Raw genomic sequence first — 57,671 nt, 5'->3', positions numbered from 1 at the left:
TTTTTACTGCTATACAGTCAGAACCTGAATCTGAGAGCGAAAATGTGGAAATTAATTAATGCGCATTTCCGTAACAGTCACTTGCGGATATAGTAATGCTGGTTGCTTGCCGAATTAATGATAATTTACAAATACAAAAACACATGGCTTGAAGTTCGTTGCTTATGTTAACTAATGGATAACAACATGGATTACAGCCCAGGAATTTATCTCTTATTAATGGGATTTTTGACATGATTCGCATTATACAAAGAGCGCTAATCTGTTGGATTTTATATATCAGCGTTGCCTCAGCGCATGAATTAGTGATTGCTACAACGCTTTCTTCGGAAGCGACAGAGCACATTATCAGTCAATGGCAAAAGCAACCACAGGCAACCAAAATCCGTACGCTCAACCGAACCAGTGCATCTATTGAGCGCCTGCTGGAAAATCCATTGGGTGAAAATATTGATCTGGTACTGAGTTCATCCCCGATGTTGCTACAGCGGTTACAAAGTAAAAATCTGCTCCAGCCATTTAATAATCAAATAGAAACAAGTAGAAAGTTAGTACCGGAATCCATTCGTTCAACCACCGTTGCTGTTGCCATATCGGGCTACGGCATTCTTATCAATGTGGCGCATCTGGAAGACAAAAAAGAGCCTGTGCCAACGTCATGGCAGGAATTAAGTAAGTCGCGTTATCAAGGAACGCTATTAATGAGCAGTCCTTCTCGTTCAGATACTACTCATCTGATGATTGAAGATCTCCTGCAACAACAAGGATGGAGTAGCGGTTGGAGTACACTACTGAAAATAGGCGGTAATCTCGCCACCATTTCATCACGTAGCTTCGGCGTAGCAAATAAGATCAGTACAGGACTGGGGGACGCTGGTCCGGTAATCGACAATTACGCTAACGTACTGCTTAATAATTCAACTTTACGTTTCAGCTATTTCCCCAACTCGCGCGCAGCGCCTATGTTTATTGCCATTACAGAAGGCAGTAATCATCCACAAGAGGCGGGACGTTTTATTGATTTCTTGTTGAGTCAGGAAGGCCAGCAAGCACTGAGCGATTCTGATTCAGGGAAGTATCCGGTATATCCTCTGCCCTCCGGCACTCCACTCGCTGACCAACAAATGCGGTTATTTGCATCTCCTTCGCTTGATTATCCGTTGATCATGCAACGCCAAAAGCTTGTGCAATTGTTATTTGATTATGCGATTACTTTTCGCCTTACCGAGCTTCAGAAAAGCTGGAAAGCATTATATGCCGCAGAACATCGACTTAAGCGGACATTGCCAGAGGTGCGCGCACTATTAACCGCGGTTCCCGTTACTCCGCAACAGTCTGTTAATCCTACATATCTACAGCAATTCGAACTGCAATCAGGTTTTCGTGAAGCCCAGATTATGGCATGGCAGCAGTTTTTCCTGCAGCAGCAGCAATTAGTGAATACGCAACTTGAGTCATTAAAGTGAAACAACTACATACTATCGGGACGAGCTTGCGTCTCGCCTTTGTTTTTAGTGCCGTTCTTACGCTATTCGTTAGTGTAGTTAGCCTTTATTCCTGGCATGAGCAAAATTCCCAGGTTCGCTACGCACTTGACGATTATTTCCCACGAATTCAGGCTTCATTTCTTTTTGAAGAAAATCTCACGGCATTGGTAAATGAATTCAATGAGCTACAACAGACAACCAACACCGATAGCCGCCTTCAGGTAAGAGAGCAAATTGAACAACGACTACAAAAAATTCAGTCAATTAATCCCCATCTTGATTCAGTACATCAAAGTGCGCTTAACCAACAGGTCGCCAGTAGTCGCAAATTGCTGAGTAATCTCGATAAAGCATTAAATGAACATAATAAGGAAAACGGAAAACTCGACGTTATATCGTCAAGAGTTAACTGGTTGCATGACGATTTCAATAATGAACTCAACTCCCTGACTCAGGATTTAAGTTGGCAACAATCATCATTGCTCAATCAACTCAGCCAACGGAAAGATCTTCACGAAAACCAGGGGTTGCAAAATGCACTGCAATCTATTCAAAACGAGTTGCAGCTCGTTTTCGAACTCTCACATATAGAAACTGAAATCGTCAGTACCTTAAAGGAGATGCTTAACACGCATAACAATGATACCGAGTCGTTAAGACAACATATTCAATACCTGGATTTTTTGAAGCATAGCATTGACGAAAATGTGCGGTCGTTAGCTTCTTATTCCAGCACTATTACATTACACCAGACAGTTTATTCCCTGTGGGAACTGGGTACACAGCAAAATTATCTACCCGGAACTCTGGCCGCCTGGCGGCAGGCTCAACAGACCCTTATGAATACCATCAGGGATAAAGAGCGTGTATTTACGCAAATACGCGGTCAATTAGAAACGCAACTGGGTAATAGCCATCAACAGCTACAAACTTTCAATCTGCGATTAGAAAAAATAATGCAAATTAGTGGACTACTGATTTTTGCCGCTATGGTGACGGCCTTACTGTTCGTTATTCTGGTGAATTACTTCTACATTCGGCCAAGAATGATCCGCCGTTTTCGCTTACTGAATGATGCCGTCGTCAAATTAAGTAACGGTGAACTCGATGCAGATATTCCAGTCTCCGGCAATGATGAGCTTGGTAGAATTGCCAACCTACTCCGCCAGACGATAGCGCAAATTAATCAGCAGCAACGTCAACTGGGGCAGGAAATCTGTGATCGAATCGCGACAGAAAAAAATCTGCGAACAGCACAAAGTGAATTGATCCAAACCGCCAAACTGGCCGTAGTCGGGCAGACAATGACAACACTGGCACATGAAATCAATCAACCGCTTAATGCATTATCTATGTACCTGTTCAGCGCCAATCGCGCTATAGAGCAACAAGACGCTGGTTTGGCGAAAAACTATATCGTTACGATGCGATCGCTGGTTGAGCGCATGGATAATATCGTTAAACGACTGCGAAACTTCGCCCGCCGCCGCGATGGTGAACTCGTAGGTGGAGCAATTAATTTACAGCAGGTAATTTATTCATCCTGGGAGCTTCTGGCATTGAAACATCGGCCACTGAAAGCATCTCTTCACTACCCGGATAATTTTCCTGCCGTTTATGGCGACGATGTTTTGATTCAACAAGTTTTAGTTAATTTATTTACGAATGCCCTGGAAGCCAGTCAGGAAAAACCGCCCACAATAACCATTAACTTTGAAGAAGAAGACACCACGTTAACGCTCTATATTGCTGATAATGGAAAAGGCTGGCCAGTGCTTCTGGCTGATCGACTATTAACACCGTTTACGACTGACAAAGCTGTAGGTTTAGGTATTGGTCTTTCGATTAGTCATTCTATTATGCGTCAGTGCCAGGGAGAGCTATATATCGCGTCTACCCTCGACCGCCATGCGTTGGTTATTCTATGTTTCAGGAAACTTTAAGCATGACAGATACAACTCCAACAATACTGCTCATTGATGACGACAATGATGTTCTGCAAGCCTACAGTTCTCTCTTACAGCAAGAGGGTTATGCCGTATGTACCTGTAGCAATCCTTCAGAAGCGCTGCAATTGCTGCAAGATACCTGGGAAGGAATCGTGGTATGCGACGTTTGTATGCCGGATATTTCAGGCATTATGCTGCTGGAAAAAATAATGCTGATTGATCCTAATCTTCCCATTCTGATGATCACCGGCCACGGCGATGTCCCAATGGCCGTTGAAGCGGTAAAAAAAGGAGCGTGGGATTTCCTGCAAAAACCGATCAATCCGGAACAATTTTTATCGCTTATCGAAAAAGCGCTGGCAGAGCGTGAAGATTATCTGGAACAAAAAAAATGGCGACGAGCGCAATTTAATCGGCACTTAATTGGTAACAGTGGCTGGGTTCGTCAGACGCGTCAGCAGCTTGAAACTCTGGCAGAAACCGATCTTCCCGTCTGTTTTTACGGCGAACCTGGAACCGGCAGAACATTAGCCGCCCATTATCTTCACCAATTTAGTTCTCGCAAGGAAAGGCCTTTAATTGAACGCATACTCAGCGCTAATAGTCAGCAACCGCTGGAAAAATGGGTGGAAGAAGCCAAAGGTGGCACGCTGTTATTAAAAGAACTTGAATATTTAACGCAAGAAAATCAGCGTCTCTTGATTCAACTCCAGGAACGCCCACAGGATCGATCGTTTCGTCTGATTGTTGTTAATCAAAGCCCTCTGGCTGCACTTGCCGCCACACAAAAAATTATTCCCGCATTGTATTTTCTTTTTTCACTTACCCACATCGAATGCCCACCGCTAAGTCAACGCCCGGGGGATATTGAGCCTATTTTTCACCATTATCTGACTCTCACCTGTAAACGATTAAACCGCCAACAACCGCTGCTGGGAAAAACGTTTTATAAACGACTGATGGCGCGAACCTGGCCCGGTAATATCATTGAATTAATAAATGCAGCAGAATTGGTGGCTGTGGGTGTTTTAATGCTGGACGATTCAGTCAGTTTGCAGATGATGGATGCTGATCCAACACCACTTGATGAACGTGTTGAAAGCTATGAAAGACAAATAATTATTGATGCACTCAACTTCTTCCAGGGACGTATCAACGACGTTGCCGATTACTTTCAGATCCCCAGAAAAAAGCTGTATTTGCGCATGAAAAAATACGGTATTGATAAAATGGATTTTCGCGATGTAAAGGAAAGATAACAATCCAATACGTTATCCTGCTAATGAAAGTTTTCAGGCACAAAAAAAGCGCCGTTCGGCGCTTTTTTCGGAAATCCGGTCTTATTTGCTGCCCGGGATGTTGAAACGCTTGTTGAAGCGGTCAACACGGCCACCGGTAGCAACATCACGCTGTTTGCCAGTGAAGAACGGGTGGCACTTGCTGCACACGTCGAGGTTCAGATCATGACCAACGGTGGAGCGGATTTTCATTACGTTACCGCAAGAGCAGCTAGCAGTAATTTCTTCGTATTTCGGGTGAATATCTTTTTTCATGGGAAAACCTCGGTTTAAGGCCGCGTCGCTCTTCCAGCCCTAACGCCAGACACCACGCGATGTTTAAAGTATAGTTTCAATACGATCATTTCGTATCAAAGGCGCCGAATCATACAGAAATTAACCAGCGTATGCAAACTGATCCGCACTCCTCTACCGCAATGTGTATACTGTTCCACCGAATTTCAAGTCAGGATGATGCTATGCCCGTTGCCCACGTTGCCTTGCCCGTTCCGCTTCCCCGCACCTTTGACTATCTCCTGCCAGAAGGCATGACTGTTAAAGCCGGGTGTCGCGTGCGCGTGCCGTTTGGCAAACAGCAGGAGCGCATCGGGATTGTCGTGTCAGTTACCGACGTCAGCGAGTTGCCGCTCAACGAACTGAAAACCGTAGTAGAAGTGCTGGACAGTGAACCCGTTTTTTCCAGTTCCGTTTGGCGCTTACTGCTTTGGGCGGCGGATTACTATCATCATCCAATTGGCGATGTATTGTTTCATGCCTTGCCGATTTTATTGCGCCAGGGGCGGCCTGCGGCGAACGCGCCCATGTGGTACTGGTTTGCTACCGAACAAGGTCAGGCGGTGGATATCAACAGCCTGAAACGTTCGCCTAAGCAACAACAGGCGCTGGCGGCGTTGCGACAAGGGAAAATCTGGCGTGACCAGGTAGCGGAACTTGAATTCAACGATGCCGCACTACAGGCGCTGCGCAAAAAAGGTCTTTGCGAGCTGGCAAGCGAAACGCCGGAATTTAGCGACTGGCGAACGAACTATGCTGTTACTGGCGAACGTCTACGGCTGAATACCGAACAAGCCACCGCCGTTGGCGCAATTCATAGCGCGGCGGATACTTTTTCTGCCTGGCTGCTGGCGGGCGTTACCGGTTCCGGTAAAACAGAGGTTTATTTGAGCGTGCTGGAAAACGTGCTCGCTCAGGGCAAGCAGGCGCTGGTGATGGTGCCGGAAATCGGCCTGACACCCCAGACGATCGCCCGTTTTCGTGAACGGTTTAATGCGCCAGTGGAAGTTCTGCATTCCGGCCTGAATGACAGTGAGCGCCTTTCGGCCTGGCTGAAAGCGAAAAATGGCGAGGCGGCGATTGTGATTGGCACCCGTTCCGCACTGTTTACACCGTTTAAAAATCTCGGTGTGATTGTTATCGATGAAGAGCACGATAGTTCCTACAAGCAGCAGGAAGGCTGGCGCTATCATGCCCGCGACCTGGCGGTATATCGCGCGCACAGCGAGAAAATCCCGATAATTCTCGGTTCGGCAACACCCGCGCTGGAAACGTTATGCAACGTGCAGCAGAAAAAATACCGCCTGCTGCGTCTGACACGTCGGGCGGGTAATGCGCGTCCGGCAATTCAACATGTACTGGATTTAAAAGGTCAGAAGGTGCAGGCGGGGCTGGCTCCGGCGTTAATCACCCGTATGCGCCAGCATTTGCAGGCCGATAACCAGGTCATTCTCTTTCTTAACCGCCGTGGTTTTGCGCCTGCACTGCTGTGCCACGACTGCGGCTGGATTGCCGAATGTCCACGTTGCGATCACTACTACACGTTGCATCAGGCGCAGCAGCATTTGCGCTGCCATCATTGCGACAGTCAGCGTCCAGTACCGCGCCAGTGTCCGTCCTGCGGCTCTACCCATCTGGTGCCGGTGGGTCTGGGAACAGAACAACTTGAACAGACGTTAGCGCCGCTTTTCCCTGGTGTAGCCATTTCACGTATCGACCGCGATACCACCAGCCGTAAAGGCGCGCTGGAGCAGCAACTGGCAGAAGTACATCGCGGCGGCGCGCGAATTTTGATTGGCACGCAAATGCTGGCGAAAGGTCACCATTTCCCGGATGTAACGCTGGTTGCATTACTGGACGTGGACGGCGCGCTGTTTTCTGCCGATTTTCGCTCGGCGGAGCGTTTTGCCCAGCTATACACCCAGGTGGCAGGCCGTGCCGGACGCGCAGGTAAACAAGGCGAAGTGGTGCTGCAAACGCACCATCCGGAACATCCTCTCTTACAAACCTTGCTGTATAAAGGTTATGACGCTTTTGCGGAACAGGCGTTGGCCGAGCGGCGAATGATGCAACTGCCGCCGTGGACCAGCCATGTGATTGTGCGCGCGGAGGATCATAACAATCAGCACGCGCCGCTGTTCCTGCAACAGTTGCGTAATCTGCTTCTCTCCAGCCCATTGGCGGATGACAAATTGTGGGTTCTCGGCCCGGTTCCGGCGCTGGCGCCTAAACGCGGCGGTCGCTGGCGCTGGCAAATCTTGTTGCAGCACCCTTCCCGCGTGCGTTTACAACACATCATCAATGGCACACTGGCGCTTATCAATACCATACCGGATTCACGCAAAGTGAAATGGGTGCTGGATGTTGATCCCATTGAGGGGTAAACCACTCACGATGCGAGGCGGATCGAAAAATTAAATATTCATCACACTTTTCATGAAAATTCTGTAACCGTTTTCACGCACTATCTGCTAAAAATGTTGCCGATATGAAGTAAACATGGATGTAGTACGCCTGACGTGCCAGGCGAGGAGTGAGTGTGAAAGCGAAGAAGCAGGAAACTGCCGCAACAATGAAAGACGTTGCCCTGAAGGCAAAAGTCTCTACAGCGACCGTCTCCCGAGCATTAATGAATCCAGATAAAGTCTCCCAGGCCACCCGTAATCGGGTTGAAAAAGCGGCCCGGGAAGTGGGTTATTTTCCGCAGCCAATGGGGCGTAACGCTAAGCGTAATGAATCCCGAACGATTCTGGTGATTGTCCCGGATATCTGCGACCCCTTCTTTAGCGAAATTATTCGCGGTATCGAAGTCACGGCGGCAAGTCATGGATATCTGGTACTGATTGGCGACTGCGCACACCAAAATCAGCAGGAAAAGACCTTTATCGACTTGATCATCACCAAACAAATTGATGGCATGTTGCTGCTGGGTTCAAGGCTGCCGTTTGATGCAAGCATAGAGGAACAACGTAATCTGCCGCCGATGGTGATGGCGAACGAATTCGCACCAGAGCTGGAACTGCCTACGGTTCATATCGACAACCTGACCGCTGCCTTTGATGCCGTAAATTATCTGTATGAACAAGGGCATAAACTGATTGGCTGTATTGCCGGCCCCGAAGAGATGCCATTGTGTCACTACCGTCTACAAGGCTACGTGCAGGCACTGCGTCGCTGCGGCATTATGGTTGATCCGCAATATATCGCCCGGGGCGACTTCACCTTCGAAGCCGGAAGTAAAGCCATGCAACAGCTGCTCGACCTTCCGCAACCGCCAACTGCCGTCTTCTGTCATAGCGATGTCATGGCGCTCGGCGCACTTTCTCAGGCGAAACGCCAGGGGCTGAAAGTCCCTGACGACCTTTCCATAATCGGTTTTGACAACATCGACCTGACACAATTTTGCGATCCGCCGCTGACAACCATTGCACAGCCGCGCTACGAAATTGGTCGGGAAGCTATGCTGTTACTGCTTGATCAAATGCAGGGGCAAACGGTCGGAAGCGGCTCACGTTTAATGGACTGCGAGCTTATTATCCGGGGATCGACGCGCACGTTATCTTAAAGTAAACCTTTAAGGCTTCCGTGACTGGTCAAAGGCCCGCCGCTTAAGTAACATGGCGGGCTGACGAACGAATAAATACAGCGAAACGATAGTGGCACAACGAGATTATGTACGCCGCAGCCAACCGGCACCTTCGCGGCGAAAAAAGAGCACCTCACGGAAAAAGCAACGAAATATGCCTGCGGTTTCTCCCGCAATGGTCGCTATTGCTGCAGCCGTTCTTGTGACCTTTATCGGGGGTCTGTACTTCATTACGCACCACAAGAAAGAAGAGTCTGAGACGCTGCAAAGCCAGAAAGTGACCGGAAACGGACTACCTCCGAAACCGGAAGAACGTTGGCGCTATATTAAAGAGCTGGAAAGTCGCCAGCCGGGCGTGCGTGCGCCAACAGAACCGTCTGCTGGCGGCGAAGTGAAAACGCCGGATCAGCTGACTCCGGAGCAGCGCCAGCTTCTTGAACAAATGCAGGCTGATATGCGTCAGCAACCAACGCAGCTCGCCGAAGTCCCGTGGAATGAGCAGACACCGGCACAGCGCCAGCAAACGCTGCAACGCCAGCGTCAGGCGCAGCAGTTAGCGGAACAGCAACGCCTGGCTCAGCAGTCGCGTACGACCGAGCAAAGCTGGCAGCAACAGACGCGTACGTCGCAAGCCGCGCCGGTACAAGCGCAACCGCGCCAGTCTAAACCGGCTTCTACCCAGCAACCGTACCAGGATCTGCTGCAAACGCCTGCGCATACAACCTCGCAGCCGAAGCCACAGCAGGCCGCACCAGTAGCACGCGCGGCTGAAGCGCCGAAACCAACAGCGGAGAAGAAAGATGAACGTCGCTGGATGGTTCAGTGCGGTTCATTTAAAGGTGCTGAACAGGCTGAGACTGTACGTGCGCAGTTGGCTTTCGAAGGCTTTGACTCGAAAATTACCACCAACAATGGCTGGAATCGTGTGGTCATCGGGCCGGTGAAAGGCAAAGAGAACGCTGACAACACCCTCAATCGTTTGAAGATGGCAGGCCATACAAACTGCATTCGGCTCGCCACCGGGGGTTGAAACCCTCAAAATCTCCCCCATCTATACTTGCATTATGCCCCGCACAATTGTGCGGGGCTTGAATTCTGTATTCCTAACCAAGGGGTCTGCTCGTGACAACTATAGTAAGCGTACGCCGTAATGGCCACGTAGTAATCGCCGGTGATGGTCAGGCCACACTGGGTAACACCGTAATGAAAGGCAACGTTAAAAAAGTTCGCCGCCTGTATAACGATAAAGTAATCGCAGGCTTTGCCGGCGGCACGGCGGATGCCTTCACGCTGTTCGAACTGTTTGAACGTAAACTGGAAATGCATCAGGGCCATCTGGTTAAAGCGGCAGTTGAGCTGGCAAAAGACTGGCGTACCGATCGCATGTTGCGCAAACTTGAAGCACTGCTGGCGGTCGCGGACGAAACTGCATCGCTGATCATCACCGGTAACGGTGACGTGGTGCAGCCAGAAAACGATCTTATTGCTATCGGCTCCGGCGGCCCTTACGCCCAGGCTGCGGCACGCGCTCTGTTAGAAAACACAGAACTTAGCGCCCGTGAAATTGCTGAAAAGGCGTTGGATATTGCAGGCGATATTTGCATCTATACCAACCATTTCCATACCATCGAAGAATTAAGCTACAAAGCGTAAGGATCTCCCATGTCTGAAATGACCCCACGCGAAATCGTCAGCGAACTTGATAAGCACATCATCGGCCAGGATAACGCTAAGCGTTCCGTGGCGATTGCACTGCGTAACCGCTGGCGCCGCATGCAGCTCAACGAAGAGTTGCGCCATGAAGTAACCCCGAAAAACATTCTGATGATCGGCCCGACCGGCGTCGGTAAAACTGAAATCGCCCGTCGTCTGGCTAAGCTGGCGAACGCGCCGTTCATCAAAGTTGAAGCAACCAAATTCACCGAAGTCGGTTATGTAGGTAAAGAAGTCGATTCTATTATTCGCGACCTGACCGATGCCGCAGTGAAAATGGTACGTGTACAAGCTATCGAGAAAAACCGTTATCGCGCTGAAGAATTGGCAGAAGAACGTATTCTCGACGTGCTGATCCCACCGGCTAAAAACAACTGGGGACAGACCGAACAGCAGCAGGAACCTTCCGCTGCCCGTCAGGCATTCCGCAAAAAACTGCGTGAAGGCCAACTCGATGACAAAGAAATCGAGATCGATCTTGCCGCAGCACCGATGGGCGTTGAAATTATGGCGCCTCCGGGAATGGAAGAGATGACCAGTCAGTTGCAGTCTATGTTCCAGAACCTGGGCGGTCAGAAGCAAAAAGCGCGTAAGCTGAAAATCAAAGACGCCATGAAGCTGCTGATTGAAGAAGAAGCGGCGAAACTGGTAAATCCGGAAGAATTGAAGCAAGACGCTATCGACGCCGTAGAACAGCACGGGATCGTGTTCATCGACGAAATCGACAAAATCTGTAAGCGCGGCGAATCCTCCGGCCCGGATGTTTCTCGTGAAGGCGTTCAGCGTGACCTGCTGCCGCTGGTAGAAGGTTGTACTGTTTCCACCAAACACGGGATGGTCAAAACAGACCACATTCTGTTCATCGCTTCTGGCGCATTCCAGGTTGCGAAACCGTCTGACCTGATCCCAGAACTGCAAGGTCGTCTGCCGATCCGCGTTGAGCTGCAGGCCCTGACCACCAGCGACTTTGAGCGTATTCTGACCGAGCCGAATGCCTCTATCACCGTGCAGTACAAAGCACTGATGGCGACCGAAGGCGTGAATATTGAGTTCACCGACTCCGGTATCAAACGCATTGCAGAAGCGGCATGGCAGGTAAACGAATCTACCGAAAACATCGGTGCGCGTCGTTTACATACCGTTCTGGAGCGTTTGATGGAAGAGATTTCCTACGACGCCAGCGATTTAAGCGGTCAAACCATCACTATTGACGCAGATTATGTGAGCAAACATCTGGATGCGTTGGTGGCAGATGAAGATCTGAGCCGTTTTATCCTATAATCGCGTTCAATCATTTTCATCATTGTTTGATGGGGCTGAAAGGCCCCATTTTTATTGGCGCGTATTATGACTGAACAACAAATTAGCCGAACTCAGGCGTGGCTGGAAAGTTTACGACCTAAAACCCTCCCCCTCGCCTTTGCTGCAATTATCGTCGGGACGGCGCTGGCATGGTGGCAAGGTCACTTCGATCCGCTGGTCGCTCTGCTGGCACTCATTACCGCCGGGCTATTACAGATCCTCTCTAACCTCGCCAATGACTACGGTGATGCCGTCAAAGGTAGCGACAAACCTGACCGTATTGGACCGCTGCGCGGCATGCAAAAAGGGGTCATTACCCAGCAAGAGATGAAACGGGCGCTCATTATTACCGTCGTGCTCATTTGCCTCTCTGGACTGGCGCTGGTCGCGGTGGCGTGTCATAACCTGGCTGATTTTGTCGGCTTCCTGATTCTTGGTGGGTTATCAATTATCGCCGCTATCACCTATACCGTGGGCAATCGCCCTTATGGTTATATCGGCCTGGGTGATATTTCCGTACTGGTTTTCTTTGGCTGGTTGAGCGTAATGGGCAGCTGGTATTTGCAGGCGCATACGCTGATTCCGGCGCTGATCCTTCCGGCAACGGCCTGTGGTCTGCTGGCAACGGCGGTGCTTAACATTAACAATCTGCGCGATATCAATAGCGACCGCGAGAATGGCAAAAACACACTGGTAGTGCGCTTAGGTGAAGTGAACGCCCGTCGTTACCATGCTTGCCTGCTGATGGGCTCGCTGGTGTGTCTGGCGCTGTTTAATCTCTTTTCACTGCATAGCCTGTGGGGTTGGCTGTTCCTGCTGGCAGCACCGTTGCTGGTGAAGCAAGCCCGTTATGTGATGCATGAAATGGACCCGGTGGCGATGCGTCCGATGCTGGAACGCACCGTCAAAGGAGCATTACTAACTAACCTGCTGTTTGTTTTGGGAATATTCTTAAGCCAGTTGGCTACATAACTGACAAATATCAATTAACAATTGATGATTTTGCCAACAACCCACATAGCGCGATATACTGAAAATTCTCGCAGCAACTGAATGTTAAGCCTATGAAATACGATACTTCCGAGCTTTGTGACATCTATCAAGAAGATGTCAACGTCGTGGAACCGCTGTTCTCCAACTTTGGTGGACGGGCGTCGTTTGGCGGACAAATCATCACGGTAAAATGTTTCGAGGACAACGGGTTGCTGTACGATCTGCTCGAACAGAATGGCCGTGGTCGTGTCCTTGTCGTCGATGGCGGTGGTTCTGTTCGTCGCGCACTGGTCGATGCTGAACTGGCACGTCTGGCAGTACAAAATGAATGGGAAGGTCTGGTCATTTACGGCGCGGTGCGTCAGGTAGATGATCTGGAAGAGCTGGACATCGGCATCCAGGCGATGGCCGCAATTCCGGTCGGTGCCGCTGGCGAAGGCATTGGCGAAAGCGATGTCCGCGTCAATTTTGGCGGCGTCACTTTCTTCTCCGGCGACCATCTCTATGCCGACAATACCGGGATTATTCTTTCTGAAGATCCGCTGGATATTGAATAAGTATCTGCCATGCGTTAAAAGGGGAATTAAATTCCCCTTTTTTATACATGGACGTATTCATGCAGAATATTATTCTTTTAATTATATATTTATTTCTTATAGCCGTTAACCATTTCCGCTACAAATTCCTTTTATCTGGCAACACCGGTGAAATGATTTTATATTTTGCTAACGTGTTTTTTAACCCACTTGCCCTATCATTTATTACCGCCACAATCATCTGTATAACGATAAAAAAAAGAAGCAGCCGCAGCTTTATTCGCGGCACTTGTTGGTTAATGGGATTATTTCTTATCTATAGCAGCTATACGGTGTGGGAACGGCACAGCACATGGGATTATACTTTCCCGGGGCCAGGTATCACCGTCACGGTTCCGAGCAAACAGTGGGTTGCCAATATAGTAAAACAAGGACCAACCCTGGTGACTCGGGATGCCCATGCTATTTTAGCTATTGTTGCCTTCTCACAAAATGAACTCGGTGTACATTCAATCGAGGAACTTACCAAGACTCAAAACGGAACTGCAGAAATGCATGTTTGTGATGTTCAGGGATTTACCTGCGCTTATCAGGAAGGAGTGCAAACAATGAGTGATGGCAAAGTAAGACATGCTATTTTCATGACTCTACTGGATAACACTAATTTGATACAACTGGTCGCAGCCATCGACCCAGATTATTTGGACGAATATCAAGAAGAAGTAATGAAAATGATGCTTTCTGCCCGTCAATGATCTGATTGATATATTATTGATACGAGATGCATTATCTTATTAATACTATGGATATTAGTTGTTTTTCTTAGTCACCTTCAGCACAGCAATCTGTGGTCCGGGGTCCCTGGCATGGCTGGAAAATATATCAGTTCAGTCTTTCTGGGGTCACTATTACGTCCCGTGCTTGTGTCAGGTCTTTTATGCGCATTCGCTCAAAAAACACTGAAGTAAAAAATAAGGCGCCTTGCGGCGCCTCTGCGTGGAAGAGATTAAACCTCTTCCATACGACCCAGCAGGGCCTGCAGACGTTCCTGCCAGCCGTTCTGCTGTTCTTTCAGATGGTTGTTCTCACGCTCCAGCTCTTCGCGCTGATGCTGGGCATTTTGAACTTCCTGCGACAGTGAGTTGTTTTTTTCTTTCAGCTCTTCGATTTCCATCTGCAACAGAGTGATGGTATCAATCGCCTGCTGTACTTTTGCTTCCAGTTTCTCAAACACTTCTAATGACATTGTCATACCTCTCCTGAATTGCAAGGCGTTGATGGATAAAAATCCTCGTCCCGATTACCGGTGACGCCTTAATAAATACGAGCGCATTTTAGTTAGCTCCGATTGTATGAAGCCGCGCCATCGCTGTCCAGCGGCACGCCTTGTAGATTACGGTTTGCCACACTTTTCATCCTTCTCCTGGTGACATAATCCACACCAATCGAAAATGTTAATAAAATTGTTACATTAATGTTCTAACAAACATACATCATGTATAGACAGATGAAAAAAATAGCGCGATAACGCTCATTTTATGACGAAGCACACACATTTTAAGTTCGATATTTCTCGTTTTCGCTCGTTAACGATAAGTTTACAGCATGCCTACAAGCATCGTGGAGGTCCGTGACTTTCACGCATACAACAAACATTAACTCTTCAGGATCCGATTATGAGTCAAACATCAACCTTGAAAGGCCAGTGCATCGCTGAATTCCTCGGTACCGGGTTGTTGATTTTTTTCGGTGTCGGTTGCGTTGCTGCACTTAAAGTCGCTGGCGCGTCTTTTGGTCAGTGGGAAATCAGTGTTATTTGGGGACTGGGGGTGGCGATGGCCATCTATCTAACCGCAGGGGTTTCCGGCGCACATCTTAATCCAGCTGTCACCATTGCGCTGTGGCTGTTTGCCTGTTTCGACAAGCGCAAGGTTATTCCTTATATCGTTTCACAAGTCGCCGGAGCTTTCTGCGCTGCGGCATTAGTTTACGGGCTTTACTACAATTTATTCTTCGACTTCGAGCAGACCCATCATATTGTTCGCGGAAGCGTTGAAAGTGTTGATCTGGCGGGTACTTTCTCTACTTATCCTAACCCTCATATCAATTTTGTGCAGGCCTTCGCAGTTGAGATGGTGATTACCGCTATTCTGATGGGGCTGATCCTGGCGTTAACGGACGATGGTAACGGCGTACCGCGCGGCCCTTTGGCTCCCTTGCTGATTGGTCTACTGATTGCGGTCATTGGCGCATCTATGGGTCCATTAACGGGCTTTGCCATGAACCCAGCACGTGATATCGGTCCGAAAGCCTTTGCCTGGCTGGCGGGCTGGGGCAATGTCGCCTTTACCGGCGGCAGAGACATTCCTTACTTCCTGGTGCCGCTTTTTGGCCCTATCGTTGGCGCGATTGTTGGTGCATTCGCCTACCGCAAACTGATTGGCCGCCATTTGCCTTGCGATATCTGTGTTGTGGAAGAAAAGGAGATCACAACTCCTTCAGAACAAAAAGCTTCGCTGTAATGTGACTACGGGACAATTAAACATGACTGAAAAAAAATATATCGTTGCGCTCGACCAGGGCACCACCAGCTCCCGCGCAGTCGTGATGGATCACGATGCCAATATCATTAGCGTGTCACAGCGCGAATTTGAGCAAATTTACCCAAAACCAGGCTGGGTAGAACACGACCCGATGGAAATCTGGGCCACCCAAAGCTCCACACTGGTAGAAGTGCTGGCGAAAGCAGATATTAATTCCGATCAAATTGCAGCTATCGGTATTACGAACCAGCGTGAAACCACCATCGTCTGGGAAAAAGAAACCGGCAAGCCTATCTATAACGCTATTGTCTGGCAGTGCCGTCGTACCGCCGAGATCTGTGAGCATCTCAAGCGTGACGGCATGGAAGAGTACATTCGTAACAACACCGGTCTGGTGATTGACCCGTACTTCTCTGGCACCAAAGTGAAGTGGATCCTCGACCATGTGGAAGGTTCCCGCGAGCGTGCACGCCGTGGTGAACTGCTGTTTGGTACGGTTGATACCTGGCTTATCTGGAAAATGACTCAGGGCCGCGTTCACGTCACTGATTACACTAATGCGTCTCGTACCATGTTATTCAACATCCATACTCTGGACTGGGACGACAAAATGCTCGACGCGCTGGATATCCCGCGTGAGATGCTGCCAGAAGTACGTCGTTCTTCCGAAGTGTACGGTCAGACCAACATTGGCGGCAAAGGCGGCACGCGTATTCCGATCGCCGGGATTGCGGGCGACCAGCAGGCGGCACTCTTCGGCCAGTTGTGCGTGAAAGAAGGGATGGCGAAGAATACCTACGGTACCGGCTGCTTTATGCTGATGAACACCGGCGAGAAAGCAGTGAAATCAGAAAACGGTCTGCTGACCACCATCGCCTGTGGCCCGAGCGGAGAAGTAAACTACGCGCTGGAAGGTGCGGTATTTATGGCGGGCGCCTCCATTCAGTGGCTACGCGATGAAATGAAGTTGATTAACGACGCCTACGATTCCGAATACTTTGCAACTAAAGTACAAAACACCAACGGTGTGTATGTCGTTCCGGCGTTTACCGGATTGGGTGCGCCCTACTGGGATCCGTATGCGCGCGGGGCCATTTTCGGCTTAACTCGTGGGGTGAACGCCAACCACATCATCCGTGCGACGCTGGAGTCTATTGCCTATCAGACGCGTGACGTGCTGGAAGCAATGCAGGCCGACTCAGGCATTCGTCTGCACGCCCTGCGCGTGGACGGTGGCGCGGTGGCAAATAACTTCCTGATGCAGTTCCAGTCCGATATTCTCGGCACGCGCGTTGAGCGCCCGGAAGTTCGCGAAGTGACTGCGTTGGGTGCGGCCTATCTTGCTGGTCTGGCGGTTGGCTTCTGGCAGAATCTCGACGAGCTGCAAGAGAAAGCGGTGATTGAACGCGAGTTCCGTCCTGGCATCGAAACCACTGAGCGTAATTACCGTTACGCTGGCTGGAAAAAAGCGGTCAAACGCGCGATGGCCTGGGAAGAACACGACGAGTAATGTCAGGCACCTGAACCGATTGCCTGATGCTGATCGCCTGATGCGACGCTTACGCGTCTTATCAGGCCTACGAGCCGGATACATATCCGGCATCACACAGACTCTGAAACCGTGCGGGGGCAACCCCCGCACACATCAATAATCCGCTCCCTCCCCTGTGCTACACTTCGCGCCATTCCTTACTGCTTAGAGTTTGCTATGAGACGAGAACTTGCCATCGAATTTTCCCGCGTCACTGAATCTGCGGCGCTGGCTGGCTACAAATGGTTAGGACGCGGCGATAAAAATACCGCTGACGGCGCAGCGGTTAACGCCATGCGCATTATGCTCAACCAGGTCAACATTGACGGCACCATCGTCATTGGTGAAGGTGAAATCGACGAAGCACCGATGCTCTACATTGGTGAAAAAGTCGGTACTGGTCGCGGTGATGCAGTGGATATTGCTGTTGATCCGATTGAAGGCACGCGCATGACGGCGATGGGCCAGGCTAACGCGCTGGCGGTGCTGGCTGTAGGCGATAAAGGCTGCTTCCTCAACGCGCCAGATATGTATATGGAAAAGCTGATCGTCGGACCGGGAGCTAAGGGCGCCATTGACCTGAATCTGCCGTTGGCGGATAACCTGCGCAATGTTGCCGCTGCGCTCGGCAAACCATTGAGCGAACTGACAGTAACGATTCTGGCGAAACCGCGCCACGATGCCGTTATCGCAGAAATGCAGCAACTCGGCGTGCGCGTGTTTGCGATTCCGGATGGTGACGTTGCGGCCTCAATTCTCACCTGTATGCCAGACAGCGAAGTTGACGTGCTTTACGGCATTGGCGGCGCGCCGGAAGGCGTGGTTTCTGCGGCGGTGATTCGGGCGTTAGATGGCGATATGAATGGCCGTCTGCTGGCGCGTCATGATGTCAAAGGCGACAACGCAGAAAATCGCCGCATTGGTGAACAGGAACTGGCACGCTGCAAAGCAATGGGCATCGAAGCGGGTAAAGTGTTGCGTCTGGGCGATATGGCGCGCAGCGATAACGTCATCTTTTCCGCAACCGGTATCACTAAGGGCGATCTACTGGAAGGTATTAGCCGCAAAGGCAATATCGCCACTACCGAAACGCTGCTGATCCGTGGTAAATCCCGCACTATTCGTCGCATTCAGTCGATTCACTATCTGGATCGTAAAGACCCGGATATGCAGGTGCACATTCTCTGAGTGATTTGATCGATTGAGCCTTCCAGTCCTTCGGGACTGGAATTTTTTTGTTCGGAGAACGAAGATAAGGCAAGTCAATCAAAACAGGAGAAAAACATGGCTGATTGGGTAACAGGCAAAGTCACTAAAGTGCAGAACTGGACCGACGCCCTGTTTAGTCTCACCGTTCACGCTCCCGTGCTTCCGTTTACCGCCGGGCAATTCACTAAACTTGGCCTTGAAATTGACGGCGAACGCGTCCAGCGCGCTTACTCCTACGTTAACTCGCCCGATAATCCCGATCTGGAGTTTTACCTGGTCACCGTTCCCGATGGCAAATTAAGCCCGCGACTGGCGGCGCTAAAACCGGGTGACGAAGTGCAAGTGGTCAGCGAGGCGGCTGGCTTCTTTGTGCTGGATGAAGTGCCGGACTGCGAAACACTGTGGATGCTGGCAACCGGTACAGCGATTGGCCCTTATTTATCAATTCTGCAATTGGGCAAAGATTTAGATCGCTTCAAAAACCTGGTGCTGGTTCACGCCGCACGATATGCCGCCGACTTAAGCTATCTGCCGCTGATGCAAGAACTGGAAAAACGCTACGAAGGGAAACTGCGCATTCAGACGGTGGTCAGTCGGGAAACGGCTGCGGGTTCGCTCACCGGGCGAATACCGGCGTTAATTGAAAGCGGTGAACTGGAAAACGCGGTTGGCCTGGCAATGGATAAAGAAACCAGTCACGTGATGCTGTGTGGTAATCCGCAAATGGTGCGCGATACGCAACAGCTGCTAAAAGAAACCCGGCAGATGACGAAACATTTACGTCGTCGACCGGGCCACATGACAGCGGAGCATTACTGGTAAGCGGTTACTTATCGATAAACGGCACGATGAGCAGGTCCGCATTCAACTTATTGATCATCCCGCGGTATGCTGGCATCAAACGGTTGATAAATGAGTGGTGATGCCCACAGACAAGGAGGTCGCACTGCTCTTGTTGCAGAATTTCAAGCAGTGTTTCCGGCATTTCTCCGCGTTCAATACGCAGTTTGGTCTTCGGCCACTGAATATTTTTCGTCAGTTTATACAGCTTGTTATCTGACTTATCTTTCAATAGTTGAAGAATATCTTCTGTTGCAGGGAAGTAAATGCCCGGATACAACTCGCTTAAGCCATCATCAATATGAATCAATGTCAGGTGAGCGTCATTATGCCTGGCGAGATCCAGGGCTTTGTTCACCAGTAAGGCATCTTCTTCATTTCCGGAAATTGCCACGCCAATGTGTTTATAAGCCATGTTTAACTCCTTCCAAAGCGACTCCATCAAGCTAACGAACGCAGGGATAACTCAAAAATAATCATCTCGGCCTGGCATGAGAAGGTGAAGGCCGCATCAAGCTCAACTTGCCCCTCCAGATCCTTAATCTTATAGGCCACACTGGCCCCTTCATCCGCAGAGGATGCAGTGGCGGCAAGCTCTTTCAGTTTGGTCATAAAGGACTCTGCTTCTTCGCGGGTGGCAAAAAAGCGCGAAAACTTACTGGTACAGTTGTCGTTATCAATCACCGTACCGATATCAATCGCACATCCTTTAGTACTGCATTTATCTACGACATCTTTCATAGGGCACCTCTGTATATTCGCCTCTCTGTCGATTACGACTTAAGAATAATGCGCCGTTAAGAGAAGAACAAACAAGTAATGATCTTATGGATTACCATTTTTTTTGATATTGCTTAAGGTGAGGAAATGAGGAGGATTTTCCGGGCATTGTCATTTCCAGCGTGGAAATAACGATCCCGGAAAAAAATAGCAATAAAAGATATATTAAAGGTTAATTACTTGATTTATTGTCAGCTTTATACTTCACATCCAGAGTATCTTTGCCAAATTTATTTTCGCCCTGCGTACCGACAAATGCGCCAAGATCAATAAGCATCATCACCAGAATCAACGTCGGGACAAAACGCCCCACCGTCCATTGCCAGACGCCCGGTAAAATCGCCCAGTTACCCGCCAGCAGCATCCACGCTACAATCATTAAAAATGCCCATGCGCCGGAACGCCCGCGATCGTGCAGTCGTTTGACCGTTACTGCCGCTGTCGGCCAAAGTAAGCACACCAGGCAAAACGCGGCGGTCTGGATATCGAGTAAGTTTTTACCTGCCAGTGAGAAAAGCACCAGCATGCCAACGAACCAGAGGCCAATCCAAATCCAGAAATCACGGCGCCCAATACGCCCTTTAAACGAGAATAACCATTGCTGTATGGTCATGTAAGTTCCTTGATGGTTGTCTTTTCCAGGATTCTACCCTTTTGACAAGGGAGACAGATATCGTTTTAATCGGAGCCAGTCATAACAAAAGGTACTGTCGATGAAGCCAGGGTTTACGCTGTTTTTTCTCTTATGTTCTGCATCAGCCGTTAGCACAACGGTGCATGCACAAACACCAGGTACGGCGACCACTGCGCCCTATCTGCTTGCTGGCGCCCCTACCTTCGATCTCTCCATCAGCCAGTTTCGAGAAAACTTTAACAGCCAGAACCCCAACCTGCCACTGAACGAGTTTCGCGCCATCGACAGCAGCCCCGACAAAGCCAATCTGACTCGCGCCGCCAGTAAAATTAACGAGAACTTGTATGCCTCTACGGCGCTGGAGCGTGGCACTTTAAAAATCAAAAGCATTCAAATTACCTGGCTACCAATCCAGGGACCAGAGCAAAAAGCCGCCAAAGCAAAAGCTCATGAATACATGGCGGCGGTGATCCGCACACTCACCCCGCTGATGACCAAAACACAAAGCCAGAAAAAGCTACAGTCGCTCCTTACTGCGGGGAAAAACAAACGTTATTACACAGAGACAGAAGGCGCACTGCGCTATGTTGTCGCGGACAACGGCGAAAAGGGACTGACCTTCGCTGTTGAACCGATTAAGCTGGCGCTATCTGAATCGCTTGAAGGGTTGAATAAATGACAAAAAGCAAAGCCTTTCCAGTGATGAATCTCTATACTGTTTCACAGACCTGCTGCCCCGCGGGGCGGCCATCTTCCTTTATTCGCTTATAAGCGTGGAGAATTAAAATGCGACATCCTTTAGTGATGGGTAACTGGAAACTGAACGGCAGCCGCCACATGGTTCATGAGCTGGTTTCTAACCTGCGTAAAGAGCTGGCAGGCGTTGATGGCTGTGGCGTTGCAATCGCGCCACCAGAAATGTACATCGATATGGCGAAGCGTGAAGCTGAAGGCAGCCACATCATGCTGGGTGCGCAGAACGTGGATCTGAACCTGTCCGGCGCATTCACTGGTGAAACCTCTGCTGCTATGCTGAAAGACATCGGCGCACAGTACATCATCATCGGTCACTCTGAACGTCGTACTTACCACAAAGAGTCTGACGAACTGATCGCGAAAAAATTCGCGGTGCTGAAAGAGCAGGGTCTGACTCCGGTTCTGTGCATCGGTGAAACCGAAGCTGAAAACGAAGCGGGCAAAACTGAAGAAGTTTGCGCACGTCAGATCGACGCGGTACTGAAAACTCAGGGTGCTGCGGCATTCGAAGGTGCGGTAATCGCTTACGAACCAGTATGGGCAATCGGTACTGGCAAATCTGCAACTCCGGCGCAGGCTCAGGCTGTTCACAAATTTATCCGTGACCACATCGCTAAAGTTGACGCTAACATCGCTGAACAAGTGATCATCCAGTACGGCGGTTCTGTAAACGCGTCTAACGCCGCAGAACTGTTCGCTCAACCGGACATCGACGGTGCGCTGGTTGGCGGTGCTTCTCTGAAAGCTGACGCCTTCGCAGTGATCGTTAAAGCTGCAGAAGCGGCTAAACAGGCTTAAGTCTGACTGGTGCCGGATATCGCATCCGGCACTTAGCTTTCCTCAACAACTCCTCGCTTTAACGCAAAATCTCACACTGATGATCCTGAAGTTCCTCGGCTGAAGCACGATTCAGCGTCAGCAGATTGCGCTGCGTCGCCAGCAATACAAACGAGTTATCACTCTGCCGCACCATCGCCAGCGCGTAACTGCCCATATGTTCCCGTGCCTCTGGCACTTCTTCTGCCAGCATCATAAACGGACTCCGTTTTACCAGCTCGCTTTCAGTTACCCTACGTGCCAGGTATTCATGCCCACGCAGCCCTCCGGGCAGCGGTAACCAACGGGTGCTGATATTCGCCAGATTATTATCCAGTTGTTCGCGCACATCAGGACGAATACAAGAGATATGAATATGAAAATGGTTTTGCGTGCGCCCGGTACGGGAGTTAATCGCCAGAGATACCGCGCGATCGGGGACTGGCTGGCCGTATTTTTTGCTCATAAAATCACGCGCCTGCCAGGCTAACCAGAAGAAATTAGGCGTTGAAGGATCGGTTAACAATGGACTTTCAGTGCCGTTAATACGATACGTTGGCATCAACAAATATTGCAGAGGACCGTTGAGGTCTTTTAAAACCACATATCCGGCATTGGGTTTGACTTCCGCACATGGCGAAGGGTTTTGGTTTTGCTGCTGGTTGGGTAAACATTGCTCAAGGGCAATCTGGCGCAACGTGTCCGACTCTTCACCGGTCAATTTCCAGTAACCAATGCCTGCAGCAGCAACAGCGATAACCATCATCGCTAAAAAAAGAAGACCTGCTTTTTTCATCTTTTTTTCCCTGTACCTCAAAGAGATGCAAGGGTAACGCAAAATCGTGACAAATAAAAAACCCGGTCGCGAGATGCCACCGGGTCTGATTGCCTTCAACAAAATTAACGTTTGCTGATTTGGTCAAACGTACCGCCGTTAGAGAAATGCTCTTTTTGCGCTTTCGTCCAGCCACCGAACTCTTCATCAATGGTGAATAACTTCAGCTTCGGAAAGGCATTTTCATATTTTTTCGCTACCTGAGGATCGCGCGGACGATAGTAGTTTTTAGCCGCAATCTCCTGGCCTTCTGGCGAGTAGAGATAGTGCAGGTAAGCTTCCGCCACCTCTTTAGTGCCTTTTTTCTCTACCACTTTATCGACAACTGACACCGTAGGTTCTGCGAGAATAGATTCGCTCGGCGTGACGATTTCGAATTTATCTTTCCCCAGTTCATTCGCCGCCAGCAGAGCTTCGTTTTCCCAGGCAATCAGCACGTCGCCAATGCCGCGCTCAACAAAGGTATTCGTTGAACCGCGCGCACCGGAATCCAGTACTTCGACGTTTTTATACAACGACTGCACGAATTCCTGCGCTTTTGCCTGATCGTTGTTGTTGTGATGCAAGGCGTAGCCCCAGGCGGCCAGGTAGTTCCAGCGAGCACCACCAGAACTTTTCGGGTTCGGGGTGATCACCGAAACACCAGGCTTAATCAAATCGTTCCAGTCGTGAATCTGCTTCGGATTACCCTTGCGCACCAGGAAGACAATGGTAGAAGTATAAGGTGCGGAGTTATCCGGCAGACGCTTGACCCACTCTTTATCGATACGACCACGTTCAGCAATGGCATCCACGTCATAGGCTAGCGCCAGCGTGACGACATCAGCTTCTATGCCATTGATTACCGACGTCGCCTGTTTACCCGAACCGCCGTGCGACTGGCGAATCACCACGTTATCGCCGGTTTGCTGTTTCCAGTGGGCGCTGAAGGCTTTGTTGTACTGCTCGTACAGTTCGCGCGTTGGATCATACGAAACGTTAAGAAGCTGAATATCCTTTGCCATAACGCTGGTCGCTGCCAGTAATAAAGTTAACCCTACGCCCCACTTGTTCATCGCCCGGCTCTCTTATGTTGTGTTGTGATGAACAAAGCGTGCCAGAAAGGGATTCAAACATTAAAGAATAAAAAAAGATTGGCTATAACTTGCGGGTATATATGGGGGAGTTAAAAAGGCGGAAGAAATCCGCCTCATATTGCTGACAAAGTGCGCTTTGTTCATGCCGGATGCGGCGTGAACGCCTTATCCGGCCTACAAAAGCTTGCAAACTCAATAGATTGCAGAATTCATGTAGGCCTGATAAGCGAAGCGCATCAGGCATTTTTGCCTCTGTCATCGGTTTCAGGCTAAAGAAATCTGCCTTTTTCCGAAATCATTAATACAGTTTTTTCGCGCAGTCCAGCCAGTCACCTTTGAACGGACGCTTCATGTTTTCGATAGCATCGATGATGTCATGGTGAACCAGTTGTTCGTTCTGAATACCTACGCAACGACCACCGTAGCCTGCCAGCAGCAGATCGATAGCGTAAGCGCCCATACGGGAAGCCAGAATACGGTCGTAAGGTACCGGGGAACCACCACGCTGGATGTGGCCCAGCACAGTTGCACGGGTTTCACGGCCAGTTTCTTTTTCGATGAAATGAGCCAGCTCGTCGACGTCACACATATGTTCAGTGATCGCCACAATCGCGTGTTTTTTACCTTTCGCGATACCGGCTTTGATTTCGTTTACCAGATCGTCACGGCTGAATTCAACTTCCGGAACCACAACGAATTCACAGCCACCAGCAATAGCCGCAGCCAGAGTCAGATCGCCACAGTAGCGGCCCATCACTTCCACCACGGAAATACGTTGGTGAGAAGAAGAGGTGTCACGCAGACGGTCGATAGCTTCAACAACGGTGCTCAATGCCGTGAAGAAACCAATGGTGTAGTCAGTACCTTTGATGTCGTTGTCGATGGTGCCCGGCAGGCCGATGCACGGGAAGCCCATTTCGGTCAGACGCATTGCCCCCATGTAGGAACCGTCACCGCCGATAACCACCAGCGCGTCGATACCACGTTTTTTCAGGTTTTCGATAGCCACGGCGCGGATGTTCTCGTCGCGGAATTCCGGGAAGCGCGCAGAACCGAGGAATGTACCACCACGGTTGATCATGTCAGACACGCTGTAACGGTCTAGCTGTACCATACGGTCTTCATACAGACCCAGATAGCCGTCATAAATACCCATTACTTCCAGACCTTCTGTCAGCGCAGAACGAACAACCCCGCGAATTGCGGCGTTCATGCCTGGCGCATCACCGCCGCTTGTCAACACACCGATTTTCTTAATCATGACTACCTCTGAACTTTGGAATGCAAAATGAAATCTGTTGCCGGAAGTCTTCTTGCACATCGAAGTGATCCAACGAATGTACAAATAGTATAACAATCACTTCCTGCTGAATTGATTCAGGTCAGGCCAAATGGCGGTATTTTATACACAAAATGCGGGTCTGGCTCTCTTTTGTACGGATTATGAAAGCGTAGACCGTTTACTCTCCCTGGGTACGACAGAACAAGGATCCTGATGGATAATCACATCTGAACCCGGAAAACGCCGTAAAATAGCCTGCTCTACCTGATCCGCCACCATATGTGCCTGAACCAAAGGCAGAGAGTCTTCCATTTCCAAATGAATCTGAATAAAGCGGGTCGGCCCTGACTGCCGCGTGCGAAGATCGTGAGCGCCGCTAACTCCCGGCCAGGAAGTCACGATATCAATAATTTCCTGTCGTTCGCCATCGGGCAGCGCACGATCCAATAATGACTGGACCGCCTCATACCCCATGCGTAACGCGCTATATAAAATATAGATGCCGATTCCCAAAGCAAACAGGGCATCAGCACGATGCCAGCCGTACCAGGACAATCCCAGCGCCAGCAAAATCGCGCCGTTCATCATAACATCAGACTGATAATGTAGCATATCTGCCCGCACTGCCTGGCTTTGCGTCCGGCGAACGACCCAACGCTGAAACGAGACAAGAATAATCGTACAAATTAGCGCCACAATAGTCACGATAACCCCAATACCCGGGTCTTTCATCGGTGTCGGAGAAACCAAATGCTGAATACCGGTCAAAAACAGGAACAGCGCGGAGCCGGAGATAAACATACTTTGCGCCAGCGCGGCGAGCGATTCAGCTTTACCGTGACCAAAGGAGTGATTATCGTCGGCAGGTTGCAGTGAGTAACGCACGACCAATAAGTTAGTTAATGACGCGCCGATATCCACCAGCGAATCCACCAGCGCAGCGAGAATACTCACTGATCCGGTATACCACCATGCAAAAATTTTAATCAGTAATAACAGCGAAGCCATCGCCGTTGCAGCAATCGCTGCCCGACTGACCAGCTGCCCATAAGATTGATTCATAAATACTCCCGCTATCAACTGACGGTAGTATAACGGATGCAAATCATCTGCAATGCATCAAGTAACAGGCAAATTGCGGATAAAAAAAACCCCCACATCATGTGGGGGAAGACAGGGATGGTGTCTATGGCAAGGAAAACAGGGTTTACTACTGGGAACGTGAGTTGCTACTACTCAATAGCTTCAACGATGAACTTTTTTGCCATTGCGTCACGTCGCGCAACTGTTCCATTCGTTGTTGATGTTTCTTGTTTAAAACCGCTTGCTGCTCCGGCGTTAACAGGCGATACATTTGGTTGCGGACTTTTGCCATCTCAACCTGACGAGCTATTTGCTCGTTCGCCATTTTTTCTGCCTGTGCGCGCACAGCGTTTTCATCAAAATTTTCTGCGGTGACAAGGCGATGCATTGTCTCCAGTTCGCTAACATTAACAGGTGGCTGTTCGTGCCGGGCCTGTTGCATAAGATCTCGCATCTGCTGACGCTGATGTTCGGTTAAACTTATGCCGTCGAACATATGGCTCTGCGTACTGCGCTGCGTAAGTTCTTCTCCCGGATGCCAGTTATCGCCTGAACCGACTTCAGCAGCGTGGCTTAATGAACTGACTGCCAGCGTTGAGGCCATGACGGCAGCGGTAACTATGCGCATCATTTGCTCCCAAATCTTTCTGTCGCGATTCAACGATAGAGAGTTTACGATTCAGGCTGCAAACATGCGTCAGGGGGTGTAAAACAACGTAAAGTCATGGATTAGCGACGTCTGATGACGTAATTTCTGCCTCGGAGGTATTTAAACAATGAATAAAATCCTGTTAGTTGATGATGACCGAGAGCTGACATCCCTGTTAAAGGAGCTGCTCGAGATGGAAGGCTTCAACGTGATTGTTGCCCACGATGGGGAACAGGCGCTTGCTCTTCTGGACGACAGCATTGATTTACTTTTGCTTGATGTGATGATGCCGAAGAAAAATGGTATCGATACGCTGAAAGCACTTCGCCAGACACACCAGACGCCAGTCATTATGTTGACGGCTCGCGGCAGTGAACTTGATCGCGTCCTCGGCCTTGAGCTGGGTGCGGATGACTATCTCCCGAAACCGTTTAACGACCGTGAACTGGTTGCGCGTATTCGCGCGATCCTGCGCCGTTCGCACTGGAGCGAGCAACAGCAGAACAGCGATAACGGTTCGCCGACGCTGGAAGTTGATGCCTTAGTGCTGAATCCAGGCCGTCAGGAAGCCAGCTTCGACGGGCAAACACTGGAGTTAACCGGTACTGAATTTACCCTGCTCTACCTACTGGCGCAGCATCTGGGTCAGGTGGTTTCTCGCGAGCATTTAAGCCAGGAAGTGCTGGGCAAACGCCTGACGCCTTTCGACCGTGCTATCGATATGCATATTTCCAACCTGCGTCGTAAGCTGCCGGATCGTAAAGACGGTCATCCTTGGTTTAAAACATTGCGTGGTCGCGGCTATCTGATGGTTTCCGCTTCATGATAGGCAGCTTAACCGCGCGCATCTTCGCCATCTTCTGGCTGACGCTGGCGCTGGTGTTGATGCTGGTTTTGATGTTACCCAAGCTCGATTCACGCCAGATGACCGAGCTTCTGGATAGCGAACAGCGTCAGGGGCTGATGATTGAGCAGCATGTCGAAGCGGAACTGGCGAACGATCCACCCAACGATTTAATGTGGTGGCGTCGCCTGTTCCGGGCCATTGATAAGTGGGCGCCACCAGGCCAGCGTTTATTACTGGTGACCACTGAAGGCCGCGTGATCGGCGCTGAACGCAGCGAAATGCAGATCATTCGCAACTTTATTGGTCAGGCCGATAACGCCGATCATCCGCAGAAGAAAAAGTATGGTCGCGTGGAACTGGTGGGTCCGTTCTCCGTGCGTGATGGCGAAGATAATTACCAACTGTATCTGATTCGCCCGGCCAGCAGTTCTCAATCCGATTTCATAAACTTACTGTTTGACCGCCCGCTATTACTGCTGATTGTCACCATGCTGGTCAGTACGCCGCTGCTGTTGTGGTTGGCCTGGAGCCTGGCAAAACCGGCGCGTAAGCTGAAAAACGCTGCCGATGAAGTTGCCCAGGGGAACTTACGCCAGCATCCGGAACTGGAAGCGGGGCCACAAGAATTTCTTGCCGCAGGTGCCAGTTTTAACCAGATGGTGACCGCACTGGAACGCATGATGACCTCCCAGCAGCGCCTGCTTTCTGATATCTCTCACGAGCTGCGCACGCCGCTGACGCGTCTGCAACTGGGTACGGCGTTACTGCGTCGTCGTAGTGGTGAAAGCAAGGAACTGGAGCGTATTGAAACCGAAGCCCAGCGTCTGGACAGCATGATCAACGACCTGTTGGTGATGTCACGTAATCAGCAGAAAAACGCGCTGGTGAGCGAGACAATCAAAGCCAACCAGTTGTGGAACGAAGTGCTGGATAACGCGGCATTCGAAGCGGAACAGATGGGCAAGTCGTTTACGGTTAACTTCCCGCCAGGGCCGTGGCCGCTGTACGGCAACCCGAACGCCCTGGAAAGTGCGCTGGAAAACATTGTTCGTAATGCTCTGCGTTATTCCCATACGAAGATTGAAGTGGGCTTTGCGGTAGATAAAGACGGTATCACCATTACGGTGGACGACGATGGTCCTGGCGTTAGCCCGGAAGATCGCGAACAGATTTTCCGCCCGTTCTATCGTACAGATGAAGCGCGCGATCGTGAATCTGGCGGTACAGGTTTGGGGCTGGCGATTGTCGAAACCGCCATTCAGCAGCACCGTGGTTGGGTGAAAGCGGAAGACAGCCCGCTGGGCGGTTTACGTCTGGTGATTTGGCTGCCGCTGTATAAGCGGAGTTAAACTCCGCTTTTGTAGATCGGATAAGGCGTTTACGCCGCATCCGGCGTCTGAGCATGATGCCTGATGCGACGCTGATAGCGTCTTATCAGGCCTACTCTCTACTACGCAAAGGGCAGCATTTGTGGCCAGATAAGACGTTTACGCCGCATCCGGCGTCTGAGCATGATGCCTGATGCGACGCTGATAGCGTCTTATCAGGCCTACTCTCTACTACGCAAAGGGCAGCATTTGTGGCCAGATAAGGCGTTTACGCCGCATCCGGCATTTGAGCATGATGCCTGATGCGACGCTGGTCGCGTCTTATCAGGCCTACTCTCCGGGGGTTATTTCCCCCACAACCGCCGCGAATTATCTTCAATCTTGCCGCTAAGTCGGCGTTTCTGCATCGTCCGCGTCCAGCTTTTCGATAGCCCGGCTGCGGAAAGCAAGCGGTGATACTGCTCATCATCAAACGGCATATGCCATGCGATGGCGGCAGCCTCTTGCACGGTCACATCGCTAACGCGGGAAACCAACTCCAGCGGAGCATCAGCAGATACCAGCCCCGGCGCAATCACGCTATATAGCCAGCCGACTTTACCCGTGTTTTGCATCAGCTGAGCTATATCACTGATATCAAAGTGGTAATTGAGTTTGTAGCACGGGGAGCGCGGCTGGGTGACCTGAATCAACGCCTCTCCCCAGCGGAAAATATCGCCAATATAAACATTACTTTCCGTCAGGCCGTCGGTTGAGAGGTTTTCACCAAAAGCTGGCGCAACAAACAACTCTGCCTGTTCCGGAAATTCCCGCGCCCAGTAGAGATAATGCTCGCGAGGATAATGACACAGCGCCCTGTCCGGCCCACCGTGAATCTTTTTCTCTGCCTGTTCGTCGCCTTCCAGCCCCAGTTCTGTCAACATTAACTCGCCATCGACCTGGATTTTCGCAATTGCACTTGGACGGCTTTCCGGATAATCCCGAATGTTGCCTGTGTATACATCAACCGGATATCGCATCTGTTCCCTCTCCACCGAGAAATTTCCCCATTAGACCATATTTATTTTACGTCAGGCGCGCAAAATGAGAGCACGGTTCACATGACAAAACTGTAGACATGTTATCAATGAGATGTTTTTGAAACACCATTTCATTATGAGGAGTTTACAGCGTGGCTGATAAATCACTGTTTTCTGGCGTCTGGTGTCCTTCCATCACGCCGATGGATAAAGACGGGAATGTAGACCTTAACGGATTGAAGCAGCATCTGCAGCGACTCACTGACGCTAATATCGATGTGATATTGCTAATGGGAAGCATTGGTGAGTTTGCCTCCTTCACCCTGGAAGAGAGGCTCATGCTTATTCGTGAAGCACGAGCCATGAGCAAGCTAAAAATGGTGGCCAACGTCTCGTCCACATGCACGCATGATGTACTGATTATGGCGCAAGAAGCGTATCGCACGGGCTATGATGCAGTGATGATCCTCCCGCCTTATTACTACGGCCAGACGGCGAAGCAATTATTAAGCTATTTCCGCCATCTGGGTCGCGAATTACAGGGCAAATGGTTCGCATATAACTTCCCGGCGCGGACCGGTTGTGATTTAACCCCAGACCTGGTCGCCACACTGGCGAGTGAGTTTCCTGAGTTTGCCGGAATTAAAGATACCGTCGATTGCCAGTCACACACCCGCAGCATGATTCAGGCAACTCAGGCTGTGCGTCCTGATTTTGCGGTGCTTTCGGGGTATGACGAATATTTCATTCCTAATTTGCTGGCTGGCGGTGCGGGGATAATCTCTGGCTTAAATAACGTTATGCCAGAGCTGTTTGTCGAAGCCCGCGAAGCCTTCAAACGCGGCGACCTGGCAGCTTTACAAGATATTCAGCAACAGATCGGCACCTATATGTCCATCTACGCCATCGGTGAAGATTTTGTCACCACCATCAAGACGGTGGTATCACGTAAGTTTGGTTACTGCACAGGAGTGTCGCGCAATGCCGGTGGGGAGTTAACAGAAAGCGAATGTCGGACGATTGATGAGGTATTTGTTATTTAAGGTAAAACGCCGGATGAACGTCAATTCATCCGGCGATGATATGGAATAAGAGAGGTTATTTCACCGTACCCAGAATTTCGATCTTCGCCACTCTGGCTTTGGCTTTACGTGACCAGACAGAGGTAAGAATTGGCACCAGAATCGACGTCACAATTACCGCCGTCGCCACCAACGAAGTTGCCGCAGGCGCCATCGGTTTAAAGGCCGGGATCATTTCCGCAATCAGTACCGGCGTTGCCACTGCGGCCCCGGCAGAACTGGAGGCGGCAATTCCGGCGGTGCCATCGCCACCGCCAATCAATTTATCGGCAATAATCAACGGAATACCGGTCACGATAATCACCGCCACACCCAACAGGATCCCCAACAAACCGGTCTGGGCAATCACGGTTAAATCAATGGTATTGCCCAGCGCGAAGGCAAAGAACGGAATCAGCGTCTGCACCGCTTTGCTAAAAAACTCGCGTAATTCAGAATCAAGGTTCCCCAGCGCGAACCCCACCAGGAACGGCAACACTGCGCCAACGAAAACATGCGGTTCAAACGAAGCAATCCCGGCGGTTCCCAGAATAATCATCGTCATTAGCGGACCAGATTCCAGCGACATCAACACAAATGCCCCGGCCTCTTCTTTGGTGCCGTACTGTTGCATGATAGAGGCATACAGACCGCCGTTGGTCATGTCCATTGCCGCCACCAGCGCCAGCGTTGAAAGCCCGGCAAAAAATCCAACTTCGACACCGTGCTCAGGAATAATGCGCGAAGCAATGGCCGCAACCACCCACGCAACGGCAATTTTGGTTACCACCAGCGTACCGGATTTACGCAACACTGTTCCCGTCGCGCTTAATTTGATAGACGCCCCCATGCAGAAAAACCACACCGCCAGAATTGGCACCGTGCCAGTAATCATCCCGTTGGTGAATGATCCAAAATATTTCCCCGCCCCCGGCGAGAAAGTATGACACAGTGCGCCAAGGAACAGCGGGATGAGCATCATCCCCCCCGGGATTTTCTCTATCGTGCGTTTTATCTGCATTTCCATCACCTGTTGGCATATTTTTATAGGCTGATGCGAGGTTCCTTAACGGAGCATCAGTGTTGATGGAAACGAAGATAGACATTCATCACGGCAATAAAAGTGATCAACACCACACCAATTGAAACGTCGTTTTAATTTTATAGGATCATTGTTTTTCTTTTGAAATTGATCACAAAAAAACCACCGTTATGCACGATGGTTTGTTTTTTATGCTGACAAGAGGCGTAAACGCCTCATTGCAGCAGGCAAGATGCGATTATTTTTTCGCCGCGAAACGTGCCGCAGCTTCATCCCAGTTCACTACGTTCCAGAACTCTTTGATGTAGTCCGGACGACGGTTCTGGAATTTCAGGTAGTAAGCGTGTTCCCACACATCCAGGCCCACAATCGGGAAGCCGGAAGCGCCAGAAATGGCTTCGCCCATCAGCGGGGAGTCCTGGTTAGCAGTAGAAACCACCGCCAGTTTATCGCCTTTCAGCACCAGCCATGCCCAGCCGGAACCAAAGCGGGAAGCTGCCGCTTTTTCAAATTCTGCTTTGAAGTTATCAACGGAACCGAAATCACGTTCGATAGCCGCTTTCAGATCGCCCTGCAGGGTGGTGCCTTTTTTCAGACCTTTCCAGAACAGACTGTGGTTAGCGTGACCGCCAGCGTTGTTGCGCAGAACGGTTTTTTTGTCTGCTGGCAGCTGGTCCAGTTTGGTGATCAGCTCTTCAACCGGCAGGTTAGCGAATTCTGGCAGGCTTTCCAGCGCCGCGTTGGCGTTGTTGACGTAGGTCTGATGGTGTTTGGTGTGGTGGATTTCCATAGTCTGCTTATCGAAGTGCGGTTCCAGGGCATCGTAAGCATACGGCAGGGATGGCAGGGTATAGCTCATATTCATCTCCAGTATTGTCGGGCGGCCGATTGTTAATGCCGCGTAAGCAGTTGGTTCATTATAGTTAATTAAATGATATTGAAAATGATTATCAATGCCGTACTTTTCATAGGGGAATGCCCGAGATGATTCCGGTCAGTTTTTCTACCCAGTCAATTAAAAACGCCAACTCACGCCGGTGACAAAAGTAAAACTTTCATTACGGTCAATCATTGGGCTGTTAGTGATCTCTTCTGGCAGCTCACTGTATCCGGCACTCGCCATTAATACGACGTGTTCTCCGATGGGGTATTTTGCCGTCAGGCTGACATAAGGCACCCAGGCATCCTGCGCGGTATAACTCGCCAGACCGCTGCGACGAGACTCGCTCTCTGAAATGCCATAGTAATAGTCACTGAAATTCTCGTCATAATAGAGAACGCCAAGAGCAGGTGTCAGCGACAGGCGACCTATCTGCATTTTGTGGAATAACGATAACTCACCTACCCAACCGTTACTGTTATCCAGAACATCAGCTGCCGCAGAAGCTTTCACGGTCCCCCAACGCTCATGGTGATACCAGGCAACTCCCGCCATTGCCGTACTGTCACGCTTATCGAGTTGTTGCATAGCATGGTCGTCATTATCGGCAGGATCAAATTCCAGCGGCATCCAGGATGCAGTCAGGCTAAGTTCATTTTTTTCACTTTGCGACAGAATAAAACCCAACGTCGTCTGGCGGACATAAAAAGAATCGCCCTCATAACTGATCAGCGGAATTGCTTTGGTATTTTCATTATAACCGCGATAAGGCGATTCATTATAAACTGCGCCAGCACCAACAGATAATTCTGCGGCAGTTGCACTTGCCATAAAAGGCATAAAAAATAACGCCACAATATTGCGGTTAATTAACATGTCCGACATTCCATTTTAAATTAAGATAAAAAAGAGTCGGCATAGTAATACTTACAATTTCTCCGGTGCAAGATTCATATTTATATAGTAATATATAAAATTATATATAAATTGGACTGTTGCGATGACAAAATTACAACTCAAGTACCGGGAGTTAAAAATTATCTCGGTAATCGCTGCCAGTGAAAATATCAGCCATGCGGCCACCGTGCTTGGCATCGCGCAGGCCAATGTTAGTAAATATCTTGCTGATTTTGAATCAAAAGTTGGCTTAAAAGTCTTTGACAGAACCACACGGCAATTGATGCTGACGCCTTTTGGCACCGCGCTATTACCGTACATTAATGATATGCTCGACAGAAACGAGCAGCTTAATAATTTTATTGCAGATTATAAGCATGAGAAACGTGGTCGGGTTACCATCTACGCACCAACTGGCATTATTACCTATTTATCCAAACACGTTATCGACAAAATTAAAGATATCGGTGAAATCACCTTATCGCTAAAAACCTGCAATCTTGAGCGCAACGCCTTTTATGAAGGTGTCGAATTTCCCGATGATTGTGATGTTTTAATCAGCTACGCGCCGCCAAAAGATGAATCGCTGGTTGCCAGTTTTATTACGCAATATGCAGTAACCGCCTATGCCAGCCAAACTTATCTTGAGAAACACCCCATTAGCCGACCAGACGAACTTGAACATCACTCCTGTATTTTGATCGACTCGATGATGATCGATGACGCGAATATCTGGCGCTTCAACGTCGCCGGAAGTAAAGAAGTACGTGATTATCGTGTTAAGGGAAATTACGTCTGTGACAATACTCAGTCGGCGCTGGAGCTGGCGCGAAATCACCTGGGGATTGTGTTTGCGCCAGACAAAAGTGTGCAGAGCGACCTGCAAGACGGCACGCTGATCCCCTGCTTCCAGCAACCGTATGAATGGTGGCTGGATCTGGTGGCTATCTTCCGTAAACGGGAATACCAGCCCTGGCGGGTCCAGTATGTGCTGGATGAAATGCTGCGTGAAATTCGCCACCAGCTTGCTCAGTCGCAGCAACTGCGGCCTGAACAAGCGGCGGAAAACAAAGATTAATGGTCGAGATAAAGGTAATGCACCCAACTGGTCATGCGTAACAGCACTTTGCGCATAACCGAAACATGGCTGAAATGATCAGAGTAGACCGCCACCTGGGCGTAAATACCGTCTGGTAAAGCGCTCAAATCTGTATGCTCATCCAGTTCAATGGTCGCGATAACGCCATCTGAACCCGGCGCTGTGTTTAACGACTGTAAAGTGCCGGTCGACTGATAAGCCCCGCCGGGAACGGCTGGACTGATGGCTGCCAGCTTACCGCTGAAGACCTTACCTGGCAGGGCATTAAACACCACTTCCGCATCATCGCCGGGGGCCAGGCGCAGCAAGGAGTTCTGGCGGAACTGCGCCACAATTTGTCGTTTCTGATCGGGTATAAACACCATCACCGGACGTAGCGGCAGCGACGCGGCATAGGTACCCGGACGAATCAGGACCTGGGTCACGTAACCGTCGCTCGGCGCACGCACTACCGTCTGCTCAAGGTTATATTTTGCTTCCGCAAGCTGCGCTTTCAGGCTGGCGATTTGTGAATGTTCCCCCAACACCAGGCTATCCAGTTGGCTCTGGATCTGTTTTTGTTCCGCCGCCGATGACTTCACTGAGGCTTCCTGCGCCAGATAATTTTGCCGCGCCACATCGATATCCCGTTCTGAAAACGGGTTTACTTTCGCCTGGCTGCCGCGTGCGTAACGCTGGTACTCTTTAGCGAATTTATCCCGCGTGACCTTTGCCTGCTGGGTATTCGCCGCCATCTCATCTAACTCTGCCCCCAATGCCCGCTGTTTATGTTCTGCGGTGACGATATCCGCCATCAGTCGATCCACCCGCGCCTGATAACGCGTCGGATCCAGTCGAAATAGCACTTCGCCTTTTTTAATCAGCGTATTTTTCTTGTCCGTCACTTCAATTACTACACCCGTCACCTGCGGAACAACCGGAATGGAAATAACCGCTTTTTGCGCTTTAAAGGTGTATGGATGGTTATAGTTCATTAATAGAATTAAGCCGCTGACAATAAATATGCCGCCCAGTGCCGCAGTAGGGATGGTCCATTTATTCACGGGAATTTTAAAAATCTTAAACATTGCCCATGCGAAAGCCACATAGGTCAAAATAATCAGTAAATCCATAAATATTACTCGGCAGAAGGAGCTTTCATGTCGGCGAGCTGTTTCTCCAGCCCGGCAATGCGCTGTTGTAGTTGCATAACGGATGAATCATGGCTTTGCATTCCCCATCCCCGCTCCGGGCGGTAAAGCGTGGCCCAAATCCACAAAAAGGGCCAGATAACGTGCAGCGTAAACAAACTCACCCAACCGGCAACATGAATGGCATCGGCATGAGGATGGTTGCGTTTTTTCGCTATCAGGTAGGGAATATCATGTAAAATAATAATCCCATAGAAGATTACCAGGAATACAAAAATAAGCACTCCCAGTGCAAAATAATCCAGAAACATATTTCCCTCAGAGAATATAAAAAAGAACAATTAACGCATATTATGAAATGCCATGATGCAGTGCAATTTCCTTATTTATATAACGACATATTGTTTTTTATATACTTTCTGAATTGTGCTGCCTAGCTTTTAAACAGGTCGAGGCTTATCATATTGAAAGAATGGAACTATTGGCCAAACTAATGAATAACTCCAGTAAAACATCCACAGTACAGATTAAGCGTATTAAACCTTCAATTATCTACCGTTTATTATTGATTGGTCTCGGAACACCAATGGTGATTTACGGCCTGGTTTGCGGCGTTTTAGGCATGTTTGGCTACGATCAGGTCAGATGGAACGACACCGTAATCCACGGCCTGCTGGCCCTGCCCGCAGGAATGCTTGCAGGCCTGTCAGTCAGTGTGTTCCTCACCGTGGTGATTGGCACTATCGCTTGTTTTGGTTTGTGGTTGTACAGCCTGGTTCGCCCGCTCACCATCGAAACACGAGATTAAACTCCTGGCAAAACACGCCGGGCAGCTTCTGCCAGAAATGCACTTCTGTTGGCGTAATCAGGGTTATTGCGCACGTAGGTATCAATCTTGTTCAGTAACCTTTTCGGCATCGTAATATTGATACGTTCAGCCCGACCTTCGAACTGATTCATATTGATATCCACCAGCAACCATTGCCCGCCAATAAAGTCCTGTGCCTGCTGAGCCAGATGTTCGTCTACGGAGCCAGGAAGAGGCAACTCTTCATTCATCTCGCACAAGGTTTCAAAGTGTGCGACCAGTGCACTTCGCGCATCCTGGAAAGCGTCATCAAGCGTATCCCCGGCAAAATAACAGCCAGGAACATCAGGGAAAAAACCGCTGGCGCTACCGTCGGAATCGCTATGGATATAGGCGGGATAAAACATATTGCCTCCTGAAATTTTAAAATGTTAAACCAGCCTGACGCTCAATTTGTGCCAGCGTACCTAGCTTAATATCTTTTTTAGGATGCGGGACCGTCACCAGGCCCGGATGAACAGGATGGCGAAACTGATGATGACTGCCGCGGGTTCGAATATGTTCCCAGCCATGCTGTTTCAGGATGGCGATCACGTCTGCACTTTTCACATCCCTGTCCTTCCATGATTATACATACGATACACATATAATTAGCGATAGCAATCACGATAGCGCGATTTATAGAGGCCGTCAGGTGGCTAAAATTGATTCAGGAATGTCGCTCGGAAGAAGAATAACCACGTGCAGTAACTTGTTGAAAAAATGCGAGGAGACTCGCAATTTACGTATAACTCATAGTATTAGGCGTTAAAAAACCTTGTATTAGATTATCCATGCGATATCGAAGCCAGTCTTGCTATAGCTCCAACTCGTATTCATAGAACGTTTAAAATAACTAATAAAAGAATAACAGACATTGTTTTATTTTCTTGATAAATATCAAGCTTGTTTCACCATTGTATTTACAATGTGCAAACATTATTTTTTGTGTTATACATTAACTATGACCAATGATAAAACGTTAATATATAAATATTTTCTATATTTTTATAAAGCGCATTTTTATTAAATATATAAAAGGAGTTATAATGTCTATGGTGTTTATAGATAAGCTGAATTCATTATCCACAAAAATAAAACAACAAGCCGGGGTCATTGAAACTGAGGAGGCTACCAAAAATGCTTTCGTAATGCCGTTCATTAACAATGTGTTAGGTTATGATGTCTTTGATCCTACCGAAGTTATCCCAGAGTTTGTATGTGATATTGGAACGAAGAAAGGTGAAAAGATTGACTATGCGATCTTAAAAAGTGGTGAGGTTCAGATTCTCATTGAATGCAAAAAAATCGGCGATCCTCTAAATATAAATCACGCTTCACAGCTTTTTCGATACTTCCATGTAACAAATGCAAGAATATCTATTCTAACCAATGGACAAGTTTATAAATTTTTTACTGATCTAGAAGCGCCTAATAAAATGGATGAAAAACCATTTCTTGAGATAGATCTACTTGACTTAGATGAAACAGTTGTTCCCGAGATAAAGAAACTTACTAAATCAGCATTTGATTTGGAATCAATAATTAACGCTGCAGGTGAATTAAAATATGTTAGTTTAATTAAAAAAGTTCTCCATACACAAATGAATAATCCTGAAGAGGATTTTGTAAAATTCTTTGCAGCAAGAATTTATGAAGGTATGTTAACACAAAAAGTAAAAGATACATTTGCAAAATTAACAAAGAAAGCTGCCAATCAATATATTAACTCTCAAATAAACGAAAGATTGAAATCGGCAATAGGTGGTGGTTCATTATCTGTAATTGATTCTAATTCACACAATGAAGAAGTAGAATGTATTAATAAAGAAGAAACCGATATTGCTACTACTATGGAGGAGCTTGAAGGATTTCATATTGTTAAAGCTATAGTTCGCGTAGTGCTTGATGCACCACGAATAGTCCACAGAGATACAAAAAGCTATTTTGGTATACTTGTAGATGACAATAATCGAAAGCCACTCTGTAGATTACATTTCAATCGAAATCAAAAATATATTGGCCTATTTGACTTAGAGAAAAACGAAACCCGCCATCCTATTGAATCTCTCGATGATATTTATTCTTTCAGCGATGAGTTAAAAGCGACTGCCGCTTTATACAACTAAAACATAGGCAGGCAACAATTAATGTTGCCTGCCTAAAACATCAGAACAGCCCCAACGGTTTATCCGAGTAGCTCACCAGCAGACACTTGGTTTGCTGATAATGCTCCAGCATCATCTTATGGGTTTCGCGTCCGATGCCCGACTGTTTGTAGCCGCCAAACGCTGCGTGTGCCGGGTAGGCATGATAACAGTTGGTCCACACGCGCCCGGCCTGAATGCCGCGCCCCATCTTATAGGCCAGATTGCCGTTACGACTCCAGACGCCTGCACCCAGGCCATATTGTGTGTCGTTCGCCAGCTCCAGCGCCTCGTCCATCGTTTTAAAAGTGGTTACCGCCAGCACCGGGCCAAATATTTCTTCCTGGAAAACACGCATATTGTTCTGACCAAACAGGATAGTCGGTTCAAGGTAGTAACCATCTTTCAGCTCGCCTTCCAGCAACTTGCGCCGCCCGCCGGTGAGCACATCTGCGCCCTCTTTTTTACCGATATCAATATAATTGAGGATGGTTTCCAGTTGCCCGTGAGATACCTGCGCGCCCATTTGTGTCACGCTGTCGAGCGGGTTACCGCTACGAATACTTTCAACACGGCGGATGGCGCGTTCCATGAAGCGTTCGTAGATAGACTCCTGCACTAAAGCACGGCTTGGGCAGGTACAGACTTCGCCCTGGTTAAAAGCAAACAATGCAAAGCCTTCCAGCGCCTTATCGAAAAAGGCATCTTCTTCATCCATCACGTCAGCAAAGAAGATATTTGGCGATTTGCCGCCCAGCTCCAGGGTTACTGGAATAATGTTTTGCGTGGCGTACTGCATAATCTGCTGACCCACTTCCGTTGAGCCAGTAAACGCCACTTTGGCGATGCGTTTCGAGGTCGCCAGATATTCGCCAATTTCGCCGCCCGCACCGTTGACCACGTTCACCACGCCCGGCGGCAGTAAATCACCGACGATTTCCATTAGCAGCAGTACAGAAAGCGGGGTAAGTCGTGCGGGTTTCAGCACCACGCAGTTGCCCGCCGCCAGCGCGGGAGCCATTTTCCAGCTCGCCATCAGCAGCGGGAAGTTCCACGGGATAATCTGCCCCACCACACCTAACGGTTCGTGGAAGTGATAAGCCACGGTTTCGCTATCAACTTCACTGATCCCGCCTTCCTGCGCCCGAATACACGAGGCGAAATAGCGGAAATGGTCAATCGCCAGCGGCACATCGGCAGCACTGGTTTCGCGAATGGGTTTGCCGTTATCCCAGGTTTCTGCCGTCGCTAACAGCTCGAGGTTCTGCTCCATCCGATCGGCAATCTTAAACAGAATCGCTGCGCGATCCTGCACCGAGGTATGCGCCCATTTATCTTTCACTTTATGCGCAGCATCCAGCGCCAGATCGATATCTCGTTTGCCCGAAGACGCCACTTCGCACAACAACTGCCCGGTTACCGGCGTCAGGTTCTGGTAATACTCGCCATCGGCGGGCGCGACCCACTCGCCGCCAATAAAGTTGTCATAGCGGGCTTTTAACTTGAGGGGGAAACCATACTCGCCGGGCTTAATCTGTGCTGAAGGGGGATTGTTGGTCATGATCGTCTCCTTGCGGTGTGAGGTATAACAAGGGTAGACGTGACTGGCGAAATCTTCGCCAGTCGGTAACAGCTTTACGACGGCTATCACGAATTTACTGGCAAGGACTACAGCGGGTAATGTGCGACGTACACTACTTGCTGGTCATTAATTTTCTTCTCTTGCGCAAATCCTTCTTTAACAATCGTCCGTAAATCAGTTCGCGCTGTATTATCAGAGACGCCCAGACTCGCGCTGGTTTCAGAAACTGTGTACTCTTTCCCCAGATTGGCGAGCATCACATTCAGAAGCGTCACCTGACGCGGATTCAGTCGCCTAAGCACACCAGAACTAAACAATAGGCGGTCAAGTTTTGCGCTTCGTTGCATAATTTCATCAATATGCTGCTGCCAGTTTTGCACAGCACGTTTAATGACACCCGCCTGATATTCAAGGAAATAAGTCAGATCCATACCGTCTGATTCAGTGTACTGGTAGCTGGTGGCATATTTGACTGGTGCAACATGAAGCAAACGGCTGATGGAAATATATTTAAAGACATCGTAGCCCGATTTCAGCATATACCAGTAAAACAGCGCCCGACTGGTGCGCCCGTTGCCATCGCGAAACGGATGTTCATGGGCCAGCATAAAATGCAGAATGCAGGCGCGGACCAGCGGGTGAATATACCCTTCATGGCTGTTTAACCACTGGCAAACTTTTTCCAGTCGTTCCGGCAACAATGCCGCAGCGGGCGGTTGGTGCACAATATTGCCGTCATAATCGGCGATCACGACATCATCTGTTTCACGAAATTCACCCGGACGATATTTCGCGTCATTTATTCCCCCCATACCAATAGCATGTAACTGACGTATAAGCGCAGGTGTCAGCGGTTCTGTGAGTAATTGCGGAATTTCCGCCATCAGCCGGGCATTTCCCGCAATCATATGCTCGTCTTCAGTGCGTGGCGCCCGCCCTGTTTCCAGCATTTTTCTCGCCACCAGCGTCGTGGTATTCGCACCTTCCAGTTGGGAACTGGTAATCGGCTCTTCCAGGCGTAACTGGCTTAACTCGGCGCCCGCCCCGCGTAACCGTTCAGTCTGATCTTTCAGCGCCAGCGCGGTTGCATGTTTGTCGACAAGCTCGCACGCTTCTGCAATCACTGGCGTAATGCTGAATCCGGCCTGCTCACCCGCTTCATTGCAATAATTGATTCGCTGGATCGCCGCGTTGCGCGCCAGCCGGGTAAGCGTCCACGCCACTTCAATGTTTTCCCCTTTTTTGATGCGGTACTGCAACTCATCAAAAGGCAGATAACGTCCTTTTTCATCGGTAACCCGGTTAAAGCGTAAGTGGGCCTGGAGTTCCTCACCCGATAAGTGTGATAAAGGAATCAGTCTGGGAGGTGATTTGATAGCCATTTGCTTATCTCAAAAAAGCGCAATATTGAGATAGTGTATAGCAGACTAAAGAAACTATCTCAAAAATCGCAAATTTTGAGATAGCGGCTGACAACACGCCAGCCGCAGGAGAATGGGGATTACATTGCAGCGCGATAAATCGCCACAATTTCTTCCTCAGTTGCCTGAATCGGGTTAGTAAAGCCACAAGCGTCTTTCAGGGCATTGCTTGCCAGCTCCGGGAAATCTTCTTCTTTAACGTTCAGGTCACGCAGACCTGCCGGGATATCCACTTTCTTCGCCAGGTCGCGAATCGCGTTAATACAGGCTTCTGCCCCTTCAGCATCATTTTTACCTGTGACGTTCACACCCATCGCCGCGGCGCAGTCACGCAAACGTGATGCGACAACTTTACTGTTATATAACTGCACGTGCGGCAGCAGAATGGCATTACAAACGCCGTGCGGCAGATCGTAAAAGCCACCTAACTGATGCGCCATCGCATGAACATAACCCAGAGAAGCGTTATTGAATGCCATACCTGCGAGGAACTGGGCATAAGCCATTGCTTCACGCACTTTAGTGTTGCTGCCATCTTCGACGGCTAACGGTAGATTTTCCGCAATCATGGTCATTGCTTTCAGCGCGCAGGCATCAGTAATTGGCGTTGCCGCAATAGACACATACGCTTCGATGGCATGAGTGAGAGCATCCATCCCGGTAGCTGCAGTCAGTGACTTAGGCATACCGATCATCAGCGAGGAATCATTAACCGAAAGCAGCGGGGTAACGTGTTTATCCACAATCGCCATTTTGATATGTCTCACTTCGTCGGTGATGATGCAAAAACGGGTCATTTCAGACGCTGTACCCGCCGTGGTATTAATGGCAATCATCGGCAACTGTGGTTTTGTAGAGCGGTCTACGCCTTCATAATCACGGATATCCCCACCGTTAGCGGCTACCAGTGCAATACCTTTTGCGCAGTCGTGCGGAGAACCGCCGCCTAAGGAGATCACGCTGTCGCAGTTATTTTCCTTCAACATTTTCAAACCTTCTGCGACATTCTTCGTGGTCGGATTAGGTTGGGTACCCTCATAAATAATGCTAAAAATATTGCGGTCATATAAGGCTTTTTGTACCTCTCCCGCCATACCTAATTTCGCTAGCATTCTGTCAGTAACAATTAATATACGGCGAAAACCATATTCCTCCATCATATTCAGCGCATCTTTTAAAGAATCTTCGCCAATGACATTAACAGAAGGAATAAAAAATGTGGAAGCTGCCATAACACACTCCAGAACGAGGGTAAAAGGGCGGGCAGCTTACAGAGGATTTATATTTAAAAAGTTGATCGATATTGTTTTTTTTAGAATCGAATATTAAAAAAAGCACATTAGACTCATGTTCTAATGCGCTTTTTCAAAATTTATAAGACTTTTAAAGTAATTCGTATTTAATATGAATTAATCATTATCTTATTTATGCGGAAATAATAATGCGTCACGCAATAAATGATCATTTCCCCGACGACGCGTAAAACCAATGCGGTCAAAATACTCCAGAATTTGAATTGCCAGTTTTCGACCAACACCTAAGCGATCGCGGAAATCTGCCGCACAGGTCGAGCCACACTCCTGATCGAGATCGCGGATCATGTTGGCAAACTCGACAATCCGATCGTTACGGTAATAACGATCTTTAACGATCGCCGTAATTATCCCCTGCTGCGCCGCCTGCCGTAGTGTCAGGCGCATTGCCTGTTCGTCAGTTCCCGTCTCTTTTGCCAGGTCACGCACCCACCACGGCTCGTTGCCAAACAGCGGTTCCACTTTTTGCCAGATTGCTTGCTGCTCTTCGCTAAATCCCGCTTTGTGATCCGGCAGATGCAGCCAACCATGATGGCTGTGAATGTCGCCGCTTTCGCGCATCTTTTCAATCAGCAACAGCACCAGTGCTTCATCTTCCATCGGCAACGCCATACGCCGCAGACGCTCGCGTCCTGGACCTGGTTCATCGCGATGTTGCTCATGATAAGTTGCTAATGTGTCGAGAATTTTACGTTGCCAGCGGGCGGCAACTGGAGCGTTCAACAAACTGTAACCAGCCTGAATATAGCCCGGCTGTTGCAGTAATTCGCGCATCCCTTCACCATTGAGCTGACGCGCCCAGGCGAAATCGGCAAGGTTAACCGCACCGCGCTCCAGATGAACGGTCAGTGCGTCGGCATCGCTTTGTGTGCGTGCCAGTGACGCCAGCCATTGCAGATATTCCGGCTTACGTTTACCGCGACGCGGCGGGTTAAGCATCACCACCCGCGCCCCCGCCAACGTGTTACGGGCAGAGATATCGCGCAGCACCAGGCGATCGTTATCCGCCAGCCACAGCGGCGTGTCGAACACCAGCTCGGCAAGGTTATCTTCCAGCAGCGAAACGCGCCCCGTAACGTGGCTGGCGGCGTGGTGAATATGCAGCGGCTGCCACTGGGTCAGCGGCGTATGGGTTTGTAACTCGACAATCACTCGTGTGAACGGCTCTGGCGGCACATCGGCAAGCAGCCAGTCGCCACGGTTAATCTGTTCTTTTTCCGCATCACCAGCGATGTTAAGCGCAATACGCTGCCCGGCATGGGCGGTTTCAGTTGGCTGGTTTTGCGCATGCAGCGCACGCACGCGCATCGGTTTATTTACACCAGTCAGCCATAGTGAATCGCCTACCTTCACTTCCCCGCTTAACGCCGTACCGGTGACCACCAGCCCGGCACCTTTTACGGTAAATGCGCGGTCGATCGCGAGGCGGAAACTATGTTGGCTGGCGTGTTCGCGTTCCGGCAACTGAAGCAGATGTTCGCGCAGGGCATCAATTCCCCGTCCTTCGGTCGCTGCGGTGATAAACAGTTTTGCCTCAGCAAAACCGTATTCCCGCAGCACCTCCTTTACCTGGCGTTCAACCTCATCAACACGCGCTTCGTCCACGCGATCGGCTTTAGTCAATGCCACTGTCAGCATCGGGTTACCGGTAAGCTGCAAAATCGCCAGATGCTCACGGGTCTGTGCCATCACGCCGTCATCGCACGCCACCACCAGCAGTGCGTGATCGATACCACCAACGCCCGCCAGCATGTTGGAAAGAAACTTTTCATGACCGGGAACGTCGATAAAACCAGGCACGCGTCCATCTGGCTGCGGCCAGTAGGCATAGCCGAGATCGATGGTCATCCCACGCTTCTTTTCTTCCGGCAGACGGTCGGCATTTACGCCCGTAATCGCCTGTAATAACGTCGTTTTGCCGTGGTCAACGTGTCCGGCAGTCGCAATAATCATTTCAACAACATCTCCAAAAACCGTTGCTCATCTTCAAGGCAGCGTAGGTCCAGCCATAGACGCCCGTCGTAAATGCGCCCAATCACCGGAATCGGCAATTCACGCCAGCGAGCAGCTAATGACTCAAGGTGGCTACCGCGTCCGTCATGAGGCGTAAACGTCAATGCCGCGCTCGGCAGACGATCCACCGGCAGCGAACCACTGCCAATCTGCGAAAGGCATGGCATAACCTGTACCGCAAACTCCGCGCCATAGTGAGCGGCAAGGGGTGCCTGCAACCGTTGCGCCTGGATTTGAATGACCTCTGCGCTGCGGGTAAGCAGACGCAGGGTCGGTAATTTTTCACTCAGTGCTTCAGGGTGTAAATAAAGACGCAACGTGGCTTCCAGCGCCGCGAGTGTCATTTTATCTGCACGTAATGCACGTTTCAGCGGGTGACTCTGCAAACGCGCGATCATCTCTTTTTTACCAACGATAATCCCTGCCTGCGGCCCGCCTAACAACTTGTCGCCGGAGAAGCTCACCAGGCTGACGCCCGCCGCAATCAACTCCTGCGGCATAGGCTCTTTTGGCAAACCATACTGACTGAGATCCACCAGCGAACCACTGCCTAAATCAGTCACCACGGGAACATCCAGTTCTTTGCCGAGCGCCACCAGTTCAGCTTCGTCTATCGCTTTGGTGAAGCCTTGAATGCTGTAATTACTGGTATGCACCTTCATCAGCAGCGCGGTATTTTCATTCACTGCCTGACGATAATCATTCGCGTGCGTGCGGTTGGTGGTCCCTACTTCATGTAGGGTGCAGCCTGCCTGACGCATGACATCGGGAATACGAAACGCGCCGCCAATCTCCACCAGTTCGCCGCGAGAAACCACCACTTCTTTACCACTGGCAGTAGCTGCCAACATCAGCAGCACCGCCGCCGCATTGTTATTGACGATACAGGCATCTTCTGCGCCGGTGATGCGACATAACAACTGCGCCAGCGCACGATCGCGATGCCCGCGTCCGGCGTCATCCAGATCATATTCCAGCGTCACCGGCAAACGCATAACTTGCGTAACAGCCTCAACCGCCGCTTCCGCCTGCAATGCCCGCCCAAGATTAGTATGCAGCACGGTTCCCGTCAGGTTGATCACCGGACGCAGCGCGCTCTGCGCCTCTTTCGCCAGACGAGCATCAACCTCTTGCGCCCAGTTTTCACACCATGCAGGCAGCGACTGGCTGTCGCGAATCATTTCCCGCGCTTCGTCGAGCATTTGACGTAGCAACTCCACGACACGGGTATGGCCATAAGTATCACGCAAAGAAAGGAAAGAACTATCACGCAATAAGCGATCGATAGCTGGAAGCTGACTATAGAGGGAACGCGTTTCGGTTGTCATAGGAAACCAGGCTCATCAAGGCCCTCTCGCACGGAGAAGGGCGTTTAACATAACCACGGATTGTAACGTGAGATGGGTCAGGAGGACATATCGCGCATCAAGCCTTTGGCGGTTCGGTGCGAGCGAAGCTTTCGCGGCTAAACAGGTTTTCGACCAGTTTGACTAAGTGTGGGCGGTCCACACACCAGCCCGGCGCAACGCGGCGGAAATTGAGATACCCGACGGCACAGGCAATGGCGATAGTCGCCAGATTGACTGTATCAGTTTTGAGCGTGCCATCGACCAGATATCCTTCCAGCACATCCAGGCTGCGGTTGATTTTCTCCCGCTGGCGTAACAATTCATCTTCAGACTGCTGCGCCGCCGGACGCGCCTGTTCACGCACCGACACCAGCCCGGCATCCATAATGCCGTCGGCCAGCGCCTCAATTTTGCGCACTCGCAACGACTCCAGCGGATCGCGCGGCAACATCGCCGGAGCGACATTCAATAATTCAATATATTCAGCGATGATCGGCGAATCAAACCAACATTCGCCCTCTTCGGTCACCAGCACCGGCACTTTCCCTAACGGGTTAAATTGCGCCACGCCATTGTCCGCGCTATAGGGCAGTTCATTAATAAATTCGAAAGTTATGCCCTTTTCTAACAACAGAATAGAAAGTTTGCGTACAAACGGGCTGGTGTAGCTACCGACGAGTTTCATGCCGAGTCCTTTGTGCGAGGAAAAATATCAGTATGGCCCAGGCTCACGCAAAACACAGGTGATATAAGTCTCAATGATCCAAATAAAGATAATGCATCCAACTGGTCATTCTTAGCAGTACCTTCCGCATCACCGAAACATGGCTGAAATGGTCGGAGTAAACTGCCACCTGGGCGTAGATGCCGTCGGGTAAGGCATCGATATCATCGTTAGGGTCCAGTTCAATGGTTCCCAGCACACCGTCCGTGCCGGGCACGACCGTTAATGATTGCAGTACCCCCTGCGCCTGATACGAGCCGCCAGGCACGACAGGTAAAATACTGGTCAGTTTGCCGTGGAACACCTGCCCAGGCAGCGCGTTAAACACCACTTCCGCATCATCGCCGGGTTTCAGACGTAACAGCGAGTTTTGCCGAAATTGGGCGACAATTTGCCGTTTTTGCTCAGGGATGAAAACCATAACCGGACGCAGCGGCAAGGCAGCTGCGTATGTACCTGGGCGGATCAGTACCTGAGTAACGTAGCCATTGCTTGGCGCGCGAATGACGGTCTGCTCAAGGTTATATTTTGCTTCAGTAAGTTGCGCTCTTAAGCTCACAATCTGCGATTGCTCACCGTTGACCATGCTGTCGAGCTGGCTCTGGATCTGCGCCTGCTCCGCCACCGAGCCTTTCACTAACGCATCCTGCGCGAGAAAATTCTGCCGCGCATCGTCGATGTCACGTTCCGAGAACGGATTCACCGCCGCCTGGCTGCCTTTCAGGTAGCGTTGATAATTTTTAAACAGCCGATCGCGCTCCGCTGAAACCTGAGTGGTGTTAGCCTGCGCTTCAGTGAGCTGCGCCCGCAGCGTTTTGATGTTATGCGTCGCCGTCATCAGATCAGCCTGAAGTCTGTCTACTCGCGCCTGGTAACGTACCGGGTCGAGCTTAAAAAGCACCTCACCCTTCTGAATAAGCTGATTATTTTTATCGGTGACTTCAGTCACGATCCCCGTCACCTGTGGCGTGATAGGGATAGCTATCACCGCCTTTTGCGCCGTAAAAGTGTAAGGATGGTTATAATTCATCAATAAAATCAAACCACTCACCAAAAACACACCGCCGAGCGCCGCCGTCGCCAGCGTCCACTGATTCACCGGAATGCGGAAGATTTTAAATACTGCCCACGCCAGCGCCACGTAAGTTAAGACAATCAACAGATCCATGATTAGATCTCCGGAAACGTGGAGTAGTCAGGTTTTTTCTCGGCGGCGAGTTGATGTTCCAGCCGGGAGATACGGTCAGAAAGCGCAGCGATGTCCGTGTCAGGCGCCCTCTCTTGCGGCGTAATATGCGACTGCATCCCCCAGCCGCGTTCCGGTTGGTAAAGCGTGGCCCAGATCCACAGGAACGGCCAGATAATGTGGAGCGTAAACAAGCTGACCCACCCTGCGGTATGAATGGCATCGGCATGAGGATGGTTGCGCTTTTTGGCAATCAGATAGGGGATGTCATGTATCGCGATGATTCCATAAAAAATCACCAGAAAGACGAAGATCAGCACTCCCAACGCGAAATAGTTTAGAAACATAGCTGCCTCGAATTCACGCTTATCAGAGTTGTTATGGGCTGGCAGCCAGATACACGTCGGGCTGATTATTTGACAATAATCCGGGTTTGCGATTCTCGCCATCACACCGAAGAATAATTTTAAGAAGCGATGAGTTGCTTAGTTACATAACGATTTTATGACTAAGGCATAACATGCTGTAGATCACATCAGGTGAACGCCGTGAGAAAATATCTTGTGATTTAGATCACAAAGATTCAACAAACCGTCAAAACAAAAATGTGACGTTACTCACATTTAAATGCCATTTTTAGCGAAAATCGCCGTCTTGTTGCTTTTTTACACAAGCGTTTTGTGATGAACATCACGTCAATTACCTCTCTACCCCCTATATTTATGTGATTGACATCACACAAAAGGCCATCAACTGGACAGTTAACCGATTCAGTGCCAGATTTCGCAGTATCTACAAGGTCCGGCTACCTCTGCCGCCACATTAACAAAAAACCTCGGGCTTCCAGCCTGCGCGACAGCAAACATAAGAAGGGGTGTTTTTATGTCATCCGATATTAAGATCAAAGTGCAAAGCTTTGGTCGTTTCCTCAGCAACATGGTGATGCCGAATATCGGCGCGTTTATCGCGTGGGGTATCATCACCGCGTTATTTATTCCAACAGGGTGGTTACCGAACGAAACGCTGGCGAAGCTGGTCGGGCCGATGATCACCTACCTCCTGCCGCTACTGATCGGTTATACCGGTGGTAAGCTGGTAGGCGGCGAACGTGGCGGCGTAGTCGGTGCCATCACCACCATGGGCGTTATCGTCGGCGCAGATATGCCGATGTTCCTCGGTTCTATGATTGCAGGTCCGCTGGGTGGCTGGTGCATTAAGCATTTCGACCGCTGGGTAGACGGTAAAATCAAATCCGGTTTTGAGATGCTGGTGAACAACTTCTCTGCCGGTATCATGGGGATGATCCTCGCTATTCTGGCATTCATGGGGATTGGTCCGCTGGTTGAAGCCCTGTCCAAAATGCTGGCTGCGGGCGTTAACTTCATGGTTGTCCATGACATGCTGCCGCTGGCGTCCATCTTTGTTGAGCCAGCGAAAATCCTGTTCCTCAACAACGCCATTAACCACGGTATCTTCTCGCCGCTGGGTATTCAGCAGTCCCATGAACTGGGTAAATCCATCTTCTTCCTGATTGAAGCTAACCCGGGTCCGGGTATGGGTGTTCTGCTGGCGTACATGTTCTTTGGTCGTGGTAGCGCTAAACAGTCTGCGGGCGGTGCGGCAATCATCCACTTCCTGGGTGGTATCCACGAAATTTACTTCCCGTATGTGTTGATGAATCCGCGTCTGATTCTGGCCGTTATCCTCGGCGGTATGACTGGCGTGTTCACGCTGACTATTCTGGGCGGTGGTTTGGTTTCTCCGGCATCTCCGGGTTCTATCCTCGCGGTACTGGCGATGACGCCAAAAGGTGCTTATTTCGCTAACATCGCAGGTGTGTGTGCGGCGATGGCTGTGTCCTTCGTTGTCTCTGCTATTTTGCTGAAAACCAGCAAAGTAAAAGAAGAAGATGATATTGAAGCTGCAGCACGTCGCGTTCAGGAAATGAAAGCTGAGTCTAAAGGCGCGTCTCCGCTGTCTGCTGGCGATGTGACTAACGACCTGAGCCACGTACGTAAAATCATCGTTGCCTGTGACGCCGGTATGGGTTCCAGTGCGATGGGCGCAGGTGTGCTGCGTAAGAAAATTCAGGATGCGGGTCTGTCGCAGATTTCAGTTACCAACAGCGCGATCAACAACCTACCGCCGGATGTGGACCTGGTCATCACTCACCGTGATCTGACCGAACGCGCTATGCGCCAGGTTCCGCAGGCACAACATATTTCGCTGACTAACTTCCTCGATAGCGGCCTGTACACCAGCCTGACTGAACGTCTGGTTGCTGCCCAGCGTCATACTGAAAACGAAGTGAAAGTAAAAGACAGCCTGAAAGACAGCTTTGACGATTCTAATGCCAACCTGTTCAAGCTCGGCGCGGAAAACATCTTCCTCGGTCGCAAAGCGGCCACCAAAGAAGAAGCGATTCGTTTTGCTGGCGAGCAGCTGGTGAAAGGCGGTTATGTTGAGCCGGAATACGTACAGGCGATGCTGGACCGTGAAAAACTGACCCCGACTTACCTGGGTGAGTCTATCGCCGTGCCGCACGGTACGGTTGAAGCGAAAGATCGCGTGCTGAAAACGGGCGTCGTGTTCTGCCAGTACCCGGAAGGCGTGCGCTTCGGTGAAGAAGAAGATGACATTGCCCGTCTGGTGATTGGTATTGCAGCCCGTAACAACGAGCACATTCAGGTTATCACCAGCCTGACCAACGCACTGGATGATGAGTCCGTCATCGAGCGTCTGGCACACACCACCAGCGTGGATGAAGTGCTGGAACTGCTGGCAGGTCGTAAGTAATCCAATCCCACCCTCTCCACATGGAGAAGGTGGGGCTGATTGCCTGATGCGCTTCGCTTATCAGGCCTACAAAACAAAGCGCAATTTGTTGAATTTTCACGTTCTTGTAGGCCGGATAAGGCGTTTACGCCGCATCCGGCGCTGCCCCTCTCCACATGGAGAGGGTTTGGGTGAGGGAAATGCCTCACCCCAGCCCTCTCGGGTAAAAACATTGATGAAGGTTAATACTATGAAAGCATTACATTTTGGCGCAGGTAATATCGGTCGTGGCTTTATCGGTAAACTGCTGGCGGACGCGGGTATCCAACTGACGTTTGCCGATGTAAATCAGGTGGTGCTTGATGCCCTGAATGCCCGTCATAGCTATCAGGTTCATGTGGTCGGCGAAACCGAGCAGGTGGATACCGTTTCCGGTGTAAATGCCGTCAGCAGCATTGGTGATGATGTCGTTGATCTGATTGCTCAGGTTGATTTAGTCACTACCGCCGTTGGCCCGGTCGTGCTGGAACGTATAGCTCCTGCCATCGCTAAAGGGCTGGTGAAACGTAAAGAGCAAGGTTATGAATCCCCGCTGAACATCATCGCCTGTGAAAACATGGTTCGCGGCACCACGCAGCTGAAAGGCCATGTGATGAACGCTCTGCCGGAAGATGCCAAAGCGTGGGTAGAAGAGCATGTTGGCTTTGTCGATTCCGCCGTTGACCGCATCGTACCGCCTTCCGCTTCTGCAACTAACGATCCGCTGGAAGTCACGGTAGAAACCTTCAGCGAATGGATTGTTGATAAAACCCAGTTCAAAGGCACACTGCCGAACATCCCAGGTATGGAATTAACAGACAACCTGATGGCATTTGTCGAGCGTAAACTCTTCACCCTGAACACAGGTCATGCTATAACCGCGTACCTCGGAAAACTGGCGGGCCATCAGACCATTCGTGATGCGATTCTCGACGAGAAAATCCGTGCAGTGGTAAAAGGTGCGATGGAAGAAAGCGGCGCTGTACTGATCAAGCGCTATGGCTTTGATGCTGACAAACATGCAGCATACATCCAGAAAATCCTCGGTCGTTTTGAAAATCCGTATCTGAAGGATGATGTGGAGCGTGTAGGGCGTCAGCCGCTGCGTAAACTGAGCGCTGGCGATCGTTTGGTAAAACCGCTGTTGGGTACGCTGGAGTACGGTTTGCCGCACAAAAACCTGATTGAAGGTATCGCCGCCGCGATGCATTTCCGTAGTGAAGATGATCCGCAGGCGCAGGAACTGGCGGCACTGATTACCGAGAAAGGCCCGCAGGAAGCGCTGGCGCAAATTTCCGGGCTTGATGCTAACAGCGAGGTAGTCGCCGAAGCAGTCACGGCTTATAACGCAAAATAATGGTAGACCAGGCGCAGAAAACCCTGCGCCTGAACAACAGATTGTCAGATATGCAGGCAACAATGGAACAAACCCAGGCCTTTGAAAACCGTGTGCTTGAGCGTCTGAATGCTGGCAAAACCGTGCGAAGCTTTTTGATCACCGCCGTTGATCTCCTGACCGAGGCGGTGAATCTTCTGGTGCTTCAGGTATTCCGCAAAGACGATTACGCGGTGAAGTATGCTGTAGAACCGTTACTCGACGGCGATGGTCCGCTGGGCGACCTTTCCGTGCGCTTAAAGCTGATTTATGGGCTTGGCGTGATTAGCCGCAACGAATATGAAGATGCGGAACTCTTGATGGCGCTGCGTGAAGAGCTGAATCACGACGGTAACGAGTATGCCTTTACCGATGATGAAATTATTGGGCCATTTGGCGAGCTGCACTGCGTGGCGGCGATCCCACCGCCGCCACAATTTGAACCAACGGATTCCAGTTTGTATGCGATGCAAATTCAGCGTTACCAACAAGCTGTGCGTTCAACAATGGTCCTTTCACTGACAGAGCTGATTTCCAAAATCAGCTTAAAAAAAGCCTTTCAAAAGTAAGCGATTACTGCTTCTCAACCTGCTTCGGCCGATAAAGCCGACGATAATACTCCAGACGTTGCAGATATAACGGCACGCTTTCCTCAGGTATACCGGACGGAATAGCGTCGCGGGGAGGAAGCTTTTTCAGATACTCCCGGAACGCCTGGCTTGATGCCATAAAATCTACGGCTTTGTCGATCAGATGCGGAACGTTTTCACCTAATTTGCCCATGATAATATCTCCGTATTACCCCGCGCCGGGAATGCGCGGCCGCCAATTTTAGTTTAGGATCCAGGTCAAGATGGCATTAAGGAAAACGTGCTTATTCCTCAATGTTCACCCTCACTGGTTATCTTTTTCTTTTAATTTTACTACAAATCAAAACGTTACATGGTTTTTGAGCATGTAACTGGTTGCAAGGAAGAACTATTACAATGTCATCAGTTGTGAACAAAGTGCCTGGTCGCGCATACTAGGGACTATAAATTTATCTTTATCAGAAGCCATCAAATGAAAGAAGTCGAAAAAAACGAAATCAAACGTCTCAGCGATCGCCTGGACGCCATCCGCCATCAGCAAGCCGATCTGTCGCTGGTTGAAGCCGCAGACAAATATGCCGAGCTGGAAAAAGAGAAAGTCACGCTGGAAGCTGAAATTGCGCGTCTGCGCGAAGTTCATAGCCAGAAACTCAGCAAAGAAGCACAAAAGCTGATGAAGATGCCATTCCAGCGTGCGATTACCAAAAAAGAGCAAGCTGATATGGGCAAACTGAAGAAGAGCGTTCGCGGACTGGTCGTTGTGCACCCGATGACCGCACTGGGCCGTGAAATGGGCCTAGAAGAGATGACCGGGTTCTCAAAGACTGCCTTCTGATCAATGTAATCACCGCTTCCTCTATTTTTACTCGCTCCTGCTGACACATGCAGGAGCCGGTTTCAGATACCGAACATTTTTAACATTACATGTTCAATGTTGCCCGCTCGCTTGCCTCATTGTCACAGGCTAAATTCTGAAAATATTCTGCGTAATAAAAGTACTATATATAAATATTAAATATGATTATTCGTGTATTAATGCTTAATTATTTATATTTTTCAACCATCATCACATTTATTTTATCAAAACATCCACCATACGAATATTAACTTCTTACCTTCCTCGCTTTTACTCCATTAAATATTTGACATTGATTGACACCGATCATTAAAATTCGCGCGATTTACTCATTATCATCGACAAACTAAAACAATTTGACATTTAATAACACACTCTCAATGCCCATTAATTAAAAACTCTCTCATCTATTTTTATTGTGAATATAAAATATTAAATCATTCACACAAAAAATAATTATACCGTAGTTTTCAACGCATCAGGATTATGAAAAGGAATTCATCCCATGAGCATAAAAAAAGCACTATTAAATGTGTTAACGATATCGTCACTCTGTGCATTAACGGGGTGTGACTATATTGAAAAAGTAAACTCAATCGACGAGTTCACCAGGCAGCAAGCGTTGCAACAAAGTCAAATAGACGCGCTTAAAAAACAGCAAGATCAATATAAAAGCAAAATTGAACTTATTGAAAAACAACAAAACAGCATCATAACCAGTACCAAAACGCTTGCCAGCGTCGTGAAATCAGTCAAGGACAAGCAGAATGAGTTTGTCTTCACTGAATTTAACCCGGCACAAACACAATATTTCATTTTAAATAATGGCTCCGTAGGTTTAGCAGGCCGCATACTGTCTATTGACGCCGTAGAAAATGGCAGCGTTATTCGTATTTCACTGGTCAACTTATTAAGCGTTCCCGTATCCAATATTGGTTTTCATGCCACCTGGGGCAACGAAAAACCTGCCGATGCTAAAGACTTAGCAAAATGGCAGCAATTACTTTTCAGCACCTCAATGAACTCCTCGCTGAAATTATTACCAGGTCAATGGCAAGACATTAACCTGACGCTGAAAGGCGTATCTCCTAATAATCTTAAATACCTGAAGCTCGCCATCAATATGGCAAACCTTCAGTTCGACGACCTTCACTCTGCTGCATATCAGCAGCGAAAAAGCAAAAAATAAATGCAGCTTCTGCGCTTATATCAAGGAATAGAGAGCATCAATAATGAACAAAATATTTAAAGTTATCTGGAATCCGGCGACGGGCAGTTACAGCGTTGCCAGCGAAACGGCGAAGAGCCGTGGCAAGAAGAGCGGACGCAGTAAGCTGCTAATTTCTGCATTGGTTGCAACTAGTGGGATGTTGTCGTCGTTTGGAGCAAATGCAGGGAACGAACCGGGTACCCCAACTACCCCGGCAGGTCAGAATAATGGCGACGGTTGGGTTGCTATTGGTGAGGGATCTCAAGCAAGTACCCAGACCGATACAAATGGTGCATCGACGGCATTGGGTTACTACGCCAAAGCGCTGGGGTTATGGAGCACGGCGACCGGCGCATACAGTAGTGCAGGAGGAGGTGCCTCTCTGGCTTTAGGTGTGAAAGCTGACTCTTCGGGCGATCGTGCTATAGCCATAGGGGCTTCCTCTGTTTCCTCAGGAAATCATTCCATGGCGATAGGCGTCTCTTCTGGTTCCAGTGGTATGAATGCCATTGCTCTCGGTCATTCCGCCAAAGCAAATTCCGATTACAGTATGGCATTAGGTTTCGGTACTAGCGCTGCGGGAAACGCCGTTGCCATAGGCCGTAGTAGTCGGGCTAACGCTTCGGACAGCCTTGCAATAGGCAGAATAGCCACTGCCAGTGGCTCTGCCGCCATTGCAATGGGCGCTGAGAGTGAAGCCGCTGAAAATGCGACGGCCGTTGGTACTAAAGCTGAGGCAAATGGGCTTAATAGTATCGCGTTGGGCTCTGGGGGTATTGCAGATGCCGATAACACGATTGCTCTGGGCAATCAAAGCCAGGCCGTAGCTGCTGGTGCAATTGCCATCGGTCAGGGGAATAAAGCTGACGGCGTAAATGCTATCGCGCTGGGTAATGGTAGTATTACAGGTGGCGCAAATGCTATTGCTCTAGGGCAAGGTAGTTATGCCGGTTTAGAAAATGGCATTGCAATTGGTAGTCAAGCCAGTGCTCAAGGGAAAAATTCCGTTGCTCTGGGCGCTGGTTCTGTAGCGACTGAAGAGAATTCCGTCTCTGTGGGGAACACAACAGTTCAGCGACAAATTGTCAATATGGCAGCAGGTAATATCAGCACTGACAGTACTGATGCTATCAATGGATCACAGCTTTATGCTATCAGTAAGTCAGTAGCGGACCATCTTGGTGGGGGAGCTACCGTCAATTCGCAAGGCGTCGTTACTTCCCCGAATTACAGACTGAAAAATGGTATTTATGGCAATGTTGGCGACGCCTTAGCGGATCTAAACAATAATACGATACAATGGGACTCCCTTAAAAAGGGATATAGTGCGGCACATGGTACAGATGCCACCAGCATCATCACCAACGTTAAAGCCGGCACTATTTCTGCTACCAGTACGGATGCGGTTAACGGTTCTCAGCTGAAAGCTACCAATGACGATGTCGAGGCCAATACCACCAATATCGCTACTAATACCAGCAACATTGCCACGAATACGGCAAGTATTGCCACCAACACCACCAACATCTCCAACCTGACGAATTCCGTTGGTGACCTTAAGGATGATGCCCTGCTGTGGAATGATGCTAAAAATGCATTCAGCGCCGCGCACGGCACCGATGCCACCAGCAAAATCACCAACGTACTGGCAGGCACTGTTTCTACCACCAGCACCGATGCCGTTAACGGTTCACAACTTCAGAGTACGGCAAGCACCATTACGTCCTATTTGGGCGGCGGTGCAACAATGAGTGATACCGGCGTATTTAC

General features: G+C 49.6%; 57 protein-coding genes (1 of these 57 running past the window's edge). 30 read left to right on the top strand and 27 right to left on the bottom strand.

Annotated features, from left to right (window positions below):
* The 4 genes from FEK42_RS14590 to FEK42_RS14575 form a co-directional block, all read left to right on the top strand.
* Positions 1 to 93, top strand: the final stretch of a protein-coding gene (locus FEK42_RS14590) for a hypothetical protein (RefSeq protein WP_138211872.1). Its footprint begins 249 nt before the window's first position; 93 of the gene's 342 nt are visible here — the last part of the coding sequence; its start codon lies off the left edge, out of view; it ends in the stop codon at positions 91 to 93.
* Between the two features lie 140 nt (positions 94 to 233).
* Positions 234 to 1,466, top strand: a complete 1,233-nt coding sequence (locus FEK42_RS14585) for an ABC transporter substrate-binding protein (protein WP_135493211.1) — start codon at positions 234 to 236, stop codon at positions 1,464 to 1,466.
* Complete coding sequence (locus FEK42_RS14580) at positions 1,463 to 3,430, top strand: ATP-binding protein (RefSeq protein ID WP_135493210.1); 1,968 nt, start codon at positions 1,463 to 1,465, stop codon at positions 3,428 to 3,430. Before FEK42_RS14585 ends, FEK42_RS14580 begins: the two co-directional genes overlap by 4 nt.
* A 2-nt stretch (positions 3,431 to 3,432) precedes the next feature.
* Positions 3,433 to 4,695, top strand: a complete 1,263-nt coding sequence (locus tag FEK42_RS14575) for a sigma-54 dependent transcriptional regulator (protein WP_135493209.1) — start codon at positions 3,433 to 3,435, stop codon at positions 4,693 to 4,695.
* 81 nt (positions 4,696 to 4,776) lie between these two features.
* On the opposite strand, the gene rpmE is transcribed toward FEK42_RS14575, so the two are convergent.
* On the bottom strand, positions 4,777 to 4,989 hold the full coding sequence (gene rpmE, locus FEK42_RS14570; RefSeq protein WP_000710769.1) for a 50S ribosomal protein L31: 213 nt from the start codon (positions 4,987 to 4,989) through the stop codon (positions 4,777 to 4,779).
* 203 nt (positions 4,990 to 5,192) lie between these two features.
* Here rpmE and priA point away from each other — a divergent pair, with 203 nt between their 5' ends.
* From priA to FEK42_RS14530, 8 genes are all read left to right on the top strand, one after another.
* On the top strand, positions 5,193 to 7,391 hold the full coding sequence (priA, locus tag FEK42_RS14565; RefSeq protein WP_131161568.1) for a primosomal protein N': 2,199 nt from the start codon (positions 5,193 to 5,195) through the stop codon (positions 7,389 to 7,391).
* A 155-nt stretch (positions 7,392 to 7,546) separates the two neighbouring features.
* Positions 7,547 to 8,572: a DNA-binding transcriptional regulator CytR gene (gene cytR / locus FEK42_RS14560; RefSeq protein ID WP_130237791.1), complete on the top strand. Its 1,026-nt coding sequence runs from the start codon at positions 7,547 to 7,549 to the stop codon at positions 8,570 to 8,572.
* 91 nt (positions 8,573 to 8,663) lie between these two features.
* Positions 8,664 to 9,623 carry a cell division protein FtsN gene (ftsN, locus tag FEK42_RS14555; RefSeq protein WP_131161567.1) on the top strand — a complete coding sequence of 320 codons (960 nt, stop codon included), beginning with the start codon at positions 8,664 to 8,666 and terminating at the stop codon, positions 9,621 to 9,623.
* Positions 9,624 to 9,715: 92 nt separating this feature from the next.
* The gene (gene hslV, locus FEK42_RS14550; protein ID WP_000208242.1) at positions 9,716 to 10,246 is read left to right on the top strand and encodes an ATP-dependent protease subunit HslV; all 531 of its coding nucleotides are present in this window, start codon (positions 9,716 to 9,718) and stop codon (positions 10,244 to 10,246) included.
* A gap of 9 nt (positions 10,247 to 10,255) precedes the next feature.
* Positions 10,256 to 11,587 (top strand): HslU--HslV peptidase ATPase subunit, encoded by a 1,332-nt coding sequence (gene hslU / locus FEK42_RS14545; protein ID WP_001293348.1) that lies wholly within the window; start codon positions 10,256 to 10,258, stop codon positions 11,585 to 11,587.
* A 66-nt stretch (positions 11,588 to 11,653) separates the two neighbouring features.
* On the top strand, positions 11,654 to 12,580 hold the full coding sequence (menA, locus tag FEK42_RS14540) for a 1,4-dihydroxy-2-naphthoate polyprenyltransferase (protein WP_135410666.1): 927 nt from the start codon (positions 11,654 to 11,656) through the stop codon (positions 12,578 to 12,580).
* 92 nt (positions 12,581 to 12,672) lie between these two features.
* Positions 12,673 to 13,158, top strand: a complete 486-nt coding sequence (gene rraA, locus FEK42_RS14535) for a ribonuclease E activity regulator RraA (protein ID WP_000872908.1) — start codon at positions 12,673 to 12,675, stop codon at positions 13,156 to 13,158.
* A gap of 59 nt (positions 13,159 to 13,217) precedes the next feature.
* Entirely contained in the window at positions 13,218 to 13,892 is a 675-nt protein-coding gene (locus FEK42_RS14530; RefSeq protein ID WP_135493208.1) for a hypothetical protein, read from the top strand.
* A 251-nt stretch (positions 13,893 to 14,143) separates the two neighbouring features.
* On the opposite strand, the gene zapB is transcribed toward FEK42_RS14530, so the two are convergent.
* Positions 14,144 to 14,389, bottom strand: a complete 246-nt coding sequence (gene zapB, locus FEK42_RS14525; RefSeq protein ID WP_001296623.1) for a septal ring assembly protein ZapB — start codon at positions 14,387 to 14,389, stop codon at positions 14,144 to 14,146.
* 424 nt (positions 14,390 to 14,813) lie between these two features.
* Here zapB and glpF point away from each other — a divergent pair, with 424 nt between their 5' ends.
* The 4 genes from glpF to fpr all read left to right on the top strand — a co-directional run bounded on the left by glpF (position 14,814) and on the right by fpr (position 19,242).
* On the top strand, positions 14,814 to 15,659 hold the full coding sequence (gene glpF / locus FEK42_RS14520; protein WP_130206614.1) for a glycerol uptake facilitator protein GlpF: 846 nt from the start codon (positions 14,814 to 14,816) through the stop codon (positions 15,657 to 15,659).
* Between the two features lie 22 nt (positions 15,660 to 15,681).
* Positions 15,682 to 17,190, top strand: a complete 1,509-nt coding sequence (glpK, locus tag FEK42_RS14515) for a glycerol kinase GlpK (RefSeq protein ID WP_130206616.1) — start codon at positions 15,682 to 15,684, stop codon at positions 17,188 to 17,190.
* A 198-nt stretch (positions 17,191 to 17,388) separates the two neighbouring features.
* Complete coding sequence (glpX, locus tag FEK42_RS14510; RefSeq protein ID WP_130206618.1) at positions 17,389 to 18,399, top strand: class II fructose-bisphosphatase; 1,011 nt, start codon at positions 17,389 to 17,391, stop codon at positions 18,397 to 18,399.
* A gap of 96 nt (positions 18,400 to 18,495) precedes the next feature.
* Positions 18,496 to 19,242: a ferredoxin--NADP(+) reductase gene (fpr, locus tag FEK42_RS14505; protein ID WP_130258344.1), complete on the top strand. Its 747-nt coding sequence runs from the start codon at positions 18,496 to 18,498 to the stop codon at positions 19,240 to 19,242.
* A gap of 4 nt (positions 19,243 to 19,246) precedes the next feature.
* Here the strand turns inward: fpr and uspD are convergent, their stop codons facing one another.
* From uspD to FEK42_RS14490, 3 genes are all read right to left on the bottom strand, one after another.
* On the bottom strand, positions 19,247 to 19,675 hold the full coding sequence (uspD, locus tag FEK42_RS14500) for a universal stress protein UspD (RefSeq protein WP_130206622.1): 429 nt from the start codon (positions 19,673 to 19,675) through the stop codon (positions 19,247 to 19,249).
* Between the two features lie 26 nt (positions 19,676 to 19,701).
* Positions 19,702 to 20,001 (bottom strand): DUF406 domain-containing protein, encoded by a 300-nt coding sequence (locus tag FEK42_RS14495; RefSeq protein WP_032204720.1) that lies wholly within the window; start codon positions 19,999 to 20,001, stop codon positions 19,702 to 19,704.
* A 211-nt stretch (positions 20,002 to 20,212) separates the two neighbouring features.
* On the bottom strand, positions 20,213 to 20,653 hold the full coding sequence (locus FEK42_RS14490; protein ID WP_064530283.1) for a DUF805 domain-containing protein: 441 nt from the start codon (positions 20,651 to 20,653) through the stop codon (positions 20,213 to 20,215).
* A 100-nt stretch (positions 20,654 to 20,753) separates the two neighbouring features.
* Between FEK42_RS14490 and FEK42_RS14485 the strand changes: the two genes are divergently transcribed.
* Together FEK42_RS14485 and tpiA are read left to right on the top strand one after the other, a co-directional pair.
* Complete coding sequence (locus tag FEK42_RS14485) at positions 20,754 to 21,353, top strand: YiiQ family protein (RefSeq protein WP_130206624.1); 600 nt, start codon at positions 20,754 to 20,756, stop codon at positions 21,351 to 21,353.
* A 107-nt stretch (positions 21,354 to 21,460) separates the two neighbouring features.
* Positions 21,461 to 22,228, top strand: coding sequence for a triose-phosphate isomerase (gene tpiA / locus FEK42_RS14480; protein ID WP_130206626.1), 768 nt, complete (start codon positions 21,461 to 21,463; stop codon positions 22,226 to 22,228).
* Between the two features lie 58 nt (positions 22,229 to 22,286).
* Here tpiA and cdh read toward each other — a convergent pair whose 3' ends face one another.
* The 5 genes from cdh to cpxP form a co-directional block, all read right to left on the bottom strand.
* Positions 22,287 to 23,042, bottom strand: coding sequence for a CDP-diacylglycerol diphosphatase (cdh, locus tag FEK42_RS14475; RefSeq protein ID WP_130215256.1), 756 nt, complete (start codon positions 23,040 to 23,042; stop codon positions 22,287 to 22,289).
* 104 nt (positions 23,043 to 23,146) lie between these two features.
* The gene (gene sbp, locus FEK42_RS14470) at positions 23,147 to 24,136 is read right to left on the bottom strand and encodes a sulfate/thiosulfate ABC transporter substrate-binding protein Sbp (protein ID WP_135493207.1); all 990 of its coding nucleotides are present in this window, start codon (positions 24,134 to 24,136) and stop codon (positions 23,147 to 23,149) included.
* 319 nt (positions 24,137 to 24,455) lie between these two features.
* A complete protein-coding gene (pfkA, locus tag FEK42_RS14465; protein WP_032185626.1) occupies positions 24,456 to 25,418 on the bottom strand; it encodes a 6-phosphofructokinase in 963 nt (320 codons plus the stop codon).
* Positions 25,419 to 25,598: 180 nt separating this feature from the next.
* A complete protein-coding gene (gene fieF / locus FEK42_RS14460; RefSeq protein ID WP_135493206.1) occupies positions 25,599 to 26,501 on the bottom strand; it encodes a CDF family cation-efflux transporter FieF in 903 nt (300 codons plus the stop codon).
* Positions 26,502 to 26,649: 148 nt separating this feature from the next.
* Positions 26,650 to 27,150, bottom strand: coding sequence for a cell-envelope stress modulator CpxP (cpxP, locus tag FEK42_RS14455; protein WP_130206850.1), 501 nt, complete (start codon positions 27,148 to 27,150; stop codon positions 26,650 to 26,652).
* A 148-nt stretch (positions 27,151 to 27,298) separates the two neighbouring features.
* On the opposite strand from cpxP, the gene cpxR reads away from it, so the two are divergent.
* Complete coding sequence (cpxR, locus tag FEK42_RS14450; protein WP_130206632.1) at positions 27,299 to 27,997, top strand: envelope stress response regulator transcription factor CpxR; 699 nt, start codon at positions 27,299 to 27,301, stop codon at positions 27,995 to 27,997.
* A complete protein-coding gene (cpxA, locus tag FEK42_RS14445) occupies positions 27,994 to 29,367 on the top strand; it encodes an envelope stress sensor histidine kinase CpxA (protein WP_000580414.1) in 1,374 nt (457 codons plus the stop codon). The genes cpxR and cpxA overlap by 4 nt, the downstream gene beginning before the upstream one ends.
* Positions 29,368 to 29,690: 323 nt before the next feature.
* Here cpxA and yiiM read toward each other — a convergent pair whose 3' ends face one another.
* Positions 29,691 to 30,365 (bottom strand): 6-hydroxyaminopurine reductase, encoded by a 675-nt coding sequence (gene yiiM, locus FEK42_RS14440; RefSeq protein ID WP_135493205.1) that lies wholly within the window; start codon positions 30,363 to 30,365, stop codon positions 29,691 to 29,693.
* Between the two features lie 152 nt (positions 30,366 to 30,517).
* Here yiiM and FEK42_RS14435 point away from each other — a divergent pair, with 152 nt between their 5' ends.
* The gene (locus FEK42_RS14435; RefSeq protein WP_135410660.1) at positions 30,518 to 31,408 is read left to right on the top strand and encodes a dihydrodipicolinate synthase family protein; all 891 of its coding nucleotides are present in this window, start codon (positions 30,518 to 30,520) and stop codon (positions 31,406 to 31,408) included.
* A gap of 55 nt (positions 31,409 to 31,463) precedes the next feature.
* Here the strand turns inward: FEK42_RS14435 and kdgT are convergent, their stop codons facing one another.
* The 3 genes from kdgT to FEK42_RS14420 form a co-directional block, all read right to left on the bottom strand.
* Positions 31,464 to 32,447, bottom strand: a complete 984-nt coding sequence (kdgT, locus tag FEK42_RS14430; RefSeq protein ID WP_130259279.1) for a 2-keto-3-deoxygluconate transporter — start codon at positions 32,445 to 32,447, stop codon at positions 31,464 to 31,466.
* A 259-nt stretch (positions 32,448 to 32,706) separates the two neighbouring features.
* A complete protein-coding gene (sodA, locus tag FEK42_RS14425) occupies positions 32,707 to 33,327 on the bottom strand; it encodes a superoxide dismutase [Mn] (RefSeq protein ID WP_001361705.1) in 621 nt (206 codons plus the stop codon).
* Positions 33,328 to 33,483: 156 nt separating this feature from the next.
* Positions 33,484 to 34,224, bottom strand: coding sequence for a MipA/OmpV family protein (locus tag FEK42_RS14420; RefSeq protein ID WP_130206640.1), 741 nt, complete (start codon positions 34,222 to 34,224; stop codon positions 33,484 to 33,486).
* Between the two features lie 124 nt (positions 34,225 to 34,348).
* On the opposite strand from FEK42_RS14420, the gene FEK42_RS14415 reads away from it, so the two are divergent.
* Positions 34,349 to 35,323: a LysR family transcriptional regulator gene (locus FEK42_RS14415; protein WP_130206642.1), complete on the top strand. Its 975-nt coding sequence runs from the start codon at positions 34,349 to 34,351 to the stop codon at positions 35,321 to 35,323.
* On the opposite strand, the gene FEK42_RS14410 is transcribed toward FEK42_RS14415, so the two are convergent.
* Together FEK42_RS14410 and FEK42_RS14405 are read right to left on the bottom strand one after the other, a co-directional pair.
* Positions 35,320 to 36,456: an HlyD family secretion protein gene (locus FEK42_RS14410; RefSeq protein ID WP_138211871.1), complete on the bottom strand. Its 1,137-nt coding sequence runs from the start codon at positions 36,454 to 36,456 to the stop codon at positions 35,320 to 35,322. The two genes, FEK42_RS14415 and FEK42_RS14410, sit on opposite strands and share 4 nt — an antisense overlap.
* 5 nt (positions 36,457 to 36,461) lie before the next feature.
* The gene (locus tag FEK42_RS14405; RefSeq protein WP_130206646.1) at positions 36,462 to 36,785 is read right to left on the bottom strand and encodes a DUF3302 domain-containing protein; all 324 of its coding nucleotides are present in this window, start codon (positions 36,783 to 36,785) and stop codon (positions 36,462 to 36,464) included.
* A gap of 182 nt (positions 36,786 to 36,967) precedes the next feature.
* On the opposite strand from FEK42_RS14405, the gene FEK42_RS14400 reads away from it, so the two are divergent.
* Positions 36,968 to 37,282 (top strand): hypothetical protein, encoded by a 315-nt coding sequence (locus FEK42_RS14400; protein ID WP_130206648.1) that lies wholly within the window; start codon positions 36,968 to 36,970, stop codon positions 37,280 to 37,282.
* Here FEK42_RS14400 and FEK42_RS14395 read toward each other — a convergent pair.
* Together FEK42_RS14395 and FEK42_RS14390 are read right to left on the bottom strand one after the other, a co-directional pair.
* On the bottom strand, positions 37,279 to 37,689 hold the full coding sequence (locus tag FEK42_RS14395; protein WP_130206650.1) for a type II toxin-antitoxin system HicB family antitoxin: 411 nt from the start codon (positions 37,687 to 37,689) through the stop codon (positions 37,279 to 37,281). The genes FEK42_RS14400 and FEK42_RS14395 overlap by 4 nt on opposite strands.
* Positions 37,690 to 37,705: 16 nt before the next feature.
* Positions 37,706 to 37,891: a type II toxin-antitoxin system HicA family toxin gene (locus FEK42_RS14390; protein ID WP_130206652.1), complete on the bottom strand. Its 186-nt coding sequence runs from the start codon at positions 37,889 to 37,891 to the stop codon at positions 37,706 to 37,708.
* 479 nt (positions 37,892 to 38,370) lie between these two features.
* Here FEK42_RS14390 and FEK42_RS14380 point away from each other — a divergent pair, with 479 nt between their 5' ends.
* The gene (locus FEK42_RS14380) at positions 38,371 to 39,450 is read left to right on the top strand and encodes a type I restriction endonuclease (protein WP_171022636.1); all 1,080 of its coding nucleotides are present in this window, start codon (positions 38,371 to 38,373) and stop codon (positions 39,448 to 39,450) included.
* A 40-nt stretch (positions 39,451 to 39,490) separates the two neighbouring features.
* Here FEK42_RS14380 and aldB read toward each other — a convergent pair whose 3' ends face one another.
* The 8 genes from aldB to FEK42_RS14340 form a co-directional block, all read right to left on the bottom strand.
* Positions 39,491 to 41,029 carry an aldehyde dehydrogenase AldB gene (gene aldB / locus FEK42_RS14375; RefSeq protein WP_000183976.1) on the bottom strand — a complete coding sequence of 513 codons (1,539 nt, stop codon included), beginning with the start codon at positions 41,027 to 41,029 and terminating at the stop codon, positions 39,491 to 39,493.
* Between the two features lie 107 nt (positions 41,030 to 41,136).
* Positions 41,137 to 42,432, bottom strand: a complete 1,296-nt coding sequence (locus FEK42_RS14370; RefSeq protein WP_135493203.1) for a Fic family protein — start codon at positions 42,430 to 42,432, stop codon at positions 41,137 to 41,139.
* Between the two features lie 119 nt (positions 42,433 to 42,551).
* The gene (gene yiaY, locus FEK42_RS14365) at positions 42,552 to 43,703 is read right to left on the bottom strand and encodes an L-threonine dehydrogenase (RefSeq protein ID WP_135493202.1); all 1,152 of its coding nucleotides are present in this window, start codon (positions 43,701 to 43,703) and stop codon (positions 42,552 to 42,554) included.
* Between the two features lie 189 nt (positions 43,704 to 43,892).
* Positions 43,893 to 45,737: a selenocysteine-specific translation elongation factor gene (selB, locus tag FEK42_RS14360; RefSeq protein ID WP_130258358.1), complete on the bottom strand. Its 1,845-nt coding sequence runs from the start codon at positions 45,735 to 45,737 to the stop codon at positions 43,893 to 43,895.
* Positions 45,734 to 47,125 carry an L-seryl-tRNA(Sec) selenium transferase gene (gene selA, locus FEK42_RS14355; protein ID WP_130206662.1) on the bottom strand — a complete coding sequence of 464 codons (1,392 nt, stop codon included), beginning with the start codon at positions 47,123 to 47,125 and terminating at the stop codon, positions 45,734 to 45,736. Before selA ends, selB begins: the two co-directional genes overlap by 4 nt.
* A 97-nt stretch (positions 47,126 to 47,222) precedes the next feature.
* Positions 47,223 to 47,831 (bottom strand): glutathione S-transferase, encoded by a 609-nt coding sequence (locus FEK42_RS14350; protein WP_135493201.1) that lies wholly within the window; start codon positions 47,829 to 47,831, stop codon positions 47,223 to 47,225.
* A 70-nt stretch (positions 47,832 to 47,901) separates the two neighbouring features.
* On the bottom strand, positions 47,902 to 49,038 hold the full coding sequence (locus FEK42_RS14345) for an HlyD family secretion protein (RefSeq protein ID WP_000364939.1): 1,137 nt from the start codon (positions 49,036 to 49,038) through the stop codon (positions 47,902 to 47,904).
* A gap of 2 nt (positions 49,039 to 49,040) precedes the next feature.
* Positions 49,041 to 49,403 carry a DUF3302 domain-containing protein gene (locus tag FEK42_RS14340; RefSeq protein ID WP_135493200.1) on the bottom strand — a complete coding sequence of 121 codons (363 nt, stop codon included), beginning with the start codon at positions 49,401 to 49,403 and terminating at the stop codon, positions 49,041 to 49,043.
* A gap of 535 nt (positions 49,404 to 49,938) precedes the next feature.
* On the opposite strand from FEK42_RS14340, the gene mtlA reads away from it, so the two are divergent.
* The 3 genes from mtlA to mtlR all read left to right on the top strand — a co-directional run bounded on the left by mtlA (position 49,939) and on the right by mtlR (position 53,814).
* Positions 49,939 to 51,852, top strand: a complete 1,914-nt coding sequence (mtlA, locus tag FEK42_RS14335) for a PTS mannitol transporter subunit IICBA (protein ID WP_130206668.1) — start codon at positions 49,939 to 49,941, stop codon at positions 51,850 to 51,852.
* A 229-nt stretch (positions 51,853 to 52,081) separates the two neighbouring features.
* A complete protein-coding gene (gene mtlD / locus FEK42_RS14330) occupies positions 52,082 to 53,227 on the top strand; it encodes a mannitol-1-phosphate 5-dehydrogenase (protein WP_135493199.1) in 1,146 nt (381 codons plus the stop codon).
* Complete coding sequence (gene mtlR / locus FEK42_RS14325; RefSeq protein ID WP_130206672.1) at positions 53,227 to 53,814, top strand: mannitol operon repressor MtlR; 588 nt, start codon at positions 53,227 to 53,229, stop codon at positions 53,812 to 53,814. The genes mtlD and mtlR overlap by 1 nt, the downstream gene beginning before the upstream one ends.
* Positions 53,815 to 53,818: 4 nt before the next feature.
* Here the strand turns inward: mtlR and yibT are convergent, their stop codons facing one another.
* Positions 53,819 to 54,028, bottom strand: coding sequence for a protein YibT (gene yibT, locus FEK42_RS14320; RefSeq protein WP_135410572.1), 210 nt, complete (start codon positions 54,026 to 54,028; stop codon positions 53,819 to 53,821).
* 279 nt (positions 54,029 to 54,307) lie between these two features.
* Here yibT and FEK42_RS14315 point away from each other — a divergent pair, with 279 nt between their 5' ends.
* The 3 genes from FEK42_RS14315 to FEK42_RS14305 all read left to right on the top strand — a co-directional run.
* On the top strand, positions 54,308 to 54,670 hold the full coding sequence (locus FEK42_RS14315; RefSeq protein WP_135493198.1) for a YibL family ribosome-associated protein: 363 nt from the start codon (positions 54,308 to 54,310) through the stop codon (positions 54,668 to 54,670).
* A 526-nt stretch (positions 54,671 to 55,196) separates the two neighbouring features.
* On the top strand, positions 55,197 to 55,880 hold the full coding sequence (locus tag FEK42_RS14310) for a DUF3251 domain-containing protein (protein WP_135493197.1): 684 nt from the start codon (positions 55,197 to 55,199) through the stop codon (positions 55,878 to 55,880).
* Between the two features lie 43 nt (positions 55,881 to 55,923).
* Positions 55,924 to 57,671: ESPR-type extended signal peptide-containing protein (locus FEK42_RS14305; protein WP_276609135.1), on the top strand; the 1,748-nt coding region annotated here is incomplete at its 3' end.

The sequence above is a fragment of the Escherichia sp. E2748 genome, assembly GCF_005781125.1.
Lineage (GTDB): Bacteria > Pseudomonadota > Gammaproteobacteria > Enterobacterales > Enterobacteriaceae > Escherichia.
The sequence above is the reverse complement of the archived record's forward strand: the minus strand, read 5'-3'. Positions and strand labels throughout refer to the sequence as shown.

Coding starts and splice junctions, on each gene's coding strand:
- yiaY (WP_135493202.1), bottom strand. CDS start 43,703: ATGGCAGCTTCCACATTTTTTATTCCTTCTGTTAATGTCATTGGCGAA.
- selA (WP_130206662.1), bottom strand. CDS start 47,125: ATGACAACCGAAACGCGTTCCCTCTATAGTCAGCTTCCAGCTATCGAT.
- pfkA (WP_032185626.1), bottom strand. CDS start 25,418: ATGATTAAGAAAATCGGTGTGTTGACAAGCGGCGGTGATGCGCCAGGC.
- FEK42_RS14490 (WP_064530283.1), bottom strand. CDS start 20,653: ATGACCATACAGCAATGGTTATTCTCGTTTAAAGGGCGTATTGGGCGC.
- FEK42_RS14405 (WP_130206646.1), bottom strand. CDS start 36,785: ATGTTTCTGGATTATTTTGCACTGGGAGTGCTTATTTTTGTATTCCTG.
- FEK42_RS14530 (WP_135493208.1), top strand. CDS start 13,218: ATGCAGAATATTATTCTTTTAATTATATATTTATTTCTTATAGCCGTT.
- priA (WP_131161568.1), top strand. CDS start 5,193: ATGCCCGTTGCCCACGTTGCCTTGCCCGTTCCGCTTCCCCGCACCTTT.
- rpmE (WP_000710769.1), bottom strand. CDS start 4,989: ATGAAAAAAGATATTCACCCGAAATACGAAGAAATTACTGCTAGCTGC.
- FEK42_RS14310 (WP_135493197.1), top strand. CDS start 55,197: ATGAGCATAAAAAAAGCACTATTAAATGTGTTAACGATATCGTCACTC.
- FEK42_RS14345 (WP_000364939.1), bottom strand. CDS start 49,038: ATGGATCTGTTGATTGTCTTAACTTACGTGGCGCTGGCGTGGGCAGTA.
- zapB (WP_001296623.1), bottom strand. CDS start 14,389: ATGACAATGTCATTAGAAGTGTTTGAGAAACTGGAAGCAAAAGTACAG.
- cpxA (WP_000580414.1), top strand. CDS start 27,994: ATGATAGGCAGCTTAACCGCGCGCATCTTCGCCATCTTCTGGCTGACG.
- FEK42_RS14380 (WP_171022636.1), top strand. CDS start 38,371: ATGTCTATGGTGTTTATAGATAAGCTGAATTCATTATCCACAAAAATA.
- kdgT (WP_130259279.1), bottom strand. CDS start 32,447: ATGCAGATAAAACGCACGATAGAGAAAATCCCGGGGGGGATGATGCTC.
- FEK42_RS14420 (WP_130206640.1), bottom strand. CDS start 34,224: ATGTTAATTAACCGCAATATTGTGGCGTTATTTTTTATGCCTTTTATG.
- FEK42_RS14495 (WP_032204720.1), bottom strand. CDS start 20,001: ATGAAAGATGTCGTAGATAAATGCAGTACTAAAGGATGTGCGATTGAT.
- cpxR (WP_130206632.1), top strand. CDS start 27,299: ATGAATAAAATCCTGTTAGTTGATGATGACCGAGAGCTGACATCCCTG.
- FEK42_RS14395 (WP_130206650.1), bottom strand. CDS start 37,689: ATGTTTTATCCCGCCTATATCCATAGCGATTCCGACGGTAGCGCCAGC.
- sbp (WP_135493207.1), bottom strand. CDS start 24,136: ATGAACAAGTGGGGCGTAGGGTTAACTTTATTACTGGCAGCGACCAGC.
- FEK42_RS14485 (WP_130206624.1), top strand. CDS start 20,754: ATGAAGCCAGGGTTTACGCTGTTTTTTCTCTTATGTTCTGCATCAGCC.
- uspD (WP_130206622.1), bottom strand. CDS start 19,675: ATGGCTTATAAACACATTGGCGTGGCAATTTCCGGAAATGAAGAAGAT.
- tpiA (WP_130206626.1), top strand. CDS start 21,461: ATGCGACATCCTTTAGTGATGGGTAACTGGAAACTGAACGGCAGCCGC.
- cpxP (WP_130206850.1), bottom strand. CDS start 27,150: ATGCGCATAGTTACCGCTGCCGTCATGGCCTCAACGCTGGCAGTCAGT.
- fpr (WP_130258344.1), top strand. CDS start 18,496: ATGGCTGATTGGGTAACAGGCAAAGTCACTAAAGTGCAGAACTGGACC.
- menA (WP_135410666.1), top strand. CDS start 11,654: ATGACTGAACAACAAATTAGCCGAACTCAGGCGTGGCTGGAAAGTTTA.
- FEK42_RS14410 (WP_138211871.1), bottom strand. CDS start 36,456: ATGGATTTACTGATTATTTTGACCTATGTGGCTTTCGCATGGGCAATG.
- aldB (WP_000183976.1), bottom strand. CDS start 41,029: ATGACCAACAATCCCCCTTCAGCACAGATTAAGCCCGGCGAGTATGGT.
- rraA (WP_000872908.1), top strand. CDS start 12,673: ATGAAATACGATACTTCCGAGCTTTGTGACATCTATCAAGAAGATGTC.
- yibT (WP_135410572.1), bottom strand. CDS start 54,028: ATGGGCAAATTAGGTGAAAACGTTCCGCATCTGATCGACAAAGCCGTA.
- FEK42_RS14315 (WP_135493198.1), top strand. CDS start 54,308: ATGAAAGAAGTCGAAAAAAACGAAATCAAACGTCTCAGCGATCGCCTG.
- FEK42_RS14585 (WP_135493211.1), top strand. CDS start 234: ATGATTCGCATTATACAAAGAGCGCTAATCTGTTGGATTTTATATATC.
- glpF (WP_130206614.1), top strand. CDS start 14,814: ATGAGTCAAACATCAACCTTGAAAGGCCAGTGCATCGCTGAATTCCTC.
- FEK42_RS14400 (WP_130206648.1), top strand. CDS start 36,968: ATGAATAACTCCAGTAAAACATCCACAGTACAGATTAAGCGTATTAAA.
- mtlA (WP_130206668.1), top strand. CDS start 49,939: ATGTCATCCGATATTAAGATCAAAGTGCAAAGCTTTGGTCGTTTCCTC.
- fieF (WP_135493206.1), bottom strand. CDS start 26,501: ATGAATCAATCTTATGGGCAGCTGGTCAGTCGGGCAGCGATTGCTGCA.
- cdh (WP_130215256.1), bottom strand. CDS start 23,042: ATGAAAAAAGCAGGTCTTCTTTTTTTAGCGATGATGGTTATCGCTGTT.
- FEK42_RS14370 (WP_135493203.1), bottom strand. CDS start 42,432: ATGGCTATCAAATCACCTCCCAGACTGATTCCTTTATCACACTTATCG.
- hslU (WP_001293348.1), top strand. CDS start 10,256: ATGTCTGAAATGACCCCACGCGAAATCGTCAGCGAACTTGATAAGCAC.
- glpK (WP_130206616.1), top strand. CDS start 15,682: ATGACTGAAAAAAAATATATCGTTGCGCTCGACCAGGGCACCACCAGC.
- FEK42_RS14575 (WP_135493209.1), top strand. CDS start 3,433: ATGACAGATACAACTCCAACAATACTGCTCATTGATGACGACAATGAT.
- FEK42_RS14415 (WP_130206642.1), top strand. CDS start 34,349: ATGACAAAATTACAACTCAAGTACCGGGAGTTAAAAATTATCTCGGTA.
- mtlD (WP_135493199.1), top strand. CDS start 52,082: ATGAAAGCATTACATTTTGGCGCAGGTAATATCGGTCGTGGCTTTATC.
- glpX (WP_130206618.1), top strand. CDS start 17,389: ATGAGACGAGAACTTGCCATCGAATTTTCCCGCGTCACTGAATCTGCG.
- yiiM (WP_135493205.1), bottom strand. CDS start 30,365: ATGCGATATCCGGTTGATGTATACACAGGCAACATTCGGGATTATCCG.
- selB (WP_130258358.1), bottom strand. CDS start 45,737: ATGATTATTGCGACTGCCGGACACGTTGACCACGGCAAAACGACGTTA.
- FEK42_RS14350 (WP_135493201.1), bottom strand. CDS start 47,831: ATGAAACTCGTCGGTAGCTACACCAGCCCGTTTGTACGCAAACTTTCT.
- FEK42_RS14340 (WP_135493200.1), bottom strand. CDS start 49,403: ATGTTTCTAAACTATTTCGCGTTGGGAGTGCTGATCTTCGTCTTTCTG.
- sodA (WP_001361705.1), bottom strand. CDS start 33,327: ATGAGCTATACCCTGCCATCCCTGCCGTATGCTTACGATGCCCTGGAA.
- mtlR (WP_130206672.1), top strand. CDS start 53,227: ATGGTAGACCAGGCGCAGAAAACCCTGCGCCTGAACAACAGATTGTCA.